Raw genomic sequence first — 57,671 nt, 5'->3', positions numbered from 1 at the left:
CGAGCAGGCGGCCACGGAGAGTCAGCAGCCGGCGGGCCATCGTCGCGGCGACGCACGCGAACACCACCTCCCCGATGGCCGGGTCCCGGTCGCACAGCTCCCGGACCGCCCGGGCGTCGAACTCCAGCGCACGCACCACCGTGACCGCCGTGGCGCCGAGGTGCCAGACGTACGGCGGCATGATCCAGGAGCAGCCGAGGAGCGCGCCGCAGACGAGGGTGTCGACGGTGGCGTCCCGGCGGCCCGGTACGTGGGTGTCGAGCTCCACCCGGCCGGTCTGGATGATCCAGAAGCGGTCGGCGCGCTGCCGCTCGCGGAAGATGCGTACGCCGGCGTCGAAACGGACCGGGCGGGAGTGCTCCAGGAGCCGAGTCCGGGCTTCCGGGGAAAGATCGTCCAGCAGGGTCCGCGTGGTGGTCATGGTGTCCTCCAGCCCTTCCCCTGCAGGATCCCGTGAAGCGTGCCACGGGAGGCAGGGCCGCGAGGGCCCCGTCCAGGGGCCGATGGGCCCGTCTCAGCGGACCAGGACGGCCTCGCCGGAGCGGGGCACGACGGCCGTCCAGCCCAGTTCGTGGTCGATGCGGTCGCGCAGCGTCGCGGAGGCGGCCGGTTCGCCGTGCACGATGTAGGTGGTGTGCGGGGCGGGGGCGTTTCGGAGCCAGTCGACGATCTGAGCGGCGTCGGCGTGGGCGGAGAAGTGGGGCACGTCGGCGACCTCGGCCCGTACGGGCACGTACTCGCCGAACATCTTCAGCGTGCGGGCCCCGTCCACGAGGTCCCGGGCGCGGGTTCCGGCGGCGGCGAAGCCGACCACGACGACGGCGTTGCGCGGGTCGGGCAGGAGCCTGTGGAGGTGGTGCAGGACGCGGCCGCCGGTGGCCATGCCGGCGGAGGAGACGATGACGGCGGGGCCGTGCGCGCTGTTGATGTCGATGGATTCCTGGACGGTCCGGGCGGCGAGGAACGGCGCCGGGCTCAGCGCGGCCTCGCCCCGGGCGAGGATCTCGGGCCGCAGCTCGGGAGAGTGCTCGCGCAAGGCGTCGCGGTAGACGTCGAGCGCGGCCAGGGCCATGGGACTGTCGACGTAGACGGGCACCGAGCGGGGCAGGACGCCCGTCTCGCGCAGCCGTGTCAGTTCGTGGAGGACGACCTCGGTGCGGTCGATCGCGAAGGCCGGGATCACGACGGTGCCGCCCCGTACGAGGGTCCGCCCGATGACCGAGGCGAACTCCGAGCGGGCGGATTCCTGGTCGTGGCGGCGGTCGCCGTACGTCGACTCCACCAGCAGCACGTCGGCGCCGGAGAACGGTTCCGGCGGCAGCAACAACGGGTGCCCGGGGCGCCCCAGGTCGCCGGAGACGGCCAGGGTGTGTCCGTCCTCCAGGGTGAGGCGGGCCCAGGCCGAGCCGAGGATGTGCCCGCCGTGGTGGAGCGTCAGCCGGGTGCCGGACATGATCTCCACGTCCGCCCCGACGGGAATCGGGTCGAAGAAGGACAGCGTCCTGTCGACGTCGGTCTCGTCGTAGAGCGGTTTCGCCGGACGGTGCTTGGACCAGCCGTGCTCGTCGGCGTGGCGGGCCGCCTCCATCTGGAGCCGGGCGCTGTCCCGCAGCACGATTCCGGCGAGCCGGGCCGTGTGCGGGGTCGCGAGGATCGGCCCGCGGAATCCCTGCCTGACCAGGCGCGGCAGATAGCCGCAGTGGTCCAGATGGGCGTGGGTGATGACCACCGCGCGGACGTCGGCCGCGTCCCGGGCGAACCGGTCCCAGTTGCGCCGCCGCAGCTTCGCGAAACCCTGGAAGAGACCACAGTCGACAAGGATCCGGGCATGGTCGCTCTCGACCAGGAACTTGCTGCCGGTGACCGTCCCCACGCCGCCCAGGAAACTGAGCAGGGCGGGGCGCGGCACCGACGGGACGGTGTGCGCTGCTGCCTCGGACATGGGAGGGCCCTCCTTCGGGCAAGGGGCCGGCCGCACCGGTCCGACTCCACCCTCGCGCCGCCCGGAGCCGCGGGCCAGGGGCCCGAGGGGCCCTGGCCGGGGACCGACCGGCCCATGCGCGCGGAGGTGACGCGGAGCGAGCCTGACGGTGGGATCCGTGGGAGCAGACCCGCGGACCGGCCGGGAAGGCGGTCGTCATGAAGGCTCTCGTGTTCCGGGGAACGGGCCGGGTCGCGTGGCAGGACGTGCCCGATCCCGCGGTGAAGGACGCGGCGGACGCGATCGTGCGCGTCGACGCCGTCACCCTCTGCGGTACGGATCTGCACATCGTCAAGGGGGACGTGCCCGAGGTCGAACCCGGGCGGGTCCTCGGTCACGAGGCGGTCGGCACCGTGATGGAGACGGGCGGCGACGTCCGGACGGTGCGGCCCGGCGACCGGGTCCTGATCTCCTGCATCTCCTCCTGTGGACGCTGCCGCTTCTGCCGCGAGCAGCGCTACGGGCAGTGCCGGGGCGGAGGCGGCTGGGTCCTCGGCCACCTGATCGACGGCACCCAGGCCGAGTACGTCCGCGTGCCCTTCGCCGACCTCTCCGTCCACCCGGTCCCCAGCGGCGTCGACAGCTTCGACGCCGTGCTCCTCGCCGACATCTTCCCCACCGCCTACGAGGTGGGCGTCCTCAACGGCGGCGTGCGGCCGGGCGACACCGTCGTCGTGGTCGGCGCGGGCCCCATCGGCCTCGCGGCGATCATCACCGCGCGCCTCTACAGCCCCGGCCGGATCGTCGCCGTCGACCTGGACGACTCCCGCCTCTCCGCCGCCCGCCGGCTCGGCGCCGACGCCGCCGCGACGGCCGGGGAGGAACCGGAACAGCTCGTCGCCGACCTGACCGACGGCCTCGGCGCCGACGTCGTCATGGAGGCCGTGGGAGTGCCGCAGACCTTCGAGATGTGCACCCGGATGGTCCGCCCCGGGGGCCGCGTCGCCAACATCGGCGTCCACGGCAAGCCCGCCACCCTCCACCTGGAAGACCTGTGGATCAAGGACGTCACCCTCACCACCGGCCTCGTCGACACCTCCTCGACGCCGATGCTGCTGCGGATGATGGCCGCCGGCCGGCTCCCCACCGCAGAGCTGGTCACCCACCGCTTCGAACTCGGGCAGATGGAGGAGGCGTACGACGTCTTCGGTCGCGCCGCCCGGACCGGCGCGATCAAGGTCGCGCTCGGCGGGCCGCAGCACACGGCCGTCGACACCGCGCCGGCCACGGGTGCCGGATGAACGACCAGGGAGCCGCATGACCGACCACGGAGCCCGTACCGCGCCTCCCCGCGCCGTCGTCCTCGACACCGACGGTGTGCTGATCGACTCCGCCGCCGTCCACGCCGCCGCCTGGAAGACCGCCTTCGACGGCTGCCTTCCCCGGTGGGCGGCAGGGGCGGTGAACGGGGAATCGTTCGACGCGGACGCCGACTACCGGAGGTACGTCGACGGCAGGTCCAGATACGACGGGGCCGCCGCCTTCCTGGCGGCCCGGGGCATCCGCCTCCCGGCCGGGACGGCGGACGATCAGCCCGGCTGCGACACGGTACGGGCTGTTGCCGCGCGCAAGGAGCAAGCCTTCCGTGACGCCCTGCGCGCCCGACCGGTCACCGGTTTCCAGGACGCCTCGCGGGCCCTGACGGCCTTGAGCTCCCTCCGCGTACCCGCCGCGGCGGTCTCCGCCTCCCGCCACGCCCGTGCGCTGCTCGCGTCCGCGGACATGGAGCGGCTCCTCACCACCGTCGTGGACGGTGAGGGCGCGGCCGGGCTGGGGCTGGCGGGCAAGCCGGACCCCGCGCTCTTCCTCCACGCGGCGCACGTCCTCGGCGTCCGCCCCCGGCACTGCGCGGTCGTCGAGGACGCCCTCGCCGGCGTCCTGGCCGGCCGCCGTGGAGGCTTCGGCCTCGTCGTCGGCGTCGACCGCACCCCGGACCGGCACACCACCGACGCGCTGCGCGAACACGGCGCCCACCTCGTCGTCACCGACCTCATGGAGTGCGTGGAGGCGGTGTGGGGAGCGGAGCCGTGAACTCGGGAAGGAACGGCTGGACCTGGGAGTACGCCGGATACGTGCCGGAGCGGGAGCGACTGGTGGAAGCCCTTTGCACCCTCGGCAACGGCCGGTTCGCCACCCGGGGTTCCGCACCCGAGTGCACCGCCGGCACCGTGCACTATCCGGGCACCTACCTCGCCGGCTGCTACGACCGGCGCACCTCGCTGGTCGAAGGCCGCGCGGTGGAGAACGAGGACCTCGTCAACCTCCCGAACTGGACGCTGCTGCGGTACCGCCCCCTGCCGGAGGGCGAAGCGGCCGGCCCGTGGCTCTCACCCGACTCCGGCGAACTGCGCCACTACGGCGTCCGGCTCGACCTGCGGCGCGGAATCCTTCACCGCGACCTCCTCTTCCGGGACCCCCGGGGGCGCGGACTGCGCGTGGGACACACCCGGATCGTCCACATGGGAGCCCCCGGGCTCGCCGCCCAGCGCACCACCTTCCACGCCTACGGCTGGCGCGGCGAGATCGAGGTCGAGTCCGTGCTCGACGGCGACGTCGCCAACACCGGCGTCGAGCGCTACCGCCACCTGGAGAGCCGGCACCTGTCCGGCCACCGCACGGTCCTCTCGTCCGGCGGGGTCGCCGGGCTGTCCTGTCGCACGGACGATCCGGGCCACCTGATCGCCCTGGCCGTCCGTACGGACACGAGCCCCGAGCGCCCCGCCCGGACCATCGGCACCTCGACCGGCACCGTGCAGGCGTACCGTCTGCCGATCGCCAGGGGCCGGCCGGCGTGGTGCACCAAGACGCTGGCCCTGCGCACCTCGTCGGACCGCCCGCCGGGCGACCCGCTCGCAGCGGCCATCGAGGCCGCCACCCACGCCGCCGCCTTCCCCGCCCTGCGGGCCGCGCATGAAGCGGCGTGGCGGCGGCTGTGGGAGGAGGGCGAGCTGCACGTGCCCGGAGAGGCGGGCCGCATCCTGCGCCTGCACCTGTTCCACCTGCTGCAGACCCTCTCCCCGCACACCGCCGACCTCGACGTGGGCGTCCCGGCCCGGGGCCTGCACGGCGAGGCCTACCGGGGCCATGTCTTCTGGGACGAACTCTTCGTCCTGCCCTACCTCGGCCTCCACTTCCCCGAAGTGGCCAGAGCACTGCTGATGTACCGCCACCGGCGCCTCCCGGCCGCCCGAGAGGCCGCCCGGCGCGCCGGCCTGCGCGGAGCCATGTACCCCTGGCAGAGCGGCGGTTCGGGAAACGAGGAGACCCAGGAGACGCACCTCAATCCGCGCTCGGGCCGCTGGCTGCCCGACCACTCCCGGCTCCAGCGGCACGTCGGCTCGGCCGTCGCCTACAACGCCTGGAAGTACGCACGGGCCACCGGCGACCGCGGCTTCCTGCACGGCGAGGGCGCCGAGATCCTGCTGGAGGTCGCCCGGTTCTGGGCGGGCGCCGCCGTCCTCGACCCCGCGCTGGGGCGCTACCGCGTCCGCGGCGTGGTCGGTCCGGACGAGTACCACGACGCCTATCCCGGCGCGGAGGTTCCGGGCGTCGACGACAACGCCTACACGAACGTGACCGCCGCCTGGGTGCTCGCCCGCGGTCTCGATCTGCTGAGCCAACTCCCCCTCGCACGGCGGGAGGAGCTGTGCGGACGCCTCGCCCTGGACGACGAGGACCTCGCCCGGTGGGACGACGTGTCACGCCGTCTGCACGTGCCGTTCCACCAAGGGGTGATCAGCCAGTTCGAAGGATTCGGGGAACTGGCGGAGCTCGACTGGGAGGCGTACCGCGCCCGCTACGGCGACATCCGCCGCCTGGACCGGATCCTGGAGGCGGAGGGCGACACCGTCAACCGCTACCAGGCGTCGAAGCAGGCCGACACCCTCATGCTCGGCTACCTCTTCCGCCCCGACGAGCTCGCCGGACTGTTCGCACGGCTCGGACACCGGCTGGACGACAAGACCTGGCGGAGCACAGTGGACTACTACCTGCGCCGCACCAGCCACGGCTCGACCCTCAGCAGCCTCGTCCACGGCTGGGTGCTCGCCCGCCTGAAGGGCGCCGGAGCCTGGCGGTACTGCGAGGAGGCCCTGCTCTCCGACGTGGCGGACGTCCAGGGCGGCACCACCGGAGAGGGCATCCACCTCGGCGCGATGGCCGGCACGATCGACCTGGTCGAGCGCGGGATCACCGGCCTGGAGGCCGACCCGGAGGGACTGCGGGTGGATCCCGTCGCACTCCGTGAGCTGCCCCGCTTCGCCTTCACGCTGTCCTGCGGCGGCCATCGAGGCATCCGCCTGCGCATGCTCCCCGCGCGCCTGGGGGTACGCGTCCCCGCCGGTCCGGGAGGCCCCTTCTCCCTCGTCCTGCCCGGAGAACGGAGGTTCACAGTCCTTCCCGGCGAGGAGCGCTGGTTCAGGCTGTGAGCCGGTCCGCGTCGAGTCACGCGAAGGAGAGGACGTCCGGGACGGCCCGTCGGGGCGTCGCCCGGCCGGCCGGTCCGTAGCCCAGACGGACGATCATGTGGACGTAACCGACGTTCGAAAGGGGGTCCCGGGCGTCGAAGCGGAGTTCCGGCCATTCCAGGGGTTGTGACATGAGGGAGGTGGCGAGCCCGTCGAGCATGGCCTGAAGCAGGACGCGGTGCAGGGCCTGGCCGGCCATCAGCCACGACTCCGGCGTGTCCGCGGCGGTTCCGAGCAGGGCGATCTGCGGTGTCTTCTCGAAGCGGGCCGACGGGCGGGAGGGCATGCGGCCGGGGGCGCCGAAATCCCGGACGGGCGCGGTGGTGTCGTACTGACGGGGACCGAAGGCGTAGGCGGGGACGCCGTCGGCGCCGGTCCCTTCGTCGTCCGCTCCTGTCCGCGTCCAGGCCGCGATCTCGGCGCGGACGGCGTCGTCGGCTGCCTCGAACAGAGCGGAGGCGTGGACGAGGTCCATGACGGTGTCGGTGTGCCAGTCGCCGGGGACGATCAGGCGGCAGCCCTCCAGCCGGGCGGCGGCGCAGAGGCCGTCGAGCAGTTCGGCGGGGATCGGCTCCTCGGTGAACGGGAAGCGGCTGGTGTGCCGTCGCGCCAGGGCGGGATGGAGCACCCCCAGATCGCCGGCGGCCTCCGCGGGGCCGTCGAACCGCACGTCGGCGAGGTGCCAGGGATCCTCGGCCGTGGGCAGCAGACGGACGGCGGGACGCAGGTTCCGGTGCTCGGCGGCCACCCGCAGACCGAACAGGGCGGCGCCACAGCCGAGGTGAAGGGCCCGGTGGACGGGGTCCTGGCGGGGCATGCCGCGGGTCGGGTCGCCGTGGAGTTCGAGAACACCGGACGCCTCCCGGTGCACGAACCGCCATGGCTGGGCGTTGTGCATCGAGGGCGCCAGGACGGCTTCCTCCACCAGCGAGGTGACGAGGGGACGGGGGAGAAGGGCGGTGGGGGACACGGTACGTCCTGTCTGTACGGGGCGGTCATCACGAGAAGTCGTAGGCCGACCGCGTGGGCGGGCCCTCGACGCGGGGCCCGTCGTCACGTGCGGACAGCCGGTCCACGACGGCGACCACGCCTTCCACGCGTTCGGCCAGACGCCGGAGCATCGCGGCCTGACTCCGCAGCCGGACCCGCCCGTCGAGGGTCACCACGCCGTCCAGGACGTGCACGTCGACCGCGTCGGCCGGCAGGTCCAGGGCGTCCGCGAGGACCTCCTCGCGGACGCGCCGCCTGATCTCGGCGTCCGGACGGAGGAAGACGCGGAGCAGGTCGCGGCGGGTGACGATGCCCACCAGCCGCTCCTCCTCGTCGACCACGGGCAGGCGTTCGACCCCGCGGCGCACCATGAGACGGGCCGCGTCGGCGGCCGCCTCCTCGGCGTGCACGGTGACGGCCGGAGCGCTCATCACGTCCCGTGCGGTCAGGGCCCGGCGGGCCAGGAGGTCGCTCTCGGAGACCACGCCGACGACGTGGTCGTCGGCGTCCACGACGGGCAGCCCGCTGATGTCGTGCTCGGCGAGGAGCTTCGCCACGTCCCGGAACGACATGCCGGGGACGGCGGAGACCACGTCGTCGGTCATCAGGCCGCCGACCTTGAGGTGCTTCATCGCGGGCCCTCCCGTTCGGACAGTCGGCAGACGGGTCTTCACGCCACCACCGTCCACCGCGCCGCCACGCGTCGGCGAGGGGCCGAACGGTCCACCGACGGGCCCGACCGGGCCCCTGCCGGTTCCGCGTCGCCGTCGCGTGGGCCCTTTGGCCCCACCTCTGCCCCCAGCGGCCCTCCGGTCCTCCGGTGCGCGGTGCGAGAGTCGAAGGGCAGTCCTCACGCATCCGGCAAGGAGGAGCCATGGCCGCAGCCCCGCGACTCCGGCACCCCGGAAGTGTCGTCGCCGGTGTCGACGGATCCGAAGAGGCGCTGTCCGCCGCCCTGTGGGCCGCCGAAGAAGCGTTCCTGCGGAGATCGGCCCTCTTCCTCGTCCACGCGACGGACACGGACGCCCTCGCCCGGTACCTCTTCCAGGCCGAGATCGAGGAGAGTCGCAGGACCGGTCGCGAAGTCCTCGACCACGCCGCCGAGACGGTCTCCGCGCACCACCCGGAGGTGACCGTCCTCAAGGAACTGAGCGCCCGCCCGCCCTCCGAGGCGCTGCGGCACGCCGCCGCCCTGAGCGGCACGATCGTCGTCGGCCACCGTGGCCGTGGCGGCTTCGCCTCGCTGCTCCTCGGATCGGTGGGCCTGCGGACCGCGGCGACCGCGAGCAGACCGGTGATCGTGGTCCGGGGCCACGCCGAGACAGCACACCCGGGTGTCGTCCTGGCGGGGATACGGGACGACCACGACCTCGGCTGCGCGCGAGCGGCCGCACGCGAGGCCCTGCTGCGAGGGCAGCCGCTCCGACTTCTGCACGTATGGCGAACGGCCTGGCCACGGGGCGAGCGGACGGCACCGCGTACAGGCCCCTGCCACCAGGCCGCCGACCGCGTGCGCGTGCAGTCCCGGACGACCGGACTCCTGCGGGAGGAGTTCCCCGATCTGAAGATCGAGACCGAGGGCGTGAAGAACCCCAGCGTGCCCGGAGCCCTCGTCGAGGCGAGCCGTGACGCCGACCTCCTGGTCGTCGGCGGCCGCCGCGCCCCCGACTACCTGGGGCCGACCCTGGGCCGGACCACACTCGCCCTGCTGCAACACGCCCACTGCCCGGTGGAACTCGTCCCCCGGCACGGACCCGGACACGGGAGCACCTCATGAGCACCATCCCGGAACACCGCGAGATCATCGTCGGCGTCGACCCCGTGCGCGAAGGACACCTCGCTCTGGCCTGGGCCGCCGACGAGGCCCTCCGCCGCCGGCTCGTCCTCCGCCTCGTCGTCGCCGTACCACCCCCGCACGACACCCAGCACGTCGACGACACACCCCGCCACCAGGCCAGGACCCGGCGCGGCAAGGACGCCCTGCGCGCCGCGACCGACTGGGTCAGGGCCAGACAACCGGAGGTGCACGTCGGCTCCGCGCTCGTCGACGGTTTCCCGGCGGCTGTGATCGCGGGAAGGGCACAGCGGGCCGCCATGGCCGTCCTCGGCTCCCGGCACCTGAGCCGCACCGAGGAGTTCCTCAGCGCCGGATCCCTCGTCGTCCCGGTCACCGCCCAGGCCCGCTGCCCGGTGGTCGTGGTCGGCGACGCCGAGCACATCACCCAGGACCCGCCCCACCTCGTCGTCGGCGTCGACGGCAGCGAATCCTCCCGGGCGGCGCTCGCCTTCGCCTTCGAGGAAGCCGACCTCCGGCGCTGCTCCGTGCGGGCCGTCGCGGTCTGGCAGCCGCCCGTCTTCACCCTCCGTACGGGGGACACCCTCTTCCACGCCGAGCGCCTGCTGCTCTCGGAGACCACCGCCGGATGGGCGGAGAAGTACCCCGACGTCCGCCTCACCCACGAGGTGCTCATCGGCTCGCCCGTCGAACTGCTCGCCGACGCCGCCGAGCACGCCCTGGCCGTCGTCGTGGGCCGCCGGGGCCGGGGCGGCTACACCGGCATGCGCGTCGGCTCCGTCGTCCACGGACTGCTGCACCGGGCCCACTGCCCCGTGATCACCGTCCCCACAGGGTGAGCGCGCGCCATGACGACGCCGGCCGAAGCCGAAGCGGTCCGGACCTCCCCGGCGACAGGACTCACCCCGGCGGAGGCGGCCCGACGGCTCGCCGCCGACGGGCCCAACGAGGTGGCCGCCCGCCGGCCCGTACGGCTGTACAGCCGGGTCCTCGCCCAGCTCCGAGATCCGCTGATCATGGTCCTGCTCGGTGCCGTCGCGCTGACCCTGGCGATCGGGGACCACCCCGACGCGATCGTCATCGGCCTGGTCGTCCTCGTGAACACCACCGTCGGCGTCGTCCAGGAGGTCCGCGCGGACAACGCCGTCGCCGCTCTGTCGGCCCTCAGCGCCCCGCACGCGCGCGTGCGGCGGGACGGAACGGTCCGCGACGTCGCGGCCGCGGAGGTCGTCGTCGGCGACGTCCTGGTCCTCGGCGAGGGCGACATCGTCGCCGCGGACGCCCTGCTCGGCGAGGCGTCCGCCCTGCTCCTGGACGAGTCCATGCTCACCGGGGAATCCGTGCCGGTGGACAAGGACGCCGACGACCTCCTGAGCGCGGGAACCGTCGTCGCACGCGGCCGGGGCGTGGCCGCCGTCACCGCGACGGGCCCGAGGAGCGCCCTCGGCCGCATCGCCGCTCTGCTCGACGACCGGCGCGAGGCGACCCCCCTGCAACACCGCCTCGCCGCCCTCGGCCGGATCCTCGCCGCGGTGACGCTGGCCCTGTGCGTGCTGGTCTTCGCCCTCGGCCTCGTACGCGGTCTGCCGCCCGGCACCATGGCGGTGACCGCCATCAGCCTGGCCGTGGCCGCCGTACCCGAATCCCTGCCCGCCGTCGTCACACTCGCTCTCGCCCTCGGGGCCCGCCGCATGGTCGCCCGCCATGCCCTGGTGCGACGACTGCCGGCGGTGGAGACCCTGGGCTCGGTGTCCGTCCTCGCCACCGACAAGACCGGCACCCTCACGGAGGGGCGCATGGTCGTCCAGCGGGTCTGGACGCCCGAAGTGCGCGTCGGGCTCACGGGCGTCGGCTACGAACCGGAGGGGGAGGTCCTGATCGCCGGGAGACCCGCCGCCCCGGACGAGCTCGCGCCGGTACGGGAGCTGCTGAGGACGACCGTCCTCTGCAACGACGCCACGCTGCGCCCGCCCGACGCCACGGATCCCCCAAGCCGCTGGACCGCCGTGGGCGACCCCATGGAAGCCGCCCTCCTCTCGGCGGCGGCCAAGGCGGGATGTCCCCCGGAGCCGGAGCTGAGGGCAGACCTCCCACGGATCGCCGAAGCCCCCTTCGACAGCCTCCGCAAGCGCATGACCACCCTGCACCGGGCAGCCCCGGGACAGATCCTCGTCTGTCTGAAGGGAGCGCCCGAAGCGGTCCTCGCCCCGACGGTACTGAGCGGCGCGGACGCGGACACCCTCGCGAGAGCCGGGAAGGCGGCCGCGGACCTCGCGGGAGAGGGCTACCGGGTGCTCGCCGTGGCGTCAGGCGTGCGCGGCGACGTGCCGGAACCGGTCGCCGCGGCCGAGTCGGGGCTGAAGCTCCTCGGCCTCGTGGCGTTGAGCGACCCGCCGAAGCCCCACGCGCACCGGACGCTCGCCTCCTGCCGCGCGGCCGGCATCACCCCCGTCCTCATCACGGGCGACCACCCGGCCACGGCCCGTGCCGTGGCGGACAGCGTCGGCCTCACCGGCGAGACCGACGGCCACACGGCCCGAGTCGTCACCGGAGCGGACGTCGCCGCCGGCCGGATCCCCGACCTCACGTCCGTACGCGTCTTCGCCCGCACCGACCCCCAGCAGAAGCTCGACATCGTCGCGGCCTGGCGGGCGAGGGGCGCGGTCACGGCCATGACCGGCGACGGCGTCAACGACGGTCCCGCCCTGCACCGGGCCGACATCGGCGTGGCCATGGGCGCCCGCGGCACCGAGGTCGCACGCCAGGCCGCCGACCTCGTCCTCACGGACGACGAACTCGCGACGGTCGTGTCGGCGATCGAGGAGGGGCGGCGCGTCTACGACAACATCCGTCGCTTCCTCGTCTACGGGATGGCGGGCGGGGCGGCGGAGATCCTCGTGATGCTGGCCGGCCCCCTCCTCGGACTGCCCCTGCCGCTGCGAGCGGGGCAGATCCTCTGGATCAACCTCCTCACCCACGGTCTCACCGGGGTCGCCATGGGCGCCGAACCGGCAGTGCCCGGGACGATGCGACGCCCGCCACGCCCTCCTGACCAGCACATTCTCGGCGGCGGCGCCTGGCAGCGACTGCTGGTCCTCGCCGCCGTCGTCACGGCGGCGTCCCTCGGCGCGGGCCTGGCCGCGCAGGCACTCGGTCTCGACTGGCAGAGCGTCCTCTTCCTCGCCCTGCTCGCGGCCCAGCTCGGAGTCGTCCTCGGACTGCGAGCCCGGCTGTTCACCCGGAAGAACCTGTTCCTCCCGGTCTCGGTCCTCGCCTCCGCCCTCCTGGCCCTGGCGGCGCTGTACGTGCCCTTCCTCCGTACCGCCCTCGACACGGACCCCCTCGGAGGCGCGGGACTCGCCCTGGCGGCGGCGTGTGCGCCGGCCGGATTCCTCGCGGCACGTGCCGTTCGTACCGCCTTCCGGCCATCGGGTCCGGCAGGAACGGACGAGGGAATCGGACTACGGTGAAACCGGGCACGGCGGACGCCGTGCGCACCGGACGTGACCGGAGGTTCCGATGGGCCGGGTAGGTGCCGGACCGGGGGACGCCAGGCTGCCGAGGCTCCGGCTCGACGAGCTGCTGGACGAGCTCCAGGCCCGCATCGACGAGGTGCGGGGTACCAGGGACCGCCTCACGGGGCTCCTGGAGGCCGTCATCTCGGTGGGGCGGGAGCTGGACCTGCCGCAGGTGCTGCGCGGCATCGTCGAGGCCGCCGTCTCCCTGGTCGACGCCGAGTACGGTGCCCTGGGCGTCATCGGCGAGGACCGGCGGCTGTCGGAGTTCCTCCCCATCGGCATCGGCGACGACCTGCGCTCACAGATCGGTGCGCTGCCTTCCGGCCATGGCATCCTCGGTGAACTCATCCGCAACCCCGAGCCGCTGCGTCTCACCGAACTGTCCGAGCACCCGGCCTCGTACGGCTTCCCGGCCCACCATCCGCCCATGCACTCGTTCCTCGGTGTCCCCATTCGGGTCCGCGACGAGGTCTTCGGCAACCTCTACCTCACCGAGAAGCGCGGCGGAGCCGACTTCGACGCCGAGGACGAGGCCGTCGTCACCACGCTCGCCGTGGCCGCGGGCATCGCCATCGAGAACGCCCGGCTGTACGAGGAGGGCAGGCGCAGGCAGCGCTGGCTCGCCGCGAGCTCCGACTTCACCAGCGCCCTGCTCTCCGGTACGGGGGAGACGGAGGTCCTGGACGGGATGCTGGAACAGGCCGTGGACATCGCCGAGGCGGACATGGGCGTCTTCTACCTGGTCGGCCCGGGTGGCGAACTCCGCGGCTCGCTGGCCCGAGGTGCGGGGGCCGACACCCACCGTGGGGTCGTCCTGCCCAGCAGCGAGGGCACCCTGGCGGCCGCCGCCCTCGCCGAGACCGACGGACTGATCACCGTGACCGACGTCTCCAGCGACGCGCGGGTGACCGTCCAGCCCGAACGGTGGAAGGGCTTCGGGCCGGCGGTGGCGGTCACCGTGGGCACCAAGGAGCGCCTCAGCGGTGTCCTGATCCTCGCCCGGCACAGTGGGCGCACGCCCTTCCTGAGCGCCGACACCGCCGCCCTCCCCGGCTTCGCGGGTCAGGCGGCCCTGGCACTGGAACTGGCCGACCGCCGCCGCGATGCCGAACAGGTCACCCTGCTGGAGGACCGCGACCGCATCGCCCGCGACCTGCACGACCTGGCGATCCAGCGCCTCTTCGCCACCGGCATGACCTTGCAGAGCGCCCGGCGCTTCATCGAGCATCCGGAGGCGGTGGACAGACTGGCCAGGGCGATCGACGACCTCGACGCCACCATCAAGATCATCCGATCGACCATCTTCGGCCTCCGGGAACACGACACCCCCGGCACCGCACCCAAGCTCAGGAGCCGCGTCGTCACCGCGGTCGATGCGGGCGCGGCCACCCTCGGCTTCGCTCCCGCGCTCCGCATGGAGGGCTTGCTGGACACCGACGTGCCCGCCGACATCGCCGACGACGTGGTCGCCGTGATCGGCGAAGCCCTCACCAACGTCGCCCGCCACGCTTGTGCCCACAGGACTGAGGTCGCCGTGCTCGCGGACGACGGGACCCTGGAGGTGACGGTAAGCGACGACGGCGTCGGCCTGCCGTCGGACCGGACCGACAGGGGACTGCGCAACCTCGCGGAGCGAGCCGAGCGCCTCGGGGGCTCCCTCGCCGTCCACTCCCCGCCGGAACCCGACGGGGGAACCCACCTCACCTGGCGCATCCCCCTCCCCCCGGACGACGGACAGGAAAGCTAACCGTTCCCCGTCCCGTGCTCATGGGCCTGCGCGGCGATCACCGCCGCCTGGACCCGTCGCTCCACCCCCAGCTTGCCGAGCAGCCGGGAGATGTGGTTCTTCACCGTCTTCTCCGACAGATAGAGCCGCTTGGCGATCTGCCGGTTGGTGAGTCCTTCGCCGATCAGCTCCAGCACGGACCGCTCACGTTCGGACAGCGCGGCGAGCCGCTCGTCCTCCGGCGGCTGCGCCGCCTCCGGATCCCGCAGCGAACGCATCAGCCGGGCCGTGGTGGCCGGGTCGAGCATCGACTGCCCCGTCGCCACGGTCCGTACGGCCGACACGAGATCGGACCCCTTGATCTGCTTGAGGACGTACCCCGAAGCCCCGGCCATGATCGCGTCGAGCAGGGCGTCCTCGTCGTCGAACGAGGTCAGCATCAGGCACGCCAGCTCCGGCATCCGCGACCGCAGCTCCCGGCACACGGCGATCCCGTCGCCGTCGGGCAGCCGTACGTCGAGGACCGCCACGTCCGGGCGCAGCGCGGGCCCCCGGGCCAGGGCCTGGTCGGCCGTGGAGGCTTCCCCGACGACCCGCAGGTCGGGCTCGTCGTCGATCAGGTCGCGCAGTCCCCGGCGGACGACCTCGTGATCGTCCACCAGGAAGACCCGCGTCGGTTTCCCGGCTGCCGGCATCTCGGTCATGGCGACCCCTGTCCTCAGCGGCTGTCCACCCGCCCCCACAAGGATTGTCCGTCAGGAAGCGCCGTCATGGGCACCCAGTTCCATCCGGACGTCGACGACCCCCTCCACGGCGCGGGCGGCGCGCGCCAGCAGCGGCACCAGAGAACGGTCGGAGAGCGCGCCACTCAGCGTGGCGACCCCTTCCGCCACGGTCACGTCCAGCCCGGTGAACCCTGTCCCGTCAAGGACCGACCGCCGGATCTCCGCCGCTATCTCGCCGTCCTCCCGCAGGAAGACCTTGAGCAGGTCGCTCCTGCTGACGACCCCCTCCAGCATGCCGATCCCGTTGACGACAGGGAGCCTCTTCACCCTCCGGCGGGCCATGATCCGCGCGGCTTCGGCCAAGGAGGCGCCGGCGTGAACGGTCACGGCGGGACTCGACATGAGGTCCCCCGCGCGCACCGCGACGGCCTTCGTGGCCTCCTCGTCCCTCTCGGGGCCGGGGTCCGTGTCGCGGAACGCCTCCTTCGGCAGCAGATCCGCCTCCGAGACCACCCCCACCACTCGCCCTTCCCCCTCCAGGACGGGGAGGGCGCTCACCTTCCACTCGTCCATGAGCGCCACGATCTCCTTGTAGGGAGCGTCGCGGCCGATCGCCACGGCGGTGTGGGTCATCACGTCACTGACGACGAGAGGCGCAGGGCCTGCGGAGTCCATGATCCCTCCTCGATGATGCCCCTTCCCAGGTTCGCGCGGACCGGGGCGAGACGGGAGGGCCGAACGGCCCCCTGCCGGTTCTCCTTCCCGTCGTGCCGCCGCGGGCTCCCAGGGAAGCATGGCCGGCGGGGTCCGGCCGTGCGCTGCTGCGCAGTGTCGGAAGAACGCCGGCTTCTCACCGGTGACCGTGCGGGCCGCTCTCCGACCCGCGCACTCCTCCGTGCGCTGTGCCGCACGTCCGGCTCGTGTGCGCCGGTGCTTCAGGGGGAGTCGCGGGGCGAGTCAGGCGGAAGTCGTTCCGGGCCGGGCCTCGCGCCGCTGCCGCCATGTCTCGATCAAGGCGGCCATCTCGTGCTGCATGAACCCGTAGAAGTCCTGCATCTCGTCAAGCCGGTGGCCCGCGATGCTCTCGGGACCCGCGATCTCGATGCCTTCGGCGGCGGCGGCGCACATGCCGGCCAGCAGGGCGTTCTGATTGCCCATCAGTGTGGCCCAGGCGTGCTCGCGGAAGCGGTAGTGATCGCGGCGGCTCCCGGGAGCCGGGACACGTTCGATCATGCCGGTGGGGATGAGCTGGTTGACCGCTCCCGACACCGCCCCCGAGCTGATCTTCAACGCGTCGCAGAGGTCACCCGCGGTCATGGTCTGCCGCTGGCTGAAGAGGAGCGCGGTCATCACGCGCGCCGTGGTCTTCTGCATACCGCTCTGGGACAGGGCCAGCGCCAGCTTCTCGGCGGACTCACGCAGCCTCGCGTCCGTGTCTTCCAAGCTGTCCATGCCAGACCTCCTCATCAGGAAGATTTCTACCACACAGAAATCTCTTGACTCTCGGAATATTCAAAGATATCTGAAAGTGGGCTACGTTCCAGGCATGGAGAAAGTGATCGAGCTCCGCGAGCTCACCAAGACGTACGACTCCCGTCGAGGTCTGGCGGGCCTCACCCTGGACGTGTTCCAGGGCGAGGTGTTCGGCTTCCTCGGCCCCAACGGCGCGGGGAAGTCCACCACCATCCGGCTGCTCCTCGACCTCATCCGTCCCACCGCGGGCAACGCCACCGTCCTGGGGCTGGACCCCCGGGGCGAGGGTGTCGAGCTGCGCCGCCGAGTGGGCTACCTCGCCGGAGACTTCGTGTGCGACGGCCGGCAGAACGTACGCAGCTACCTGCGTTTCCTGGCCGCGCTGCGCGGCGGCGTCCCCGCACCGCGGATCGACGATCTCGCCGACCGGCTGGGCCTGGATCAGACGTCGAAGATCAAGAAGCTGTCGAAGGGCAACCGGCAGAAAGTCGGCCTGGTGCAGGCGTTCATGCACGCACCTGAGGTGCTCATCCTCGACGAGCCCACGTCCGGCCTCGACCCCCTGGCCCAGCAGACCTTTCTCGACATGGTGGCCGAGACGGCCCTCGACGGCCGGACGGTCTTCATGTCCAGCCACATCATGAGCGAGGTCGAGGCCGTCGCCCACCGGGTCGGCATCATCCGCGACGGGCGGCTGGTGGCCATCGACACGGTGGCCGGCCTCCGCGCGGACACGGTCCGAGACGTCGTGGTCACCTTCGGGACGAGCGTTCCCGTGACCGCCTTCTCGGATCTGCCCGGTGCGATCAGCCTCGGACTGGACGAGACGTGCAGGACGCTCAGCGGCCGGATCGCCGGAAGTCCCGACGCGCTGATCAAGGCGCTCTCCCGCTACACCGTCACGAGCCTGCGCGCCACCGAGCCCGCACTCGAGGACCTCTTCCACGCCTACTACGAGGGCGCCGAGGCCGCACCGCGCACAGGGTCGGGACGCGTCGCCTGATCCGCCGTCATGCGAACGACGCCACGCACCTGCAACGGAAGGAGCGCCTGATGAGCGCCGCAGTCTTCGTCAGAACCCTGTCCGACAGCCGACGGAGTCTGACCGGCTGGGCCGTCGGCACAGCCCTGGTCGGCATGGCCTACGCGAGCACCTACCCCTCGCAGCGACAGAACACCGCAAGCATTCCCGAGGCGCTCCGTGAGAGCCTCCACGTCGACGGGACAGCCGCGGGATACCTGCAAGCCACCGTCTTCGGAGTGATCGTCCCCCTCCTCGCGATGGCCTACGGTGTGGCCACGGGCTCCCGCGCCATCGCGGGCGACGAGGAGTCCGGGCATCTGGACCTGCTGCTCGCACACCCTCTCACCCGGACCCGGTTCGCCCTGCAGAGATTCGCCGCTCTGGTGGCCGGCGCCTTCGGCATCGCGACCCTCGTCTGGCTCGCGATCCTCGCCGTGCGGAACAGCGCCGAACTGACCGACGTCACCCCGGTCGAGTTCCTCGCCCAGTGCCTCAACCTGGCCCTTCTCGCCAGCGCCTTCGGAGCACTCGCCCTGGGCATCGGTGCCGCTGTGGGCCGTCGTGCCGTCGTCCTGGTGGTCAGCGCCGCTGTCGGAGTCCTTTCGTACATGGCCGGTACCTTCGCCACACAGATCGGGGTCGACTGGCTCGCCTACCTCTCGCCGTTCCACTACTACATCGGAGGCGAACCCCTGAAGAACGGCTTCCAATGGGGCGACGGAGCTGTGCTGGTCCTCGCCTCGGCGGTCTTCGTCCTCGTGGGCCTGGCGCGCTTCGACAGCCGCGATCTCAGCAGCTGACCCTGAGCCTCCTGAACGCGGCGTGGCACCGGCAGGGAGGCTTCGGCGTGGGCGCGTCGGGTCGTGGCTCTGACGACGGGGCCCTGTGGCCGGAGTGCGTATCCGGGGTGGGCGTCCCGCAGCGGCTGGAGTTGGGGGTCGCCGCGGGATTCCGGTGGTCGTGAGCTCGCTGCCGCGCCGGGCTTCGCAGGTGGCGGACGCCGAGGGATGCGGTGACGTTCCTACGCGCCGCTACCGTGCCCCGGTGGCCGCCGAGCGGCCGTCCGGCGAGTCCCCGAGCAGTTCGGCCAGCCCTCGGCGGGTGGCGGCGACCACGACACGGTCGGCGGGGTGGAGGACGTGGCCGGGGTGGAGGTCCCAGAGGAGGGACTGGTGGTCACCGTCGTGACCGGTGTTGGCGAGGTCGGGAGAGCGGGATTCGGGCCCTGCGGTGTCGAGGGCGAGGACGCGCCAGGCGCCGGGGCGGAAGGCCTCGGCGACGGTACGGCCTTCGAGCTCGGGGTGTCCGGCGACGAGGAGGGCGGCGAAGAGGAGGACCTTGCGTTCCACCGAGATCGCGCCGAGGACCTGACGCCCCATCATGGCACCCGCGAACGCGGGGGCGGCGAGGTGCGTGACGCTGCGACTGCGGGTGACGGCGTCCGGGTGGGCGGAGCGCAGGGTGCGGTAGACGGCGGCGGCGAAGTCGTCGTCGTACAGCCGCAGTGCGACGCGGAGGTCGTTCTTGATGCCGCGGGCAGCGAGGGTCGCCTCCAGGTTGGTGGTGTCGGAGCTGGTCAGGGCGAGCAGGGCGTCGGCCCGATGGACTCGGGCCGCGTCGAGCACGCCGTCCTCCGTCACGTCCCCGAGGACCACGGGGACTCCCAGATCGCGTGCGAGCGGGATGCCGCGGGCATCGGGGTCCTGCTCGACGCAGACGACGGGGATGTCGAGCTCCCGCAGCCGCGCGAGGACACGGGCGCCGATCTTGCCCAGGCCGAGAAGCACGATGTGCCCCGACAGCCCCTGCGGCGGGCGTCGCAGCGCGCCGGTCGCGCGGAACGTGCCCAGCGCCTCCAGGCCGCCGGCGACGAGGAGAGGGAGCAGGGCGAGACCGACCAGGCCGGAGAGCAGCTGGAGGACCTGGCGGGTGGGGGAGTCCTCCAGGGCGGGGTCGTTGATCGAGAACAGGTCGAGCAAGGTGAGGTACGCGGCGTGCACGGGGTCGGCGTCGGTCAGCGCCGCCGTGGTGGCCGTGAGGGCCAGCACCGCGGCCACGATCCCGGCGAGCGACCAGCGCAGGCGGGCGGAGAACACCTCGCCGAGCGGGGCGCCGCGCCGGGCGAGCCGACGCGGCGGCAGGGCGGGCCCCGCTCGCCGGACGGCTTCGAGGACGACGGTGCCACGGCCTGCCGATCCCTGGACGGCCCGGTCGTCGGGCAGCAGCTCCGGCCCCCGCGCGCCGCTCGCGTCCGAGCCCTCGCTGCCGACCGGGTCGCTGGTGGTGGAGGAGAGCAGGGCCAGCGTGCACAGGCCCGGGTCGGGTATCTCACCCCGGCGGGGCACAGGCCGTTCGGCGGCGCGCAGCAGCAGTCCGTCAGCCTGGACGATCCTGTGGGTGTCGGCGACGGCGGTGGCCACGAGCGCGGGCGCGGCGGTGTCCGCGTCGGAAAGGACGGTCGTGGACGCGTCGAGGACGGTGCGGTCGCCGCCGGACGCGGCCACGAGTGCGGCCTGGTCGAGCAGTTCTTCCAAGTGATGGCCGAGCTTGCGGTTGTACATCCGGACGACCAGGCGCAGTCCCGGGTTGAGCCGACGCGCGGTGAGCGCGGCCCGGAGGTTCGTCTCGTCGTCCTCGTACAGCAGGGCCAGCGAGGAGGCCCCGTCCACGCCGGCACGGAGAAGTGCCGCTGTCGTGGGGGAGGGGGCGGTTTCCACCTGTACGGGAGGGATGGCGGCACTGCTCACGATGTGGGGCTCTGCCGTGCTTCGACCGGCCGTCGGCTCCCCGGCCTCCTCGGCGGGGACCATGAGGACCACGCGTCGCCGGTACACCTCGCGCAGCTCCACCGCGAGCCGGCGCGCGAGGCCGTCGTCACCACAGACCACCATGTGCCCGACGGCACTCGACGGCCGTCGTCCCTGACCCGGCACCGCGACCATGTCCCCACCCCCGTGATGTCGATTCGTGTCCGTGTGATCATCCACTCCGGCGCGCCGCCGTTCGACGGCTGGTGCGCACAGGGCCTCGAGTCCCGAGTCGCCCGAGAGCAAGAGTCCTCCGGCCAGGCACAGGAGGACGATCAGCGCTGCTTCGGGACAGAGGGGAGCCGAGGTGCGACGGTGTGGGCCGATGCGCACAACGCGACTGTTCCTGAAGCGTGTTGCAAGCCCACAAGCCGAGAGCCGAAACGAGTCCGGCGATCACAAGTGCAGAAGCCCGTCCAGCCCTCCCCGCGACCGAAGACAGCCGCTCCGGCCCCCGACGGCGATCGAGGCCAGGACCTCCGGCACCGGACTTGCGGTGACGAGGTCGGGAAACCAGGCCCGCCCCACCCTTCCCCGATTGTCTGGCCGGTTGTGTCACGGGCGGCATCGTCGCGTGAACCGGATCTGTGTGCACTGCCGGACCCGGGCAGTCTTTGCGCGCCCTTGATGCCAGGGTCGCGAGGGAGACCCCGTCGAAGGCCCTGCCGACGACCACGCCGGTCGGCCCGGGCGTCGTGTCGATCCGTCGCCGTTCGTGGGCGACCGGCCGGACGGGTACGCACCAGGAGCGTAACCGCTCCCGCACCGCCCGGCCGCGGTAGGCCGAGGACGGCATGGCCGCATGGGGTGCCGGGTCCGGCTCAGGTCTCTGGGTACAGTTGCGGCCGTTCTTGACGCATCGCTGACTCACCAGGCCGACGCGCGCTCGCGGGAGTCGGGCGCGCGCATCTCGAAGAAGGAGCCCGCCATCGTGCTGACCACCGCACGCGGACGAGCTCGTGCCTTCTTCTCCGCCCATCCGGCCCGGACCGTCGTTCTCGCCTTCGCCAACGCCGTTCTGATCGGTACGGGACTGCTCATGCTGCCGGCGTCCGCCGAGGACGGAGCTCCCACCGATCCACTGACCGCGCTGTTCACCTCCACGTCCGCCGTGTGCGTGACCGGCCTCGCCGTCGTGGACACGGGCACCTACTGGAGCGGCTTCGGCGAAGGAGTGATCCTCGCGCTGATCCAGGTCGGCGGCTTCGGGATCATGACCATGGCCTCGTTGCTGGCCCTGCTGGTCTCGGGGCGGCTGCGACTGCGGCTGCAGCTGACGGCCCAGGCCGAGACGAAGAGCCTCGGCATCGGGGATGTGCGCCGGGTCCTGCTCGGGGTCGCCGGCACCACACTGATGGTCGAGCTCGCCGTCGGTGCCGTCCTGGCGCTGCGCTTCCGGTTCGGGTACGGGCACGCCATCGGCGACTCCGCGTACCTCGGTTTCTTCCACGCGGTGTCCGCCTTCAACAACGCCGGGTTCGGCCTCCATGCCGACAGCCTGACCCGCTACGCGCAGGACGCGTGGGTCACCCTCCCGATCGCGGTCGCCGTCATCCTCGGCGGCATCGGCTTCCCCGTCCTCCTCGAAATGCTGCGTCACCGGAACCGGGCTCGTACGACCGGCCGCAAGAATTGGACGCTGCACACCAGACTGACCGTGATCACCACGGCCGTGCTGCTCGCCGTCGGAACACTCCTCACCTGCCTGATGGAGTGGACGAATCCCGCGACCCTCGGCGCCCAGGACGTCTGGGGCAAGCTGCTCAACGGTTTCTTCCACTCGGCGATGAGCCGCACCGCCGGGTTCAACTCCCTGGACATCGGCGCCATGCAGTCCGCGACCCTGCTGATGACGTGCATGCTCATGTTCATCGGAGGCGGCAGCGCGGGCACCGCAGGCGGCATCAAAGTCACCACCTTCGCCGTCCTCGCCGCCGCGATGCTCGCCGAGGTCCGCGGCGAGCCGACCTCCGCCGTCCTCGGCCGCCGCCTCGGCCCGCACGTGCTGCGCCAGGCCCTGACCGTCGCGCTGCTCGGCATCGGCCTGGTCATGGCTGCCACCCTGGCGCTGCTGTCGGTGAGCAGGGCGGCCTTCGAAGCGGTGCTGTTCGAGGTGGTCTCCGCCTTCGCGACGGTGGGGCTCTCCACCGGCATCACCGCCGACCTGCCCGGCAGCGGACAGCTCGTCCTCATCGTCCTGATGTTCATCGGCCGCATCGGCCCCATCACCCTGGTCTCCGCGCTCGCCCTGCGCGAGCGCACGCGCCGCTACGAACTCCCCGAGGAGCGACCTGTCATTGGCTAGCTTCCTGCAGCGTCTCCGCAAGGGCCGGACCCGTCACCCGGACGACGACCGGGCGCAGCCGGACCAGCGCGTCGCCGTCATCGGCCTCGGCCGCTTCGGCAGCTCTCTCGCCAACGAGCTGATGCGTCGTGGCTGGGACGTCCTCGGCATCGACAGCGACGCCCGCCTCGTCCAGAAGTACAGCGACCAGCTCACCCACGCCGCCGTCGCCGACGCCACCGACCCCGACGTCCTCGGCCAGCTCGGCGTCCACGAGTTCACCAGTGCCGTCGTCGGCATCGGCAGCGACATCGAGGCGAGCATCCTCATCAGCTCCAACCTCCTCCAAGCCGGAGTTCCCAACATCTGGGCCAAGGCGATCAGCCGCCAGCACGGCCAGATCCTCGAACGCCTCGGTGTCCCCCACGTCGTCCTGCCCGAGCACGAGATGGGCGAACGCGTCGCCCACCTCGTCACCGGCCGCATGCTCGACTTCATCGAATTCGACGACGACTACGCCCTGGTCAAGACGGTCGCCCCGAGCGTGGCGACCGGCAAGCCCCTGGGGCAGTCCCAGGTACGCGCCCGTCACGGCGTGACGGTCGTGGGCATCAAGCGCCCGGGTGAGGACTTCACCCACGCGACCGCCGAGACCATTGTCGCGAAGGGCGACATCATCGTCGTGACCGGCAAGACCAGGGCGGTGGAGGCCTTCACCGAGCTGCCCTGAGGTTAGGATCGTGCGCTGGTGAGCCGGGAAGTCTGGTCGGCACTGTCTTCCGCCTGCCCCGAAAGAGTCCGGCCGTGCCCCTCACCCTGATCCTGATCGCCCTGTTCGCCCTCGCCTTCCTGGTCTTCAACGTCGTCCTGTGCGTGCGGGTGTGGCGGATGGCGGAGCTGCCCCGGTGGCGGAGGCTCCTTCCCGCACTGCTGCTGTGCACGGCGCTCGCGGCGAGCGCAGGCCGCGCCTGGGACATCACCGCCGTCGCCGAGGCTGTCGCGTTCCCCCTGAACGCGGCCACCGCCCTGCTCGGCATGTATGAGGTGGATCGGCGGCGTCGCCGTGAGCGCTCCGGCGTGGCCTCATGAGTGTCACGCAGAGCTGGGTGGTCCTGATCGGCGGAGCGATGTTCCTCCTCGCACCGAGCGTGGCGGTGCTGGCCGGCTGGCGGCCGGTCTTCCTGCGGGGCGCCCGGGCGCCGGTGCCACTCCTGGGTGCCCTTGGCCTGTGCGTGTACGGGGGCGTACTGGTCACCGCGATCCCGCGTCTGGTCGATGCCCCCACTGCCGTGCGCGCCACGTGGGCCTACGTCGGCCTGGGGTTGATGTGGACGGCCGTCGGGCTCTTCATCCTCTACGACATCCTCGCCGGGACGAACCGGCGCGGCGGAAAATAACGGTGGGCGGGAAGATGACAGACGACTACACACCTGAGTACGCGTCGTTGCTCGTGGACGTCGCGGCCACCGGACGGCGGCTGACCAGGGATGAGATCGAACGCCAGCGGGAGTCGGGTGAGGATGCTGCCCGCGAGGGACGCGCTTTGCGGGAACTGATCGGCAGCCACCTGACCGCGGTGCGGTCCGTCTGGCCGGAGCAGTCGCTGACCCGGCGCACGGTCCTGGACCTTCTCTCCGTGGTCAAGCAGTCCGTCGACGCCTTCTCGACGGGGTTCGAACGGGCCCAGCGACTTGCCGTCAGGCAGGAGGAGGCCGAGCGCCGGGAGTTCATCGACGACCTGCTGTACGGGCGCAGCGACCTGGGCCGGACGGCGGAACGGGCCGAGCGGTTCGGGCTGCGCCTCTCCCAGGCCCACGCGGTCGCCGTCGCGCGCGGGCCGAAGGCGTACACGGAAGCGGACCCGGTGCCGCAGCAGGTCGAGAGGGCCTTGATCGGGCGGTTCGGCGACCGGCACATCCTGCTCACCACGAAGGGCGGTCGCATGGTCTGTGTCGCCCCTGGCGACCAGCCCGAAGTCCTCGCCCACTTCGCCAAGCAGGCGTTCGCCGCCACCGGCGGCGGCCAGGCTGCGATCGGCCGGCCCCAGCCCGGGCCCAGGGGCGTCGTGCATTCCTACGAGGAGGCACTGGGCGCCCTCGACCTCGCTGACCGCCTCGGTCTCGACGCGCCCGTCCTGCACGCCGTCGACCTCCTCGTCTACCCGGTCCTCACCCGGGACCGTCAGGCCATGGAGGACCTCGTCCGCAGCACACTCGGACCCCTGAGGTCCTCCCGCGGCGGGGCCGAACCGCTCCTTGACACACTCGCCGCGTACTTCGACAGCGGGTGTGTGACGACCAAGACCGCCCAGGACCTCAATTTGTCGGTCAGGGCGGTCAGTTACCGCTTGGAGCGCATCCATCGACTGACCGGAGCGGACCCTGCCGACCCTGCGAGCCGCTACACGCTGCAAACGGCCGTGATCGGGGCCCGCCTGCTCGGCTGGCCGGAAAGGGAGTTCTGAGCGCGGGGTCACCCGGGGCGGATGGCGACAGAACCGGTCACGTGGGGCTGGACCAACGTTCCCCGGTCGGGGGATCACCGAGCATGACCGTATCGGTTGGAGCGGTCTTCACCGGCGACTTCTGTCAAGTGCCGTGATGGGAGGTGATGAGGCGAACGTCCCGGCGCGACGCTGTTGGCTGGAGAACCGCCCGATTCCCAACGGAGTTCCTGGTTCCACTGTCGGAATGATCACGTCGCTTTCCGAGACAAGCCGTGGACGCGCCGAGTAGTCGGCTGTGAGCATTCCGTGCGTCTGTTCCCTCTTGATCAGAAGGAGTACGGCGTGCACAGTTCCACCGGCCGGTCCCGTGGACCGGAACGGCGCGGCGGGCCTCTGGCCTTCCCTCTTGCTCTGCTCCTGCTCGCCGAAGCGGGCACTGTCTTATCCCTCGCGCCGGCCGCCTCCGCATCGGCACCCGCGGCGCACCGCGCCGTGGAGTCGGCGGCCCCGCGGGAAGAAGTGAACGCGCGCCTCACCGCTCAGGCCCAGGGGCGGCGGATCGAGGTCGTGAGCGCCCGCACGGAGAGCACCACGCTGTGGGCGAACCCCGACGGCACGATGTCGCTCGAGTCGTTCGCCGGGCCTGTCCGATTCAGAGAGCGCGGCCGCTGGGTCGGTGTCGACCTCACCCTGGTGAAGGACACGGACGGCTCCGTCCGGCCGAAGGCCCACCCCCGTGGCCTGCGCCTGGCCGGCCGTACGGGCGCGTCCGGTGGAGACCTGGCCACCCTGGGCCAGGACGCGCAACGGCTCTCTCTCGGCTGGAAGGGCCCCCTTCCCGAGCCCCGCCTGAACGGTCCGAAGGCCACGTACGACGAGGTGCTTCCCGGAACCGACCTGGTCGTCGAGGCCACCCGCACGGGCTTCGAGCAGTACCTCGTCGTGGCGGACCGGAAGGCGGCAGAACGGGCCGCGGATCTGGTCCTCCCGGTGCGCACGGACGGAATCACGGCACGACAGGGCCCGGACGACACGCTGACCCTGACGGACACACGTACAGGCGAGAGCGTGGGACGCGGCTCCACGCCGTACATGTGGGACGCGGGAGCCGGCGGTGAGAACGCGCCCGGAGCCCGCGCCGCCCGCGTGGACCTGGGAGTGACCGAGCGGGCCGGCGGCTTCGACCTGCGGGTCAAGGCGGACCGCGGCTTCCTCACCGACGAGGCCACCCGCTACCCCGTGACCATCGACCCGGCCGTCTACTTCGGCACGGACTTCGACACCTACGTCCGCAACGGCGACACGGCCGACTTCTCGGCCGGCGTCGACCTGCGCGTGGGCCGCGAGTGGCAGAAGGGCGAGGCCCGTTCCTTCATCAACTTCCCGCGCCATGCGTCCGTCACCGGCCAGGACATCCTGAACGCCGAACTCAACCTCTACGCCACTTGGGCGGACAACTGCACACCGCGCTCCTGGGAGATCTGGGACACCGGCAACGCCTCGTCCGCCACCCGCTGGAGCAACCAGCCCGCCTGGCGCTCCAAGGTGACCACTTCCACCCAGACCCACGGCCACACCGACTGCGGCCCGCGCTGGATATCGGAGGACATCACCCCTCTGGTGAAGCAGTGGTCGAAGACCACGAACACGGTCGACACCATCGGCCTGCGGGCCACCGACGAGAGCGACGTCACCGCCTTCAAGATCTTCGCTTCCGCACAGACCAGCACCGCGCCGTCGATCCTCGTCACCTACGAGACGCCGGCCGACCCGGTCAAGGACCACGTCGTCTACTGGAACGACGTCCTGCAAGAGACCTTCCGGCAGGTCGGCGGCGCGCCCGGCCCGCTGGCTCGGGCCGGGGCGATGGTGCACGGAGCCATCTACGACGCGGCCAACTCGGCCAGGTGCGCCGAGGGCGCGCTCAAGTGCCTTGGCGATGCCTACCTCGTCAAGGCGACGGCCTCCAACGGAGCCCTGCCGGACGTGAACAGCGCCATCGACCACGCCGCCTTCGACGTCCTTCGGTCGCTGTATCCGACACTGAACTTCGACGACGAGATCGCCGCAGCCCGCTCCACCATCCCCGCCGCCGTCACCAGCGCGCAGCGCGCGGCCGGCACCGAAGTGGGGCAGAAGGCCGCCTCCGCGATGATCGCGGCCCGCCAGAACGACGGCTCGGCTCCCGTCGCCCCCTACACCGGCTCCACGCAGCCCGGCTACTGGCGGCCCACCGGCACCGGTAACGGAGCCACCCCGCAGTGGGGTCTGGTCAAGCCCTTCGCCATGGCGAGCAGCGCGCAGTTCCGTACCGCAGGTCCGGCCGGGCACAGCCAGATGAGCACGCTGCTGCCGAGCCAGGCATACGCCGAGCAGGTCAACGACGTGAAGAGCCTCGGTCGTGCCGAGTCCACCGCCCGTACCCCCGACCAGACGCAGGCGGCACTGTTCTGGGCCAACGACCTCGACGGCACCTACAAGCCGCCGGGCCAGCTCTTCGAGCACACCCAGATCCTGTCCCGCCAGCACGGCACCACCGTGACCGGCAACGCCAAACTGTTCGCGCTGACCGCCTTCGCCATGGCGGACGCGGCGATCATGTCCTGGGACCAGAAGTACCAGACGAACATCGACCTGTGGCGGCCGGAGAGCGCGATCCGCCTCGACGGCGACGGCAATGCGAACACCACCGCCGACGCCAACTGGCAGCCGCTGTCACAGGACCGCAACGGCCTGCACTTCTCCCCGCCGTTCCCGGCCTACGTCTCCGGCCACGCCACCTTCGCCGGTGCCTGGTCCAAGGCCACCCAGACGTGGTTCGGCACCGACCAGATCACCTGGACCGCCACCACCGAGGACCCCAACGCCCTCGGTGTCACCCGCACCTTCACCAGCATTTCCGCGGCGGCGACCGAGAACGCCGTCGGCCGGGTCTGGCTCGGCGTCCACTACCGCTGGGACGGCACCGACGGGGTCACCGCCGGAGGCAAGGCCGCCGCCTACGGCGTCGCGAACAAGCTCAAGCCGAACTCGGCCGCGGCCTGGACCTCCTACGAGACCCTGCACAACCTCGCCGGCTGTCAGGAGGTCGGCAAACGCCTCGTCGCCGAACACCGCTGGACCTCCTACCAGTGCACCCAGGTCCAGGCGTCGGGCCCCGACCACACGCTCTACGTGAAGTAGCCGGACGATGAGGAGGAAAGACACCGACATGCGTACGCATACCCAACCCCGCCGGAGCACCCGCCGGGCGGCCTTCGCTCTTCTCGCGCTCTGCGCCGCGGGAGCCGTCGCCGCTCCGATGGCCTTCGCGGCCGCCTCCGCCGACCGGGCCCCGGCCGCGGCTGTCACGGACGACCGGCTGCTGCCGACTCCTGAAGCCCCGCGCGTCTCCGACGGCTCGTACGCGGGCTTCCAGCTCTGCGGCGACCCGGCCGGAGACCCTGTCGTCACCGCCGACAGCCCGACGCTCGCCGCCACCCTGGAGTCCGTCGCTCCTCCCGGTACCGTCGAAACGTCTCGGCCCGGCCCCCGCCGCAAGGTCGTCTTCGAGGTCGACACCGTCGCGGGCAAGCCCGTGCTCCACCGACAGCTCACGAGCGACACCAGCCACGCCGCCGCCCTCCAGGTGCCGGCCGGCACCCTGACCGAGGGCGCGTACCGCTGGCGCGTCAGGGTGAAGGACGGAGACACCGCCTCCGCTTGGACCGCCTGGTGCGCCTTCACGGTCACACGAGCCTGATCGGAACATCGGCCGCCCCGGAGCACCCAGCCGGGACGACCGAGCGCTCCCGGTCCACGCGCGGTCCGTGCTCGTGGACCGGGAGTCCCTTCCTCCCACCTTCATCAGCCACGAGCACACGACCACCGGCACCGCAAAAGCCATCCGCCTCGCTGACGGCAGCCATACTCTGCGCCTCGAAGGACTCGATACCAGTAATGGCCCCGATCTGCTGCCCGCAGACATCGACTGGTCGACGGTTCCGAGCGTGAGCATCTGGTGCGACCGGTTCGACGTCTCCTTCGGCGCCGCGGCTTTGGCGCGCGTCTGACACCGCTCGCCGAGTACGCCCAGTGGATGCCCCCGGGGCGCAGTAGCCCTCGGGGGCATCGCCGCGTCGCTTCCCCGACGGCAGCCGCCGTCCACGGCCGTTCCGGTACCGACTTGACGGTGTCAGGCGTCCGGCGAGCACCATCGGCGTCCAGCACGTCTTCAACGCATGGAACTCCACTTTCGCTCGAGGTTTGCGCGTCTCGGCATCAAGAAGACGTAAAGATTGCCGTACTCCGGCAATGCGGCTCCTGCCAGATGCCCCGCAGAATGGGCTTCGGCGGCAGAGGTGTGGTGTCACTGATGCCGGGATCCGGAAGAGCTGTCACGGGGGAGCGGCGATGAGCGAGTTCATCGGAGCGGCCTTCGGCTTTCCCTGTCTGGTTATGACCACCGCATTCGCCGCCGTGATCGGCTTCTGGACGCTGGTGCTCTGCCGCGTCACCGCCCCGGACGCCTTCGATGCCGACGCGGACACCGAGGCTCTGGGGCTCGGTGACACGTCGGTCGCCACGGCGGCATCCGCCGTCGTCGCCACCGGGTGGGTGCTCGACATCTGCGGCATGGTGCTGCTCGGCCGGGCCGGGCTGCCCGGAGTCTGGGCTCTGCCGCTGTCCGTGTTCCTGCTCGCGGGTGCTCTGACCCTGTCCTGGCGGCTGACGAAGTGGGTCTTCGGCCTACGGCGACGCGCCTCGTTCCCGAGGACGTCGCCACGGCCGGGCCCGGGGCGACGTGCCCGCACCTGATTCTTCGCGTACCTCCGCCTGAGCGGGTACGCACTCTTCGATCGACACGGGGTTCTCTCATGGATGCCATCACCTCGGGCCTCGGCGTGCTCGTCGCCGTCGTCCTGCTCGCCGTCGTCGCGGCGTTGTTCATGGTCGGCCGGCTGTTCCGCAAGGTGGAGCAGGGCAAGGCGCTGATCGTGTCCAAGATGCGCAAGGTCGACGTCACCTTCACCGGGCAGGTGGTCCTGCCCGTGCTCCACAAGGCCGAGGTGATGGACATCTCGGTGAAGACCATCGAGATCTCCCGGACCGGCCGGGACGGGTTGATCTGCCGGGACAACATCCGCGCCGACATCCGGATCTCCTTCTTCGTCCGCGTGAACAAGACCGTCGAGGACGTGATCAAGGTCGCCCAGGCCATCGGCACGGCCCGGGCCAGCGACCAGGCAACGCTCCAGGAGCTGTTCAACGCGAAGTTCTCCGAGGCGCTGAAGTCGGTCGGCAAGCAGATGGACTTCACCGACCTCTACACCAAGCGTGAGGAACTCCGCTTCCGGATCATCGAGTTGATCGGCATCGACCTCAACGGCTACAGCCTGGAGGACGCCGCCATCGACTACCTGGAGCAGACCCCGCTCACCCAGCTCGACGCCGGCAATATCCTCGACGCCCAGGGCATCCGCAAGATCACCGAGCTCACCGCCGCCGAGAACGTCCGCACGAACGAACTGCGGCAGCACGAGCAGAAGGAGATCACCCGGCAGAACGTGGACGCGCGCGAGGCGATCCTGGAGCTGGAGCGACGCCAGGCGGACGCGGAGATCAAGCAGAAGCGCGAGATCGAGACCGTCCGGGCCCGCGAGGAGGCCGAGACGGCGAAGGTCGTGGAGGAGGAGCGGCTGCGGGCGCAGAGCGCGTTCCTGCGCACCGAGGAGCAGCTCGGCGTCCAGCGGGAGAACCAGGCCCGCGAGGTCGTCGTCGCGCAGAAGAACCGCGAGCGGGTCATCGCGGTCGAGAACGAGCGGATCGAGAAGGACCGCCTGCTGGAGGTCATCGCCCGCGACCGGGAGACCGAACTGACGCGGATCGCGGCGGAGAAGGAGGTCGAGGCCGAGCGCCGGGACATCGCCGAGGTCATCCGCGAGCGGGTCGCTGTCGACCGGACCGTGGCCGAGCAGGAGGAGTCCATCAAGCGGCTGCGGGCCGTGGAGGAGGCCGAGCGCGAGCGGCAGACGCTCGTCATCGCCGCCGAGGCGGAGGCCCAGGAGAAGCTCGTCAAGGACATCAAGGCCGCCGAGGCCGCCGAGCAGGCCGCGATCCACCGGGCCGCCGAGGAGCTGACCCTGGCCGAGGCCCGCAACAAGGCCGCCGACATGGACGCCCGGGCCAAGATCCGGCTCGCCGAGGGCGTCCAGGCCGAGGCCGCCGCCGAAGGGCTCGCCGCCGTCCAGGTCCGCGAGAAGGAGGCCGACGCCATCGAGAAGGCCGGCCGCGCCGAGGCCGACGCCACCGAGGCCCGGCTCCGCGCCGAGGCCGAGGGGCTGCGGGCCAAGGCGCTCGCCGAGGCGACCGCGATCGGCGAGAAGCTGAAGGCCGAGGCCGAGGGACTCAACCAGAAGGCCATCGCCGTCGCCGCCTTCGACGAGGCGTCCCGTACGCACGAGGAGTACCGGCTCCGGCTGGAGGCCGAGAAGGAGATCCGGCTCGCCGGACTCGACGTCCAGCGGCAGGTCGCCGAGGCCCAGGCCACGGTGCTCGCCACCGGCCTTGAGAACGCGGACATCAGCATCGTGGGCGGGGAGTCCGTCTTTCTCGACCGGCTCGTGCAGTCCATCGCGCTGGGCAAGTCCGTCGACGGGTTCGTCGACCACTCCAGCACGGTGCAGGCCCTCGCGGGCCCCTGGCTGAACGGCGAGGGCTCCTTCACCGGGGACCTCACCAAGGTGCTCGGATCCCTGTCCACGACCGACGTGCAGAACCTGAGCGTCTCCGCGCTCCTCGCCAAGGTCATGAACTCCGGCCTGCTGGACGCGTCCGCGGAGGGCGCCGTACCGGCGGAGACCGCCGCGCTGAACGGCGCGGCCACGAACTGACCGCCCACGGGGATGCGGTCAGAACGGGCCCGGTGCCGGCGAACGGGGGAGTCACCGGCACCGGACCCGTCCATCACCACGGTACAAGGAGCGGCAGAGGATGAGCACCGGAATCGACCAGGACACGTACGCGGTGCTGCGCGACCGCCTCACCGCCCAGGCGGGCGAACTCGCCCGGCGCGCCGAGGCCCTCAACGAGGCGCGGATCACGGAGTTCGGGGCGGGAGAACTGGCCCTCACCCGTACGGCCCACCTCCGGACCGAGCAGGCATGCCTGCCCCGGGACGTTGCCGCCGTCGGTGACGACCTCCTGCTCGTGGGCCGCCACACGGCGACCACGGGTGGGGCGGAGCCCACGGTCGCCGACACCTTCACCCTGTACGACCGGGACCTGAACCCCCTGCCCGAGGACGCCCTCCCCGGCCTCCTCGACGACCCCGACTTCCGCCGCGAGTTCGCGGCGCTGCACCGCTACTTCCGGGGCGCCCGCCTGCTGAGACTGCGCCGTGTCGACGGCCGTCTGCTCGCCGTCTTCCAGGTGGGGGAGAAGGCGGGGGACCTGCGTGTCCTGCGCTGGGCCATCGGCACCTCGGGCGCGCCGCGGTTCCTCGACGCCCGGGGCGAGCGCGACCACGTCCTGCCCGCCTCCCAGGAGGTCGACTGGGTCGAGGCCGACCGTCAGGACCATGTACCGGGCCGCTTCCCGCACATCGCGGTCGGCGGCGGCCGTCTCTTCGTCTCCACGGTCGGCGGGACCCTGACCCTGAAGACGGAGAACGACACGGAGACCGCCGACGGCGTCCACACCGAGCCGGTCGAGGAGCCGCTGCAGTCCCTGGCCGACGCCGAGGTCGCCCACGCGACCCTCGGCCCCCTCCTCCTCGTGCGGGTACGCCCCTACAAGGAAGAGGTCCGACGGCACCTCGTCTTCAACACCCTCACCAGGACGGTCGTCCGTCTCGACGCCCTGGAGCAGGCCTGCCTGCGCCTGCCCGAAGACGCCGGCCTCGTGTTCCCCGGCGGCTACTGCCTCGCCACCGGCACCGTGAAGACCTTCGACGCCGACACCGCAGAACTCGCCTTCGACCAGGTGATCCGTTCCCCCAACGGGGAGGACCTCCTGTACGTCTTCCAGGACCAGACCGAGGGACGGACCCTGCTCCTCCCGTACAACCTGATCCGCAAGGAGATCACCGCTCCTCTTTCCGGCCACGGGCACGCGCTGCTCGACGACGGGACGATGCTGCTCCTGCGCGACGGCGGGGGAGAGCCCGGACGCGTCCACCAGGTACAGGTCTGGCGGACGCCCTACCTCTCCGACGTCCACGCGACACCCACCGGCGGCGGGCCCCTGGACCGCATCGGCAACGCCGACCTCGTCCGGGGCATCTCCGACTGCCTGTCGATCGCACGTCAGGCCACCGAGCTCACACCCGCCGGCGAGGTGTACGAAGCCCTGCGCTCCGCCTGCGTCCGTGCGGGAGACGTCCACCACTGGCTGGGAGACCCGGCGGCCGGAGACCTCCGCACCCCGCTGGGCGGACTCCTCGGCACGCTCACGCAGGTCGTCGACGAGTTCGAGACCGTTACCACCCTCACCCGCCAGGCGGCGGAAGCCCTCACGAAGGCCGCCGAACGCATCGCCCGGCTGACAAGGCGCGTCCACGGCGAAGCCCCCGCCACGGCGGAGGAATGGATCTCTCGCATCACCGAACTCCGCCAGGCACAGGGCCATGTGCTGACGCTCAAGGAGATGCGGTACGCGGACGCCGACGCGATCGAGTCCCTGGCGGCCGAGACCGAGGACGACATTGTCACGGCGGTCGGACGGGCCGTGCTCTTCCTCGGCCGCGACGACGCGTTCGCCCCTCAGCACGCGGAGGCCGAAGCGCTCGCCGTCCAGGCGCGGGATCTGGTCACCGCCCCCGAGGCCGGCCCCCTCGGCGAGCGGATCGACGCGAGCACGCTCGCCCTGCGGACGGTCAGCGAGATCATCGCCGGGCTCGACGTCGGGGACGCCACGCTCCGCACCGCGATCCTCGGCAGGATCGCGGACGTGCTCGGCGCCCTGAACCGCGCCCGTGCCGTCCTCACCGCCCGGCGCACCGAACTCCTCGACCGCGAAGGCGCGGCCGAGTTCGCGGCCGAACTCGCGCTGCTCGGCCAGACGGTCACCAGCGCCCTCGCCGCGGCCGACACCCCCGAGGCGTGCGATGACCAGCTCGGCCGCCTGATGCTCCAGCTGGAGAACCTGGAGGCCCGGTTCTCCGCCTCCGAAGGCTTCCTCGACGAACTGGCCGAGAAGCGCGCGGACATCCACGAGGCGCTCTCCGCACGCAGGCAGTCCCTCCAGGACACCCGTGCCCGGCAGGCGGAGCGGCACGCCGACTCGGCCAGGAGGGTCTTGGAGGCGGTCGCCCGCCGTTCCGCGACCCTGAAGGACCAGGACGAGGTCCACGCGTACTTCGCGTCCGACCCGATGGTCGTCAAGGTCAGGCGCACCGCGGCCGCCCTCCGGGACCTCGGGGACCGGACGCGGGCGGAGGAGCTGGAGAGCCGGCTCGCCGCCGCCCGCCAGGAGGCCGGACGCGCGCTGCGGGACCGCACCGACCTGTTCTCCGACGGAGGGGACACCATCCGGCTCGGCCGGCACCGCTTCGCCGTCCACCGCCAGACGCCCGAACTCACCCTCGTACCGTCCGGCGACGCCCTGGCCCTCGCCCTGACCGGCACGGACTACCGGGCACCCGTCACCGACCCGGCCTTCGAGGAGACCCGCCGCTTCTGGAACCGCCCCCTGCCCTCCGAGTCGCCGGAGGTCTACCGGTCCGAGCACCTGGCCGCCCGCCTCCTCACCGAGTACGGTGCCGGCGGTCTGGCGGACGAGGACCTCCACGCCCTCGCCCGGCGGGCGGCGGAGGGGGCTTACGACGAGGGGTACGAGCGGGGCGTCCACGACCACGACGCCGCCGTCATCCTGAGAGCGGTGCTCGGCCTGCACGCGACGGCCGGTCTGCTCAGGCACTCCGGCCGGGCACGGGCGACCGCCCAGCTCCACTGGGCCCACACCGCCACGGCCGAGGACCGCGCCCAGTGGGCGGAGCGGGCCGCCTCCCTCGCCCACGCCCGCGACCTCTTCGGCACCGAGTCAGTGCTCGACGGACTGCGACGGGACCTCACCGAAGAGATCGGAGATCCGGCCGCCGCCGCGTACCTCGTCGAGGAACTCGCCGCCGTACCGGCCGGATTCGTCCTGTCCACCCCGGCCCGCACGCTCCTGGAGAAGTTCCGCCACGCCGTCGACACCTCCTCGTACGACGACTCCCTCGCCGCCCTCACCGCGCCCGGCGCACGGCGGCAGCACGTCGAAGCCTGGCTCACCGCCTACGTGTCCGCGTCCGGCGACGGCCTCGACGAGGACGTGCTCGCCGAGGCGGTCGCCGTCGAGTCGTCCCCGGGGCTCGAACGCTACGAAGGTGAGGGCCCCGCCGGGGCGAAGGTCACCGGTCTCCTCGGCAGTCACCCGAGGCTGACGGACCGCGCCCTGGACCTCCGTCTCGACGAGTTCCTCGCCAGGACGGCGGCCTTCGCCGCCGACGACGTGCCCGCCCACCGCGCCTACCAGCAGCGTCGCCGCGTTCTCGTCGACACGGAGCGCGTCCGGCTCCGCCTGGACGAGTACCGGCCCAAGGTGATGCCCTCCTTCGTCCGCAACCGGCTCGTCGACGACGTCTACCTCCCGCTCATCGGAGACAACCTCGCCAAGCAGCTCGGCGCGGCCGGCGACGCCAAGCGCGGCGACTCCCACGGCCTGCTGCTGCTCCTGTCTCCGCCCGGGTACGGAAAGACCACGCTGATCGAGTACGTCGCCGACCGCCTCGGCCTGCTCCTCGTCAAGGTCGACGGCCCGGCGCTCGGACAGCGCACGGTCACCCTCGACCCGGCCGAGGCCCCCGACGCCACCGCGCGCCGTGAACTGGAGAAGATCGCCTTCGCCCTCGCCGCGGGCGACAACGTCCTGCTGTACCTCGACGACATCCAGCACTGCTCGCCCGAGTTCCTGCAGAAGTTCATCCCCCTCTGCGACGCCACCCGGACGCTGAACGGCCGCGACCTGCGCGGCAAGCGCTTCGCCGTCTGCATGGCCGGCAACCCGTACACAGAGTCCGGGCACGCCTTCCGCGTCCCCGACATGCTCGCCAACCGCGCCGACGTGTGGAACCTCGGCGACGTCCTCACCGGCAAGGAGGACGTCTTCGCCCTCAGCTTCATCGAGAACGCCCTCCCCTCGAACCCGGTGCTCGCCCCGCTGGCCGGCCGCGAGCGCACGGACGTGGAACTGCTCGTCCGCCTGGCGGTGGGGGACCCGACCGCGCGCCGCGACCGCCTCTCCCACCCCTATGCCCCGGCCGAGCTCGATCAGGTTCTTGCCGTCCTCCGGCACCTGCTGACCGCACGCGAAACCGTCCTGGCCGTCAACGCCGAGTACATCGCCTCCGCCGCCCGCTCGGAAGAAGCCCGCAGCGAACCGCCCTTCCGGCTCCAGGGCTCGTACCGCACCATGAACAAGATCGCCGCCCGCGTCTCGCCCGCGATGAACGACGCCGAGCTCGCCGCCGTCATCGACGACCACTACACCGCCGAGGCCCAGACCCTCACCACGGACGCCGAGGCCAACCTCCTCAAACTCGCCGAACTCCGCGGCACCCGGACGCCGGCACAAGCCGCCCGCTGGGCCGAGATCACCGCCGCCCATGCCCGCACCCGTGCGCTGGGCGACTCCGGGGAAGAGCCCCTGGCGAGGGCGGTCGCCGCCCTCGGCCTGCTCGCCGATCGCGTCGCGGCGGTTGAAACGGCCATCACCCGGGCGACGGACCCCCGCCACCTCCTCGCCCGGCCCGGCAGGCGGCACGCCGCACCGGCCGTCGACACGGCGACGGCCACTGAGCCGGGAGAGACCGGGTTCCCGGGCGTGCGACAGAACAAAGAAGGGTAAAACATCACAAAAAATTCCGAACTGGCTTGCCTTTCGCGGAGCCGCACCCCGCCGGGAGCGCACCATGGATCCTTGGCTGGTCTGGTTGATCGTTGCGGGGGCGCTGGCCGTGGCGGAGATCTTCACCCTCACCGCCGCGCTGGGGATCCTCGGTGCCGCTGCCGCCGTCACGGCGGGAACCGCCGCCCTGGGCCTGCCGCCCCCACTTCAGTTCGTGGTCTTCGCCGTCCTCGCCTCTCTCAGCCTTCTGTTCGTACGCCCCGCGGCGGTGCGCCGCCTGGGCGGGCCCCCGGCCGAGCCGTTCGGCGTGGACGCGCTGGTGGGACGGCCCGCCCGGGTCGTGTCGGAGGTGACGGGGGCGGGCGGCCGAGTCCGGATCGGCGGCGAGGAGTGGTCGGCGCGCGCCTACGACGAGGCGCTGGTGATCCCTCCGGGCGTGACCGTCGACGTCATGGAGATCGACGGAGCAACGGCCGTCGTCTACCCCCGGGAGTGAGAGCCATGGACGTGTCCGGAGTGCTCATCGCCGCTCTGATCCTCGCGGCACTCGCCGTGTTCACCGTCATCAGGGCGGTACGCATCGTGCCGCAGGCCCGCGCCCGCAACGTCGAACGCCTCGGCCGCTACCGACGCACCCTGAGGCCGGGACTGAACCTCGTCATCCCCTACATCGACCGGGTCTACCCGGTCATCGACCTGCGGGAACAAGTGGTCTCCTTCAAGCCGCAGCCGGTCATCACCGAGGACAACCTCGTCGTCGAGATCGACACCGTCCTGTACTTCCAGGTCACCGACCCGCGCGCGGCCGCCTACGAGATCGCCGACTTCCTCCAGGGCGTCGAACAGCTCACCGTCACCACCCTGCGCAACGTCGTGGGCTCGATGGACCTGGAGAAGACCCTGACCTCGCGCGACACCATCAACAGCCAGCTGCGCGGCGTGCTCGACGACGCCACCGGCAAGTGGGGGCTGCGGGTGAACCGCGTGGAGATCAAGGCCATCGACCCTCCGCAGTCCATCAAGGACGCGATGGAGAAGCAGATGCGCGCCGAGCGGGACAAGAGGGCGGCGATCCTGGGAGCGGAAGGGCAGCGACAGTCGCAGATCCTCACCGCGGAGGGGGACAAGCAGGCCGCGGTCCTGCGGGCGGAGGGCAACCGCACCGCCGAGATCCTGAAGGCGGAGGGGCAGTCCCGCGCCATCGACGAAGTCTTCCAGGCCGTGCACCGCAACGACCCCGACCCGGGGCTCCTCGCCTACCAGTACCTGCAGACGCTCCCCCAGCTCGCCCAGGGGGCCGGCAGCACCTTCTGGGTGATCCCGGGCGAGGTCACCACCGCACTCCAAGGCGTGTCGCGCGCCTTCGGCGAGGCGCTGCCCCAGTCCCCGGCGACCCGGGAGACGTCGGCCGATGACAGGGCCGCGACCGAAGCCGCGGACGACGCGGCGAAGGCGGCGGAAGCCGCCGCCGAGGCGCTCGCCGACGCCGCCGAGGCCGATGCCGAGGCGCTTCCCTTCGCCCCCGGACGTACGTCTGGACGTACGTCGGACGGCCAGGGCGGCGCATAGGCGGGCCGGGCCCGGGCCCGGGCGCTCGGGGTGCGCTCGCAGGGACGAGCTCTTCACCGAGCAGGTCCGCGCACGCGGGGAAGTGATCCGACGCATGCCTTCTCCCAGAGGACGCGGCGCCTTGATGCCGAACGCCCTGGGACGGCGGAGGCGTCGTGACGGCGAAGACGCGTGTGGTCGTGATCGGTGGCGGTTACGCGGGCGTGAGATCCGTGAACCGGGTGACGCGGCGCGACGACGTGAGCGCCCGGATCACGGGGCTGTCCTGCGTCCGCGATCCTCTGCAGCCGTCACGCTTCACCTCCCCGACATCTCTCTCCTTGCGCTGGTCCATCCGGCCGTATCGCGGGGCAAGCCGGGCTGCGCAACAGGCACGTACCGCGACACGGTGCTGACGTGCAGAAATGCGTGTCCTGTGAACGGATCGACCAGTCCGCATAACGGTCACATCACACCTGCTGGCCCTTTCCCATGTCACTGACAGTTCTGTGATTTGCGTCACGTGAAAAGGTGTGTGGTCTGTGTTAGGAATGCCCAACTCCGCAGGTGGCACCACCCCTCGCCGCCGCACCGGGGTTCCGGGCAAGACCCGGCTGTACGACCGAGGTGATCACGCTCCGAGTCCGCGGACGTCGGTCACCCCGCTCGCCGATCGGACAACGGCGTTCGCTCACAGACCGCACCCCCACACCGGCACCGCCTCCCGCAAGGCCGGTCCTGCGCACCTGAGGTCCCCACCGTGTCACTCGATTCCTTCACCCAGTCCGTCGACGAGGCCGTCAGCGGGTTCTTCGAGCCGATAGCCGGCTGGCTCGGCGAGGTCGTCTTCTACTCCGTGCCCGTCGGGGGCACCGAGGTCCCGCTCATCGTGGCCTGGCTCGTCGTCGCGGGTCTGGTCTTCACGGGCTGGTTCGGCTTCGTCCAGCTGCGCAAGTTCCGCCTTGCGGTGGACGTGGTGCGCGGCAAGTACGACGAGAAGGGATCGGCCGGAGAGGTCAACCACTTCCAGGCCCTGACCGCCGCCGTCTCCGGAACCGTCGGCCTCGGCAACATCGCCGGTGTGGCCGTCGCCGTCTCCATCGGCGGCCCCGGCGCCACCTTCTGGATGATCCTGTGCGGCCTGCTCGGCATGGCCACCAAGTTCGTCGAGGTCACCCTCGGCGTGAAGTATCGCGAGGTCCACGCCGACGGCACCGTCTCCGGCGGCCCCATGCACTACCTGCCCAAGGGCCTCGCCGAACGCTTCGGCAAGAACGGCAAGACCCTCGGCAAGGTCCTCGCGGTCCTCGCCTCCTTCATGGTCCTGTTCTTCGGGCTCTTCGGCGGCAACCTCTTCCAGGTCAACCAGTCCTACGCCCAGCTCGTCTCCGTCACCGGCGGCGAGGGCGGCATCATGGGCTCCTCGGCCGGCGCCCTGTTCTTCGGCGTGCTGATCGCCGCCCTCGTCGGCATCGTGCTCCTCGGCGGCATCCGCTCGATCGCCTCCGTCACCAGCAAACTCGTGCCCGCGATGGCCGGCATCTACATCGCCGCCTGCCTCGTCGTCATCGCCGTCAACGTCACCGCCGTCCCCGCCGCCGTCTCCACGATCATCGAGGGCGCCTTCAACCCCGAGGGCGTCGCCGGCGGTGTCCTCGGCGCGCTGATCATCGGCTTCAAGCGGGCCGCGTTCTCCAACGAGGCCGGTCTCGGCTCCGCCCCGATCGCCCACTCCGCGGTCAAGACCAAGCACCCCGCCAGTGAGGGCCTGGTCGCCCTCCTGGAGCCGTTCATCGACACCGTCGTCATCTGCACCATGACCGCGCTGACCATCGTCATCGCCAACCCCGCCAGCTGGGCCGAGGCCCGCGCCGGAGAGTCCATCGGCGGCGTCACCATCACCTCCGACGCCTTCGGCACGGTCCTCCCCTGGTTCCCGTACATCCTCACCATCGCGGTCATGCTGTTCGCCATCTCGACCGTGCTGACCTGGGGCTACTACGGCCTCAAGGCGTGGACGCACCTCTTCGGCCGCAGCCGCGCCAGCGAGCTGACCTACAAGGTCGTCTACACCGTCTTCGCCGTCGCCGGGTCGCTCCTGACCCTCCAGACCCTGATCGACATGGCCGACGCGGTGCTCTTCATGCTCGCCGTCATCAACATCATCGGCCTCTACCTCCTCGCCCCCGTCGTCAAGCGGGAGCTGAACACCTTCCTCGCCTTCGCCAAGCGCCGCGACGCCGGCCTCGACACGGACGGGGACTCCGACCAGGAGCCGGTGAAGACCGCCGTCTGACCGCCCCCCGGCGGCCCGGCTCCCGAGGGTGCCCGCATCCACCTAGCGCCTTGGTGGACACGGGCACCCTCACCCCTCGTACCCGGCCACCGTCCGCAGGGCGCCCTGGTGAGCCCCACGGCCTGCCGATAGGCTGTGAAGAACGCATCAAGAAACGATCGATGCTGGTGTGCCGGGAAGTCTGGTCGGCGTCCGAGGGCCCGTGCGCCCGTCCGCCGACATGCCCCGGAGGGCTTTCCCATGACCCAGGCACGCCCTCGCAAGACCGTCTTCGGACTCCTTCCCTGGCCCGAACGCCAGGCGATCGCAGAATCCCTCCGCACCGAGACGGTCGGCGGACTCGTCCTGCTCGCCGCCGCCGTAGTGGCGCTGGCCTGGTCGAACAGCCCGTGGAGCGGAGCCTACGAGGCCGTACGCGACTTCCACTTCGGCATACCCGCCCTCGGCCTCGACCTGTCCGTGGGCCACTGGACGGCCGACGGGCTCCTGGCCGTCTTCTTCCTCGTCGCCGGCATCGAGCTGAAGCGCGAACTCGTCGTCGGTGAGCTGCGCACCCCCGCCACCGCCGCCCTGCCCGTCGTCGCCGCCCTGTGCGGCATGGCAGTCCCGGCCGCCCTCTACCTCCTCACCGCGAAGGCGGGCGGCGGCTCCTCGGACGGCTGGGCCGTGCCGATGGCCACCGACATCGCCTTCGCGCTCGCCGTCCTCGCCGTCATCAGCACCCACCTCCCCTCCGCCCTGCGCGCCTTCCTGCTCACCCTCGCGGTCGTCGACGACCTGGGCGCCATCCTCATCATCGCGATCTTCTTCACCTCCGACCTCAACTTCTGGGCCCTCGGAGGGTCGGTCGCCGGCCTCGTGCTCTTCTACGCCCTCCAGCGCTTCCGGGTCCGGGGCTGGTGGTGGTACGTGCCCCTCGGCATCGCTATCTGGGCCCTGATGTACAACTCCGGCGTCCACGCCACCGTCGCCGGTGTCGCCATGGGCCTCATCCTGCGCACCACCCGGGACAAGGGAGAGGAAGCATCGCCGGGAGGACGCGTGGCCCACCTCGTCCATCCCTTCTCCGCAGGCGTCGCCGTTCCCCTCTTCGCCCTCTTCGCCGCCGGCGTCAGCGTCTCCGGCGAGGCCCTCGGTCACGTCTTCACCGACCCCGAACCCCTCGCCGTCCTGATCGGCCTCGTCGTCGGCAAGATCCTCGGCATCTTCCTCGGCACCTACCTCGCCGCCCGCTTCACCAGAGCGGAACTCAACCCCGATCTCGCCTGGGCCGATGTCCTCGGCCTCGCCACCCTCGCCGGCATCGGCTTCACCGTCGCCCTCCTCATCGGCGAACTGGCCTTCCCCGACCCCGCCCAGGCCGAACACGTCAAGGCGGCCGTCCTCATCGGCTCCCTCACTGCCGCCGCCCTCGCCGCCCTCCTGCTCCGGCGCCGCAACCGCCTCTACAAGCAGCTCTACGAGGCCGAGAACCGCGACGACGACGACGACGGCATCCCCGACTGCTACCAGACCGAGACCGGCGCCCACCCCGGCGGCAGCCGGTGACCGAGGGCGGATACGGGCCCGCGCTCCTGGGCTGTGCCGTCGTTGTGGCGGCCCTCGTGATCCGCACAGCCGTGACGGAGACGAGGCGACCGGGCAGCGCACGCCAGGCATGGGCCTTCCTGACCACAGGCCGGGGCCTGACCACGTTCCTCGTGGCCGCCTGCGGGCTCGCCGCCACTACCTACGCCACGGCGGGTCCGGCGTACCTGCCATGGGCGCTGCTCGCCGCCCTGCTCCTTACGCACGTCACCTCGGAGAAGAGCTGACCCTGCTCTTCGGACGGTCAGACGCGAAGGTCCCGCTGCTGATAGCCGGCCGCGCCGACCACCATGGCAAGGACACCGACAGCCGTCATCATCATCGCCGCGAACCAGCCGACCGGGGCGCCGGGTACGGCCGCCAGATGCGCGAAAGGAGAGACCTGCCCGACCCACGTCGGCCATCCCCAGGAGTCGGCGAACACGTTGAGGAGAAACCCTCCCGCAGCCGGCACGCAGCCGACGAACCCCACCGCGCGCGGAGCCCAGGCGAGAGCCAGAGCCCCGGAGCCCAGGCACAGAAAGACCACGGGCAGGACGTTCCACGCCCCGGACAACGCGTCGAGCAGGCCCAGGCCTGCACCGACCGTCATGGTCCCGGCCCAGGTGGCCAGGCCGGCGACGGTCGTCAGCACGACGGCGCCCCCGGCGGAGGCGGTGACCTCGGCGGCGAGCACCCGAACCCGGCTGATGGGCTGGGCGAGCAGCAGTGTCAGCCGTCGCGAGGTCTCGTCCTGGGCGAGGCCGGCGAGCCGGACCGCGGCGAACGCTCCCACGGGGACGGCCAAGAGAGCGAACAGCGCTGCCACGTAGCCTTCCACGGTGACCAGCCCGCCGAAACCGGACTGCTCGGCGAGCTCGGCGAAGCGGGGGTTGGCGGCGAGGAAGGCCGTCATCGAAACGGCCAGCACACCGATGAGGAGGAAGTAGGTACCGATTCCTACTGACCAGGCGGCCAGTGGCCGGAGAAGGCGCCGCACGGCGAACGCCTGGGGCGAACCGAGCAGGACCGTGCGTGGCGCTCGACCCGACGGAGACGGTAGAAGGCCGCCACGAATGTCGCGTCGTCCTGCAGTGGCGAGGGCGGCGACGGCCGGCAGAACGCATACGGCTCCCAGGACCGCCAGCGGCCCCATGTGGTCTCCGTCGTAGGGGCGCGCGAGTGCCGCCATGCCGAAGGGCGTGAACCAGCGCAGCCACTCCAGAGCGGCGATGCCGTCCCCGAGCATCTTGAGCAGCATACCGACGCCGAGCACCGCCACCGCCGCACCGCTGGCAGCCGACCGCGCGGCGAACACCTGCGACGTCAGCACGCCCACAGAGGCGGAGAACACTCCGCACAAGGCAAGGCCGGTTGCGTGTGCCATCGCGCCGTGCGCAGTCGCGCCCGCGACGACGAGACCGGTGAACGCGGCCACGCCCGCCAGCAGCGTCCAGGCCACGAGGGTCGCGAGGTGGCGCGTCACCACCTTCCTGACCGGCACCCTCCCGGCGAGCAGGACGTCCCACCGGCCTGCGTCCTCCTCGCCCCGGGTGATCCGTGTCGCGGCAAGCAGTCCCCACACCGCGAGCAGCACCGAGAGCACCGTCCCTGTCCGCCATACCGCGAAACCGCCGGCGTCATGCAGCGCCACCGGTTCGCCGAACAGCGTACGGATCGCCGGATTCTCAGCCAGAGCAGCCAGAGCCGCGGCGTCGGACGGGCTTGCGACGGCAGTGCGATAGGCGCCCACCGCCACCGCGGACATCAGGGCCGCGAGCGCGATCACGACGACCGCTCCCCGCCACGTCTGTCGCAGCGTCAGGCCCGTGACCACCCACGTGGCGGAAGAAAGAGTCCCCCGGCCCGCGCCGGGTGCTGTCACCGTGGCGGTCATCGCTCCTCCCCGCCGTAGTAGCCGAGGAAGATCTCCTCCAAGGACGGTTCACGCACGGTCAGGCTCCGCACGTCGGCGGTCGCCAGCGCGTGCAGGGCCGGGCCGGGCGGTCCAATGAGGGTGAACCGGACCGACGTCGCGCCGGTCGCCTCGACCTCCTCCACGCCGGGCACCCGGGTCAGGTCCGGCGGCGTGGTGGCGAAGCCCGCCGTCACCTCCGTGCGATGCAGCCGTCGCAGCTCTCCGACGGTCGCGACGTCCACGAGCCGCCCCGCGCGCAGGATCGCCACCTTGTCGCATACCGCCTCGACCTCGGAGAGCTGGTGCGAACTGAGGAAGACGGTCTGGCCGTTGTCACGGGCCTCACCCACCGCGCGGCGGAACTCACGTTCCATCAGCGGGTCCAGGCCGCTGGACGGCTCGTCCAGCACGAGCAGAGGAGCCCGGGTGGCGAAAGCCGCGATCAGCGCGACTTTCTGCCTGTTCCCCGTGGAGTACGTCCGGCCCGGCTTGGAGGGATCCAGTCCGAACCGCTCCACCAGTTCGTTCCGGTAGGCGAGGTCGGTGCCCGGCCCCGTCCGCGCCAGAAGTTCGAGCGTCTCCGCACCCGTCAGCCGGGGCCACAGCGCTATGTCGGCCGGCACATAGGCCAGCCGGCGGTGCGTCACGGCGACGTCGGCGGCGTCCGCACCGAAGACACACGCTCGGCCGGCGGTCGGCCGGGCCAGACCGAGCAACAACCGGATGGTGGTGGACTTGCCGGCGCCGTTGGGCCCGAGGAACCCGAAGACCTCGCCCGCCGGGACGCTCAGGTCCAGGCTGTCCAGTGCCGTCATACGGCCGTAGCGCTTGGTGAGGGACTCGGTGAGGAAGGCGGGCGAGACCACGGGGCCTCCACAAGAGGGAACGGCGGGCGCACGGCCCCTGACCGCCGACCAGGCTTCCCGGCACACCAGCGGTGAACGTACTCCCGCCCGAGCCCGCGCGACAAGGGGCAAGCATCGAGTGCCGACGGGGACATCACCGCGGCGAGCGGGCTAACGGGCTGGAGGGTGGCCCGACAGGTAGCGCTCCAGCCCCGTCTGGTGCATGGTCGCCGCCACCTGCGCATGCGCACCGGTGATCTCCATCCGGGTCCCCTGGGCTCGGGCGGCCCGGACCGCGAGGAGTAGCGCCATGGCTCCGTCCGGACTGAGGTGGGTCACACGGGAGACGTCGACCACCAGCACCGCCGGCACATCGCGCAGGGCCGCGCGCAGCACGCGATGCGTGTCGATGACGGTGTCAGCCGTCAGGTCGCCCCTGAACCGGACGACGGCGTGCTCGCGGCGGGGACGGAGTCTGCGCAGCAGCGTCAGGGAACGATGGCGGACCCGTTCGACCGGGGACATCGGAGTCATGCGGGCTCCAGGGCAGGTCACAGAGATCGCCGACCAGACTTCCCGGCATACCCGCCTTCACCATACGCTCCGCCCCCACTCGTCCACCTTCTGTGTGGCGCTGTGTCCCCCAGAGCGCCAGCTCCCGGCAGGGGCAGGAGGTGCTCGTACGCGTTGCCCGGGTAAGGAGAGGCGCGACCCACCGGGGCCCGCTCACGGCGGGCCGCCCCGCCGAGCCCGCAAGCGCGCGCCTCACCTCTGCGTACCGGCAGCGGGAGGGCTCGGCATGACCGTTGTTTCCCTGCCTGGGCGGCAAAGCCGGGAGAGACTACGCCGGAGGAGGTCTCAGCAGTCGCCCCGTGAGACCTGCACGGTCAGACTGACGGTGGGGGTCTTTCCCAGGGCGCGCGGCGGTTCGGGCGGAGAGAGGCGCATGCAGAAGGTCTCGGACATGTGGGCCGCGCTGACCTCGAAGCTGTCCTCCGTGGGAATGCTCGCCGCACCGCTCCCGTGGCCGTCGTCGGTGGCTCTGATGACGAGGTCGGAGACGGGGCCCTCGTCCGTCGCCTCGATGGCGTCCCTGATCATGCTGTCGTAGCCGAAGTACACCCGCTGCGGCTGTGCCTCCAGTTCACGTGCGGCTTCGTGAACGGCGTCGCGCAGCTCCGATTCGCTCCACTGGCCGGTGTCGGAGACGTAGAGGTAGAAGCCGACCAGCCCGACCGCGGCCGCGATGGTCAGCACGCTCCCCACGGGGTTTCGCGTGTTGTAGACCCAGCGCCCCTTCCGTACGAACACGGGCTCGTGGTCGCCCCACGTCATGCGGCCCTCCTGGGATTCCGAACCCCCGTGCCCGGGCGCAGCAGCGCCCGGGCATGGGAACGTGTCGACGTCAGACGGTGCAACCGAGTGCCTTCTTCACCTTCGGCACCAGGTCCACGGTGAGCGTCTCGATGTTCTTGCGGCGTTCGGCGACATCGCCTTCGATCTTCGTACTGAGCCGGACCTCCGTGACGAGGTAGTCCGCCCCAGGGCCGGCGCATTTCGTACTGATCATGGCGGTGCGGTCACCCACCGCGCCCAGTCCGGGGAACGGCAGGTCCTCCACCTTCGCCGGATGGACGAAACGGAAGCTCTCCGATTCGGCCAGGGGGTCGTAGAGCTTGTCGACCTTGTTGACCTCGAAGCTGACCACCAGCCAGTCGTCGACCGAGAGGTCGCAGCGCCCCTGGGACTTCTTCCCGGTGTCGACGAGGGAGTCGCCGACGACCTTGAACGTCTTGCCGTCGACCAGGAACGGGTCGAGCTTCTTCTCGTTCAAGGGGACCCCGCAGGCCGCGTCGGGCACCGTGTACGCGCGTCCGCCGCCGCACCCCGTGAGGGAGACTGCGAGGCCGCCGGCCAGAAGCGCCGCGGCGAGGCGGCGCGTGTTCGTGCTCATCACTGATCTCCTGCGATGCCTTCGGCCTTCTTGTTTCCGTCGTTGGCGGAGGCGCCGATCTCGGAGTAGATGCCGTGGTTCTTGGAGTAGCCCTCATGCGCCGGGTCCTCGGCCCACTGGCTGTTCCGCTCGTACCAGAGGTCGGCCAGGGCGCGGAGTTCGCCGTTGCGGGACTCGTACGTCTCCTTGTGGCTGGCCGTGGCCGTGTCGTTGATCTCGTTCTGCTTGTCCTGCAGCCAGGCCGACGTGATGAGGTCCACCCCGCGCTGAACCGCGTCGCCGGCCGGATGCCACGGAGTGAGCGCGCCGCCGACGATGTGGTAGGCCCACGCCTTCTTCCACGACGCGTCGGTGAGGTCGCCGTCCTTCTGGTCGTTGGTCGCCTGGTAGCGGGCCTCCTCCAGGAAGCCGATCGTGCGGCCCGCACGGTCCAGACTGTCCTCCGGATGCGCCTTCTCCGTGTTGATGTCCCCCACGATCGCGTGGTGCATCTGGTTCGTGAGCTCGGCGTAAGCGTCCTTGTTCCGGGAGATCTGCTTGCTGACCTCCATGAGCTGGTCGGAGGGGAGGCCGTGGGTGCCCAGGGGATCGCTCATCGCCTTGTGCACGGTGTCGCCGTGGGCGCCCATCGCGAACGCCATGTCGTCACGCAGCTCCGCCGGGAAGTCGTTGCCCGTCTCGGAGAGGAACTGGAGGGACCGCTTCATCGCGTCCTTGTGTTCCTGCGTGTGCTCCACGAACTCTGACCGCGGCGCGTCCGGTCCGGTGGCGCCGGAGACGGCGGCGAACATCGCCTTGCCGGTGGCGTCGAGGGCCTCGTTGGGGCCGTCCTTCAGCGGGGAGTCGTCGAACGACGGGCGCTCCTTCAGGACCCACTGAGCGTTGTCCTGCGGCTCCTTCGTGTTGAAGAACTGCGTCGCCGCGTCGGGGCTGTTGGAGAGCGCTGTCATGAAGCCGGTCATCGGGTCGCGGCCGAAGTCGTCGTCGCCGATGAAGTTCATCTTGGGCATCATCTGCCCCATGCCCTGGTAGTAGTTGCCAGGGATCTTCATCTTCTCCTCTGTGGCGACCAACTGGTTGCCGTACTTGGTGAGGAACTGGCCGTCGTAGTCGCCCGTGCGCATGAGGTTGCTCATGATCTGGTAGCCGTAGACCTCCGCCCCGCGCGTCTTGTACCGCTCGCCGGAGAGCCGCACCATGTCGTTCTCCCAGTTCCGCATGGCGGAGCTGTCCGACTGGGTGGCGCCGCCGAGGACCGCGCCGAGGTTCTTCTGGAACTCGCCGAGCTGGTTGAGCTGCGTCCGGTCCAGGGTGCGCGTCAGCTCGTTCGGGTTGTCCGGGCTCGACAGATCGGCCCAGAACTCCAACATCGCCTTCGGACCCACCTGCGTGGCGAACTTCTCCTGGAACAGCGGGTCGTTCTTGTACGAGGCGAGGAGGCCGTTCAGCTTCTGGAACTCCTCGGGCGACATCTCGTCGCCCTTCTCCTTCAGGAGCTTCGCCGCCTCCTCGGCCTTGCGCAGCGCGTCGATCGCGGTGTCCCGGTCGCCGTACTTCGCTCCTGAGAAGCCGGTCTCGGCCTGGTCGACGAGGGCGCGCAGGACGGTCGCGGCGGTCGAGTCGCTCTCCGTCGCCCTGTTCAGGATGCGTTCCACGTCGTCCCGCAGGTGCTCGGCGTCCTGGGGGGAGTGGTCCGGTACGTTGTGGCCCTTGGCGGCGCGGTCCGGGTGGATGAGCATGGTGACGGTGAAGCCGCCGGGTATCTGCGTCACCGTCAGGTTCTTCTGGCGGCCGTGTTCCAGCGCCTGTTCGAGCTTCTGCTTGTAGCTCACCAGCTCGTCGTGCGTGTCCTTGAGGATGTCGTGGATGCTCTGCGCCTGCGTGTGCGCGTCCGAGAACTCGCCCGCCGTCTTGGTGATGAAGGAGCGGGAGACGGTGGCGTTCGCGCCGGCCCAGTTCGCCTTGTCCGCCTTGGCCTTGAGGTCGTCCCTGGCATCGGTCTCCAACGCCTTGAGCTTGTCCGCGACCCCCCTCCAAGCGGTGATGGCCTGGCTGAGCTGGCCGAAGCTGCCCTGACGCAGAGTCTCGAGGTCCATCAGCGCTGGGTCCTCTCTGTAAAGCCCTCGTCCAGAGTCGCAATGCTGCTCACGACACCGTAGATGTAGTGCTCGTCGCCGGCGTGCGCGTTCTGTGTGAAGTCCATGTGGTTCGAGATGTGCGCACACGCGTCCAGCAGCGTCTTCAACTGCTTCTCCCAGCGGTCCTGCACATGGTCGATCGCGTCGCCCAGATCGAAGCCCTGCGTCCGCAGGTCTCTGGCGGCCGACTGGCTGACGGACCAGGCGTCGCGTCCGTCCTTGCCCAGCTTGTCGAAGAGCTTGAAGGCCGCGTCTCCGACGGCGGCGAGATCTTGCTGGCTGACCTTGAGGTCACCGCCGGGCGGCCCGCCGCCCGGATCCTGTTCGTCGGGCACCTGGTTCAGCTGCATCGCGTCGGAGGACTGACCCGCAGCCTCCGTTTTTAGCTGCTCCCACTCTTCCCAGGCCATGAGACGCCTCCCCCGTATGTGCTAGCGCTCCGAGTGCTTCAGGAGCCGAATCGATCTGTTGCTCGAAGTTCCGACCCTAGCAACCGAATTCGGCAGAGGAAGAGTCCCCCATCAGGTGGTGCCGACCAGAAGAGGGGGTGGTCGCGGCAAGAGCAGGGCCTGTGGCCGACCGGACTTTTCGACGTACGCGTACGGAAGCCGCGACCATGGGGGAACTGCCTCGTTCTGGCAGCGCAACGACCCTCTCTTGTGATTGCCGAGCCTCGGCAATGAGGATCCGAATTTCGTGCGCGCTAGGGTTCTGTCAATGCCGCGTAAGGAAGGTGTAAGTTTCCCCTCGGTGTGCCGGGAAGTCTGGTCGGCGGGTAAGGGACACGTCTCTTTTCTGTCGATCGGGGGAATTCCGCCATGGTGCTCGTCGCCGTCTTCGGGGCCGCGCTGCTCGTCGCGGTCCTACTGTCCGGGCTCGCTGCCCGCACCGTCCTGTCGACCTCGCTGCTCTTCCTCCTCGGTGGGGCGCTGGTCAGCGACGGCTTCCTCGGGTTGATCCACGTCACGCCCGAGAGCGAGATCGTGTCGGTCACCGCCGACCTCGCGCTGTTCGCGGTGCTGTTCACCGACGGCATGCACGTCTCCTTCGCCAAGCTGCGGGCCAACTGGCGCAACCCGGCGCGGGCGCTGGGCCTGGGCATGCCGCTCGCCTGCGTCGGCATGGCTCTGATCACCCACTACCTGGTCGGCCTGAACTGGACGACGTCCTTCCTCGTCGGCGCGGTCCTCGCACCGACCGACCCGGTGTTCGCCTCCGCGATCGTGGGCCGCAAGGAGGTGCCGGCCCGGCTGCGGGAGCTATTGAACGTGGAGAGCGGCATCAACGACGGGCTCGCCCTGCCGGTGGTCCTGATCCTCATCGCCGCCGCCGGTCCGACCGCGGCCGGCGCGGAGGCGTCGTACGGAAGCATCGCCCTGGAGCTCGGCCTCGGGCTTGCCTTCGGTGTCCTCCTCCCACTGATCGTCAACGGGCTTGTACGTCTGCCGCACCTTGGCGCCGAGCCCAAGCTGCAGCCCCTGCTGCCGCTGGCCACCGGGATCATCCTGTACGCGGCCTGTCACCTCACCCACGCCAACCCCTACCTCGCCGCCTTCTCCGCGGGCGCGGTCCTCGCCGCCGTCGCGCCGGAGTCCCACAAGGTGTTCGAGCCGCTGGGAGAGGCACTGGCGGAGCTGGCCAAGTTCGCCGCCCTGCTGGTCTTCGGCGCCCTGCTGACCCCGCAGCTGTTCGGAGACCTCTCCTGGGGCGGCTACGCGGCCGCCGTCCTCGCCATCGTGCTGATCAGGCCCGGTTCCCTGCTGCTGTCCCTGTGGGGTACGCGGATCGACCGCCGGGAGAAGCTGGTGGCCGCGTGGTTCGGTCCGAAGGGCTTCGCGTCGGTCGTCTACGGCCTGCTCGTCCTCCAGGCCGGCATCCCACAGGGGCAGGAGGCGTACACGCTCATCGCCGTCTGCATCGCCTTCTCGATCATCGCCCACAGCAGCACCGACGTCCCCATCGCACGCCTCTTCCACGTCGACGACCTCATCGACACCGGCACCACGCCCCCGAAGACATCCAGCGGCGGGACGAGCACGGGGGAGGCCATCCCGCATGCACGCGCGTGATCTGGCATGGCCCTGTACCTCTGTCCGGCTCGACACCCGGCTTTGGGACGCCGTGGGCCTGCTCATCCGCGAAAGGGCGCCGGCACTCGTCGTCGTGAGCGCGGACGGACATCCCCTTGCCGCGGTGCCTCCCACCACGATCCTCAACGCCGCTCTGCCCCGCCCCGTGCGGGACGACCCTCTGCTCGCCGCCGTCGTGGGCGAGGCGCTCGACGAGACGGTGCGGGCCGGGGCCGGCGAGATCCTCCTCGCGGACGTCCTGCCCACGCGCCTGCCCGCTCCGCCGGTCGTCAGCCCCGACGCGTCACCTCTCCACATGGCCGCGGTGATGGAACGCACCGGCTGTCCCGTCGTCCTGGTCGTGGACTACACCGACGAAGAGCCGCACCTGCTCGGCACCGTGGACGCCACCACCCTGCTCCAGCATTTCTTCTGAATCGCACAGCCGCCCCCCCCGAGGGAGACATGGACGTCCCACCTCAGACTGCCATCAGGAGCCTCACGCACCCTGGGTTCTCCGGCCACAGGACCTCGCCATGAGCACGCGCCGGCGAACCCTCTGGCACCGGGCGTGGAGAGCCGTCGCCGCCCTCCTGGGCCTTGTCGCCCTCACCGTCGCGTCCCTCGGCCTGGCCGCGGTACCCCAGGCAGTGACGGATGAGCGCCAGTACCTCCAGGCCGAGACCTGCGCCGATGCCACTCCCGCGCCTCACGCGAGCTGTCTCCATGCCCGCAAGGCCCGCGTGGCCACTGTCGTCATCCGGGACGAACCCAAGCAGGAGGAGTTCACCCTCCGCCTGCATAAGACACCGGGGCTTCCCCGGGAGATAGACATGGGTGGTGAGGGGCCGCTCCTCGAACGCCTCGAAGTGGGCGACGACGTCACCGTCACCCTGTGGCGCGACCACGCCGTCGTCGTCGCCCGCGACGGAATCGCCCAGGAAACAGCGGACACCCCGGAAGACGAGGCGGATGTCATCCTCGCTGTCGCCCTTACCCTGATCCCCATCGGCGCCTTCCTCCTCCACACCGGAGCCTCCGCCTGCGCCGGGGCCCGTGCCTGGGCCGCTACCGGGCTGCCCGCTGTGCTCGTGCTGCGGCTGAAATGGGCCCTCGGCTCCACTCTGTGCGTGTTGCCCGCTTTCGTCCTCGCCGGCCTGGCAGAGCTCGGGCCGGTCGGCGAGGCCCTCCTCTGGTGCACCCTGGTGCCGCTCGTCCGCCACTACCTCGTCTGGAAGTCCGTACGGAGCCGAGGCCGGCACGCGCGTCCCCTCGCGGCGGGAAGCACGTTCTTGTGACCGGCGGCCGACCATGCCCACGCGGTCCCGCTCCGCTACACGCCTGGGACTTCGGTGCACCGCAGGCGCGGAGCGGCGACCTACGGCTCTCGGGCTGGTCAACCTGCCGATCATCTCCTGCATGAGGGAGGGCGACACCCCTGTTCCAGATTCTGTGGATCTTTCTGCGCACAGTCATCCTGCCGCCGCTCGGCGTCGCCTATCTGCGGGGCTGGGCCCCACGTCGGTCACGCGGTTTCGATTCGCGCGCGGTGTGGGCACCCGGGACCGCCGTTCGGCCGCCTGAGTCTCGGGCGCGCGGCGAGGGGCGCTTCGTCGTGGGAGACACATTCGTCGTCCACGCGTCCCGTCCGGCAGGGGGCCAAAGCGACCTTTGAAGTTGCGGACGGCACACTGGTGCAAGCCGGTGGCTGCTGTTCTCTGGGCGATGCCAAGAAGGCTGGCGAACGCACCGAGGGCTGGTGATCGAGATCGCTGGCCGAGGTTCGGGGAAACGACCTGGCTCCACGAAAGCACACCGTTCGGTCGGCCGAACGTGAGTGCCCTCCGGCGGAGACCGTGCCGGCCGTCGAGCTCGGCTTTCCCGTGATGGAGGTGATGCGTCGAAGGGCTGGTATGAGCCCTGCGCGGATGCGACGGTTGCAGACCGATCTGCCGATCACGAGGTCCGCCATGTCCGTTCTGCCTTTTGCCGCCCCTCTGATGGTGCTCGTCTCCGCTGTGTGGACGGTGGTGCCGCTTCTCTGCATCCGCCGTCGCCGGACCGGGCTCGTTCTCTCCGCCTCGCATCTCGGCGTGACGGTGGTGATCCTTCGCCCCTGGGCCGTGGAGTAGTACTGGGACGAAGGCGCCTTGCTGGTGATGGTCTTCGGGCAGGGTTGCCTCGTCGCGCTGGGGCGGCTGGCCTTCGAGGCGAGTCCTCTCGGCGCCCGCCGTGCGACACGGTCGAGTGATCGAGACGTCCCGGCCGTAAGAGATTCGTCATCCGGTGCGACTTCTCTGTAAAGGGTGTCCCCGCTTGGATGGGAAAGACAGTGAAGTCGAACCGGAGGAGGGCACCGTGGGACGCCGAAAAAAGTGGGCGCTGTGGGGCGGCGTCGCCGCAGTGGTGGCGGCCTCAGCCCTGATGTGGTTCAAGCCGTGGGCCCTGTGGGTGGACGAGACGGTGAACGAGGCTCTTCCCACGAGCGCACCCACCACCGAGGCCGTGGTCCCCACCGCCTCCGGCGCCACGTCGCCCGCGCCGGTCGGTCCGACGACCGTGGCGGAGGGAGTCTTCATCAGTCACGAACACGACACCTCCGGCACCGCGAAGGTGGTCCGTCTCGCGGATGGCACCCACACCCTGAGGATCGAGGAGCTTGACACGAGCAACGGGCCGGACCTTCGGGTCGTCCTCAGCGACGCGGCAGTCGTGGAGGGGAAGGCGGGCTGGCACGTCTTCGACGACGGGCGTCACGTCACGCTTGCCAAACTCAAGGGGAACAAGGGCGACCAGAATTACGCGCTGCCTGCTGACGTCGACTGGTCCCAATACACCAGCCTCAGCATCTGGTGCGACCGCTTCGATGTTTCCTTCGGCGCCGCCGCCCTCACTCGCGTTTGACGAGGGAGCCCTCGCCTTCCCTCTGCTGCCGCATTCCGTCGGCGTGCCAGCCCTGGCGGGCAGTCGGCGTCCAACGGGTGACGGGCTGGGCGGTCGGCTCTGCGAGCGGCTGCTCACCGGATCGTTCTCAGGAACGCGCGGGTCCGCTCGTGCTCCGGGTCGTCGAGCAGCCGCTCCGGGGCATCGGACTCCAGCACGCGGCCCTCGTCGAACATGAGGATCCGGTGCGAGATGTCGCGGGCGAAGCCCATCTCGTGGGTGACGCAGAGCATCGTGATGTCGGTGCCGGCGGCGACGTCCCGCAGGACGTCCAGGACCTCCGCCACCAGCTCGGGGTCGAGCGCGGAGGTCACCTCGTCCAGGAGGAGCAGCTCGGGGCGCATCGCCAGGGCCCGGGCGATGGCGACGCGCTGCTGCTGGCCGCCGGAGAGACGGGTGGGGTGGGCGTCCTCCTTGTCCGCGAGGCCGACGAGCCCGAGGAGGTCCCGGGCCCGGGCGGCGGCCTCGTCGGCGTCGAGGCTCAGGACGTGCCGGGGGGCCTCCGTGACGTTGGCGAGGACGCTCAGGTGCGGGAAGAGGTTGAACTGCTGGAACACCATCCCGACGCGCCGGCGGCGCGGGGCCAGGTAGCGCTCGTCCGCGGGGACGAGCTTGCCGCCCGCGCGGCCCGACGGCATGTGGGAGTACGGCTCCCCGTCCAGGTGGACGACGCCGTCCGTCACCCGCTCCAGCGTCATCAGCAGCCGCAGGATGGTCGTCTTCCCGGAGCCGCTCGGGCCGATCAGGGTCACCCGCTCGCCCGGCGCGACCGTCAGGTCGAGCCCGTCGAGCACGGTCTGTTCCCCGAACCGTTTCGTCACCCGGTCGAACCGGACCTTCTCCGGTCCGTGGTCGGTCTCAGTGGGCAAGGCGGGCCTCCAGTCGGCGGACGAGCAGGGACGTCGGCCAGCTCGCGATCAGGAAGACGGCGGCGGCCAGGGTGAAGCTCTCCAGGTAGGCGAAGTGGGTGCTGCCGAAGGCGTTCGCCTCGTGGACCATCTCGTTCACCGTGATGACCGAGAGGAACGGCGTCTCCTTGAACATGGAGACCGCGTAGTTGCCGAGTGCCGGAAGCACCTTCCGCACGGCCTGCGGCAGCACCACGGCCCGCCACACGCGCCGCCGCGGCAGGGACAGCGCGATGCAGGCCTCCCACTGCCCCTTCGGCACGGCGTCGATGCCGGCGCGGTACACCTCGGAGAGGTACGTGGCGTAGTGCAGGCCCAGGACCAGCACCCCGAGCGTCAGCGGGTCGAGGCCCGGCACCAGCACCCAGGCGGCGAACAGCTGCACCATCACCGGCGTCGAGCGCACGAACGAGGCCAGCGCGCCCACCGGCAGGGCGATCCACCGGACGCCGGAGCGCTGGACCAGGGCGACGCCGAGCCCGGCGACCACCGCGACCGCGAAGCCGAGGACTGTCGCCAGCAGCGTGACGCCGAAGCCGGACAGCACGACGGGCAGCGCGGCCCGCGCCGCGTCCATGTCCCACATCAGGCATTCCTGCCTTCCTGGCCCAGCCGTTCCTTCGCCGTTCGCTCCAGCGCGTCCATGCCCGCCCCGAGGAGAGCTGCCACACCGAAGTAGAGGAGCAGGAGCAAGAGATAGGCCGAGGCGGTAGCGCCAGTCTGGGAGCGGAGCTGGTCGATCGCGAAGGTGAGATCGGCGATGGTGACCAGGGACAGCAGCGGCGTTGCCTTGAGCAGCTGGATCAGCAGGTTCTTGAACGGCGGGACCATCAGGACGTACGCCTGCGGCAGCACGACCCTGCGCAGGCGCAGCCCCGGCCCCATGCCCAGCGCGATCGCCGCCTCCGTCTGGGCCGCGGGCACGGCCGCGATCGAGCCGCGCACCACCTCCGCGCCGTACGCCCCGTAGTTGAGGCCGAAGGCGAGCACCCCGCAGGCCATCGGCTCCAGCCGGAAGCCGAGCATCGGCAGCGCGAAGAAGAGCCAGAACAGCTGGACGTACAGCGAGGTGCCGCGCAGGAACTCCACGGTGACGCGGGCCGCGCCGCGCACCACGACGGCGCGGGAGCGGGAGGCCAGGCCCAGGGCGAAGGCGACGAGCAGCGCGAGGGCCGCGCCGAGCGCCGTCGCCTCCAGGGTCACCAGGAGCCCCCGGCCGATGCCCGGCAGCGCCCGGCCCAGCTCGGAGAGGAACACGTCCGTGCCGGATCCGGTCATCCCGCGCACAGCTCCGCGGTGCGCAGGGTGCGCGGTGGCACCTCGCGCTCGGTGAAGCCGTACTTCCCGATCAGCCCCACGTACCGCCCGGGGTCACCGGTGATCCGCGCGAGCTCCTCGTCGAAGGCCTCCCGCAGCGAGACGGCGCCGGTGCGGAAGACGGCGCCGCCGGGGCTATACCGCTTCACGCCGTCGATCACCGGCACGAACGGCTCCAGGACCTCCACGGCGGCGCTCCCGTTGGCGCGGGCGAGCCAGCGCAGCGAGATCCCGGTGAGCGCGAAGGCGTCGATCCGGCCGGCGAGCAGCGCGTCGAGTCCGTCCTGCTGCTTGCCGACGGACACCACGGCCCCGTCCCGGACGCCCGCGGCCTTCGCGTAGCCGCCCTCGACGGCGGCGGTCAGGACGCCGACCCGGACGCCCTTCGCCGCGCAGGACGCCAGGTCGCTCAGGCCCTCCGGGTTGCCCTCGCGGACCATGAGCGCGGTGGGGGAGACGAACTCCGGCTCGGAGAAGGCGACCTTGGCGCAGCGCTCGGGTGTGATGGCCATGCCGGCGCTCACCACGTCGAACCGTCCGGCGAGCAGCCCGGGGATGAGGGCGCCGAACTCGGCGAGGTGGGGCCGGAGTTCGGGAATGCCGAGGGCGGTGAAGATCTCCCGGTGGAGGGTGGGCGCCTCCCCGGCGAGCTCGCCGCCGTCCTGGAAGCCGTACGGGGCTTCGCCGGCGAAGCCCACCCGGACGTGACCCTGCTTCCGCAGCCTCGCCAGCAGGTCCGCGTCACCGCGTGTGCCACCACTGTCGATTTCGGTACGGGTACAGGCGCCGAGGAGGGCCGGGGCGGCGACTAGGGTTCCTATGCCCAGTGAGCGGGTGAGGAATCGGCGGCGGTCGAGTGAGGGGAGCCCGTTCATGAGGCCCTTTCCGTATCGGAGGTTCACCGGGAGCAGCCGATGGGGGTGGTGTCCCGGGCGGCGATGTAGGAGGGGCGGCGGACGGGGGCGGCGAAGGGCAGCTCCGGGGCGTTCTCCACGCTGTTGAAGACGAGGAAGACGTTGCTGCGGGGGAAGGGGGTGATGTTGTCGCCGGAGCCGTGCAGGGCGTT

General features: G+C 71.2%; 49 protein-coding genes and 1 pseudogene (1 of these 50 running past the window's edge). 30 read left to right on the top strand and 20 right to left on the bottom strand.

Annotated elements, in window-relative coordinates:
- Both IE287_RS33120 and IE287_RS33115 read right to left on the bottom strand, forming a co-directional pair.
- A protein-coding gene (locus IE287_RS33120) for a cyclic nucleotide-binding domain-containing protein (RefSeq protein ID WP_189852955.1) crosses the window boundary here: on the bottom strand, positions 1-421 show its 5' portion. Its footprint begins 50 nt before the window's first position; the window shows 421 of its 471 coding nt (coding positions 1-421); it begins with the start codon at positions 419-421; its stop codon lies beyond the left edge, outside the window.
- 93 nt (positions 422-514) lie between these two features.
- Positions 515-1,942: an MBL fold metallo-hydrolase RNA specificity domain-containing protein gene (locus IE287_RS33115; RefSeq protein ID WP_189852954.1), complete on the bottom strand. Its 1,428-nt coding sequence runs from the start codon at positions 1,940-1,942 to the stop codon at positions 515-517.
- A 197-nt stretch (positions 1,943-2,139) separates the two neighbouring features.
- Between IE287_RS33115 and IE287_RS33110 the strand changes: the two genes are divergently transcribed.
- The 3 genes from IE287_RS33110 to IE287_RS33100 are packed head-to-tail and all read left to right on the top strand — an operon-like array spanning position 2,140 to position 6,408.
- Entirely contained in the window at positions 2,140-3,222 is a 1,083-nt protein-coding gene (locus IE287_RS33110) for a zinc-dependent alcohol dehydrogenase family protein (RefSeq protein WP_189852953.1), read from the top strand.
- A gap of 16 nt (positions 3,223-3,238) precedes the next feature.
- On the top strand, positions 3,239-4,012 hold the full coding sequence (locus IE287_RS33105; RefSeq protein ID WP_189852952.1) for an HAD family hydrolase: 774 nt from the start codon (positions 3,239-3,241) through the stop codon (positions 4,010-4,012).
- Positions 4,009-6,408 carry a glycoside hydrolase family 65 protein gene (locus tag IE287_RS33100; protein ID WP_189852951.1) on the top strand — a complete coding sequence of 800 codons (2,400 nt, stop codon included), beginning with the start codon at positions 4,009-4,011 and terminating at the stop codon, positions 6,406-6,408. Before IE287_RS33105 ends, IE287_RS33100 begins: the two co-directional genes overlap by 4 nt.
- Before the next feature lie 16 nt (positions 6,409-6,424).
- On the opposite strand, the gene IE287_RS33095 is transcribed toward IE287_RS33100, so the two are convergent.
- Together IE287_RS33095 and IE287_RS33090 are read right to left on the bottom strand one after the other, a co-directional pair.
- Positions 6,425-7,417 carry an Acg family FMN-binding oxidoreductase gene (locus IE287_RS33095; RefSeq protein WP_229883891.1) on the bottom strand — a complete coding sequence of 331 codons (993 nt, stop codon included), beginning with the start codon at positions 7,415-7,417 and terminating at the stop codon, positions 6,425-6,427.
- Positions 7,418-7,445: 28 nt separating this feature from the next.
- Entirely contained in the window at positions 7,446-8,069 is a 624-nt protein-coding gene (locus IE287_RS33090) for a CBS domain-containing protein (RefSeq protein WP_189852950.1), read from the bottom strand.
- Positions 8,070-8,311: 242 nt separating this feature from the next.
- On the opposite strand from IE287_RS33090, the gene IE287_RS33085 reads away from it, so the two are divergent.
- From IE287_RS33085 to IE287_RS33070, 4 genes are read left to right on the top strand one after another with little or no spacing between them, the layout of a single operon-like run.
- Positions 8,312-9,214 (top strand): universal stress protein, encoded by a 903-nt coding sequence (locus tag IE287_RS33085; RefSeq protein WP_189852949.1) that lies wholly within the window; start codon positions 8,312-8,314, stop codon positions 9,212-9,214.
- Entirely contained in the window at positions 9,211-10,071 is an 861-nt protein-coding gene (locus IE287_RS33080; protein WP_189852948.1) for a universal stress protein, read from the top strand. The genes IE287_RS33085 and IE287_RS33080 overlap by 4 nt, the downstream gene beginning before the upstream one ends.
- A gap of 9 nt (positions 10,072-10,080) precedes the next feature.
- Positions 10,081-12,702, top strand: a complete 2,622-nt coding sequence (locus IE287_RS33075) for a cation-translocating P-type ATPase (protein WP_189852947.1) — start codon at positions 10,081-10,083, stop codon at positions 12,700-12,702.
- Positions 12,703-12,751: 49 nt separating this feature from the next.
- Positions 12,752-14,497 (top strand): sensor histidine kinase, encoded by a 1,746-nt coding sequence (locus IE287_RS33070; protein WP_189852946.1) that lies wholly within the window; start codon positions 12,752-12,754, stop codon positions 14,495-14,497.
- Here IE287_RS33070 and IE287_RS33065 read toward each other — a convergent pair.
- From IE287_RS33065 to IE287_RS33055, 3 genes are all read right to left on the bottom strand, one after another.
- Positions 14,494-15,180: a response regulator gene (locus IE287_RS33065; RefSeq protein WP_189852945.1), complete on the bottom strand. Its 687-nt coding sequence runs from the start codon at positions 15,178-15,180 to the stop codon at positions 14,494-14,496. The two genes, IE287_RS33070 and IE287_RS33065, sit on opposite strands and share 4 nt — an antisense overlap.
- Before the next feature lie 51 nt (positions 15,181-15,231).
- Positions 15,232-15,876 carry a CBS domain-containing protein gene (locus IE287_RS33060; RefSeq protein ID WP_229883890.1) on the bottom strand — a complete coding sequence of 215 codons (645 nt, stop codon included), beginning with the start codon at positions 15,874-15,876 and terminating at the stop codon, positions 15,232-15,234.
- 282 nt (positions 15,877-16,158) lie between these two features.
- Positions 16,159-16,653: a GbsR/MarR family transcriptional regulator gene (locus IE287_RS33055; protein WP_229883889.1), complete on the bottom strand. Its 495-nt coding sequence runs from the start codon at positions 16,651-16,653 to the stop codon at positions 16,159-16,161.
- A 94-nt stretch (positions 16,654-16,747) separates the two neighbouring features.
- Between IE287_RS33055 and IE287_RS33050 the strand changes: the two genes are divergently transcribed.
- Complete coding sequence (locus IE287_RS33050) at positions 16,748-17,677, top strand: ABC transporter ATP-binding protein (RefSeq protein WP_189852944.1); 930 nt, start codon at positions 16,748-16,750, stop codon at positions 17,675-17,677.
- A gap of 50 nt (positions 17,678-17,727) precedes the next feature.
- Entirely contained in the window at positions 17,728-18,498 is a 771-nt protein-coding gene (locus IE287_RS33045; protein ID WP_189852943.1) for an efflux permease Rv1217c-related protein, read from the top strand.
- Positions 18,499-18,729: 231 nt separating this feature from the next.
- On the opposite strand, the gene IE287_RS33040 is transcribed toward IE287_RS33045, so the two are convergent.
- The gene (locus tag IE287_RS33040; protein ID WP_189852942.1) at positions 18,730-20,589 is read right to left on the bottom strand and encodes an NAD(P)-binding protein; all 1,860 of its coding nucleotides are present in this window, start codon (positions 20,587-20,589) and stop codon (positions 18,730-18,732) included.
- A gap of 847 nt (positions 20,590-21,436) precedes the next feature.
- Here IE287_RS33040 and IE287_RS33035 point away from each other — a divergent pair.
- The 16 genes from IE287_RS33035 (at position 21,437) to IE287_RS32960 (ending at position 42,761) form a co-directional block, all read left to right on the top strand.
- Positions 21,437-22,810 (top strand): TrkH family potassium uptake protein, encoded by a 1,374-nt coding sequence (locus IE287_RS33035; RefSeq protein WP_229883888.1) that lies wholly within the window; start codon positions 21,437-21,439, stop codon positions 22,808-22,810.
- Positions 22,803-23,519: a potassium channel family protein gene (locus IE287_RS33030; RefSeq protein WP_189852940.1), complete on the top strand. Its 717-nt coding sequence runs from the start codon at positions 22,803-22,805 to the stop codon at positions 23,517-23,519. Before IE287_RS33035 ends, IE287_RS33030 begins: the two co-directional genes overlap by 8 nt.
- A 74-nt stretch (positions 23,520-23,593) precedes the next feature.
- Complete coding sequence (locus IE287_RS33025) at positions 23,594-23,878, top strand: hypothetical protein (RefSeq protein WP_229883887.1); 285 nt, start codon at positions 23,594-23,596, stop codon at positions 23,876-23,878.
- Positions 23,875-24,186: a hypothetical protein gene (locus IE287_RS33020; protein WP_189852939.1), complete on the top strand. Its 312-nt coding sequence runs from the start codon at positions 23,875-23,877 to the stop codon at positions 24,184-24,186. The genes IE287_RS33025 and IE287_RS33020 overlap by 4 nt, the downstream gene beginning before the upstream one ends.
- Before the next feature lie 14 nt (positions 24,187-24,200).
- The gene (locus IE287_RS33015; protein ID WP_189852938.1) at positions 24,201-25,253 is read left to right on the top strand and encodes a PucR family transcriptional regulator; all 1,053 of its coding nucleotides are present in this window, start codon (positions 24,201-24,203) and stop codon (positions 25,251-25,253) included.
- A gap of 549 nt (positions 25,254-25,802) precedes the next feature.
- A complete protein-coding gene (locus IE287_RS33010) occupies positions 25,803-28,418 on the top strand; it encodes a DNRLRE domain-containing protein (protein ID WP_189852937.1) in 2,616 nt (871 codons plus the stop codon).
- Positions 28,419-28,446: 28 nt separating this feature from the next.
- Entirely contained in the window at positions 28,447-28,977 is a 531-nt protein-coding gene (locus IE287_RS33005) for a hypothetical protein (protein WP_189852936.1), read from the top strand.
- A 67-nt stretch (positions 28,978-29,044) separates the two neighbouring features.
- Entirely contained in the window at positions 29,045-29,287 is a 243-nt protein-coding gene (locus IE287_RS33000) for a DM13 domain-containing protein (protein ID WP_373307952.1), read from the top strand.
- A gap of 340 nt (positions 29,288-29,627) precedes the next feature.
- Complete coding sequence (locus IE287_RS32995) at positions 29,628-30,032, top strand: hypothetical protein (protein ID WP_189852935.1); 405 nt, start codon at positions 29,628-29,630, stop codon at positions 30,030-30,032.
- Positions 30,033-30,091: 59 nt separating this feature from the next.
- Entirely contained in the window at positions 30,092-32,107 is a 2,016-nt protein-coding gene (locus IE287_RS32990; RefSeq protein ID WP_189852934.1) for an SPFH domain-containing protein, read from the top strand.
- Between the two features lie 100 nt (positions 32,108-32,207).
- Entirely contained in the window at positions 32,208-37,103 is a 4,896-nt protein-coding gene (locus IE287_RS32985; protein WP_189852933.1) for a DNA repair ATPase, read from the top strand.
- Between the two features lie 64 nt (positions 37,104-37,167).
- Complete coding sequence (locus IE287_RS32980) at positions 37,168-37,599, top strand: NfeD family protein (protein WP_189852932.1); 432 nt, start codon at positions 37,168-37,170, stop codon at positions 37,597-37,599.
- A 5-nt stretch (positions 37,600-37,604) separates the two neighbouring features.
- Positions 37,605-38,672 carry an SPFH domain-containing protein gene (locus IE287_RS32975; RefSeq protein WP_189852931.1) on the top strand — a complete coding sequence of 356 codons (1,068 nt, stop codon included), beginning with the start codon at positions 37,605-37,607 and terminating at the stop codon, positions 38,670-38,672.
- 739 nt (positions 38,673-39,411) lie between these two features.
- On the top strand, positions 39,412-40,947 hold the full coding sequence (locus tag IE287_RS32970; RefSeq protein ID WP_189852930.1) for an alanine/glycine:cation symporter family protein: 1,536 nt from the start codon (positions 39,412-39,414) through the stop codon (positions 40,945-40,947).
- Positions 40,948-41,187: 240 nt separating this feature from the next.
- Positions 41,188-42,495: a Na+/H+ antiporter NhaA gene (nhaA, locus tag IE287_RS32965; protein WP_189852929.1), complete on the top strand. Its 1,308-nt coding sequence runs from the start codon at positions 41,188-41,190 to the stop codon at positions 42,493-42,495.
- 56 nt (positions 42,496-42,551) lie between these two features.
- Positions 42,552-42,761, top strand: a complete 210-nt coding sequence (locus IE287_RS32960) for a hypothetical protein (RefSeq protein WP_189852928.1) — start codon at positions 42,552-42,554, stop codon at positions 42,759-42,761.
- A gap of 17 nt (positions 42,762-42,778) precedes the next feature.
- On the opposite strand, the gene IE287_RS32955 is transcribed toward IE287_RS32960, so the two are convergent.
- From IE287_RS32955 to IE287_RS32925, 7 genes are all read right to left on the bottom strand, one after another.
- Positions 42,779-44,410, bottom strand: coding sequence for an ABC transporter permease (locus tag IE287_RS32955; protein WP_229883886.1), 1,632 nt, complete (start codon positions 44,408-44,410; stop codon positions 42,779-42,781).
- Positions 44,407-45,297: an ABC transporter ATP-binding protein gene (locus IE287_RS32950; RefSeq protein ID WP_229883885.1), complete on the bottom strand. Its 891-nt coding sequence runs from the start codon at positions 45,295-45,297 to the stop codon at positions 44,407-44,409. Before IE287_RS32950 ends, IE287_RS32955 begins: the two co-directional genes overlap by 4 nt.
- 150 nt (positions 45,298-45,447) lie before the next feature.
- Positions 45,448-45,810 (bottom strand): STAS domain-containing protein, encoded by a 363-nt coding sequence (locus tag IE287_RS32945; RefSeq protein ID WP_189852927.1) that lies wholly within the window; start codon positions 45,808-45,810, stop codon positions 45,448-45,450.
- 324 nt (positions 45,811-46,134) lie between these two features.
- Positions 46,135-46,611 (bottom strand): hypothetical protein, encoded by a 477-nt coding sequence (locus tag IE287_RS32940; RefSeq protein ID WP_189852926.1) that lies wholly within the window; start codon positions 46,609-46,611, stop codon positions 46,135-46,137.
- 70 nt (positions 46,612-46,681) lie between these two features.
- Positions 46,682-47,230 carry a hypothetical protein gene (locus IE287_RS32935; RefSeq protein ID WP_189852925.1) on the bottom strand — a complete coding sequence of 183 codons (549 nt, stop codon included), beginning with the start codon at positions 47,228-47,230 and terminating at the stop codon, positions 46,682-46,684.
- Positions 47,230-49,326 (bottom strand): hypothetical protein, encoded by a 2,097-nt coding sequence (locus IE287_RS32930; protein WP_189852924.1) that lies wholly within the window; start codon positions 49,324-49,326, stop codon positions 47,230-47,232. Before IE287_RS32930 ends, IE287_RS32935 begins: the two co-directional genes overlap by 1 nt.
- Positions 49,326-49,778: a hypothetical protein gene (locus tag IE287_RS32925; RefSeq protein WP_189852923.1), complete on the bottom strand. Its 453-nt coding sequence runs from the start codon at positions 49,776-49,778 to the stop codon at positions 49,326-49,328. The genes IE287_RS32930 and IE287_RS32925 overlap by 1 nt, the downstream gene beginning before the upstream one ends.
- A gap of 408 nt (positions 49,779-50,186) precedes the next feature.
- On the opposite strand from IE287_RS32925, the gene IE287_RS32920 reads away from it, so the two are divergent.
- From IE287_RS32920 to IE287_RS32900, 5 genes are all read left to right on the top strand, one after another.
- Complete coding sequence (locus tag IE287_RS32920) at positions 50,187-51,437, top strand: cation:proton antiporter (protein WP_189852922.1); 1,251 nt, start codon at positions 50,187-50,189, stop codon at positions 51,435-51,437.
- 124 nt (positions 51,438-51,561) lie between these two features.
- A complete protein-coding gene (locus IE287_RS32915; protein ID WP_189852921.1) occupies positions 51,562-51,873 on the top strand; it encodes a CBS domain-containing protein in 312 nt (103 codons plus the stop codon).
- Positions 51,874-51,973: 100 nt separating this feature from the next.
- Entirely contained in the window at positions 51,974-52,735 is a 762-nt protein-coding gene (locus IE287_RS32910) for a hypothetical protein (protein WP_189852920.1), read from the top strand.
- Positions 52,736-53,293: 558 nt separating this feature from the next.
- Entirely contained in the window at positions 53,294-53,569 is a 276-nt protein-coding gene (locus IE287_RS32905) for a hypothetical protein (protein WP_189852919.1), read from the top strand.
- 292 nt (positions 53,570-53,861) lie between these two features.
- Positions 53,862-54,341 (top strand): DM13 domain-containing protein, encoded by a 480-nt coding sequence (locus IE287_RS32900; protein WP_189852973.1) that lies wholly within the window; start codon positions 53,862-53,864, stop codon positions 54,339-54,341.
- Positions 54,342-54,454: 113 nt separating this feature from the next.
- Here the strand turns inward: IE287_RS32900 and ehuA are convergent, their stop codons facing one another.
- The 5 genes and pseudogenes from ehuA to IE287_RS32875 form a co-directional block, all read right to left on the bottom strand.
- A complete protein-coding gene (ehuA, locus tag IE287_RS32895) occupies positions 54,455-55,249 on the bottom strand; it encodes an ectoine/hydroxyectoine ABC transporter ATP-binding protein EhuA (protein WP_189852918.1) in 795 nt (264 codons plus the stop codon).
- On the bottom strand, positions 55,239-55,874 hold the full coding sequence (gene ehuD, locus IE287_RS32890) for an ectoine/hydroxyectoine ABC transporter permease subunit EhuD (RefSeq protein WP_189852917.1): 636 nt from the start codon (positions 55,872-55,874) through the stop codon (positions 55,239-55,241). The genes ehuA and ehuD overlap by 11 nt, the downstream gene beginning before the upstream one ends.
- Positions 55,874-56,566 carry an ectoine/hydroxyectoine ABC transporter permease subunit EhuC gene (gene ehuC / locus IE287_RS32885; RefSeq protein ID WP_189852916.1) on the bottom strand — a complete coding sequence of 231 codons (693 nt, stop codon included), beginning with the start codon at positions 56,564-56,566 and terminating at the stop codon, positions 55,874-55,876. Before ehuC ends, ehuD begins: the two co-directional genes overlap by 1 nt.
- Positions 56,563-57,480 (bottom strand): ectoine/hydroxyectoine ABC transporter substrate-binding protein EhuB, encoded by a 918-nt coding sequence (gene ehuB / locus IE287_RS32880; RefSeq protein ID WP_189852915.1) that lies wholly within the window; start codon positions 57,478-57,480, stop codon positions 56,563-56,565. Before ehuB ends, ehuC begins: the two co-directional genes overlap by 4 nt.
- 23 nt (positions 57,481-57,503) lie before the next feature.
- Positions 57,504-57,671, bottom strand: a pseudogene (locus tag IE287_RS32875) (ectoine hydroxylase); the annotation flags it as partial.

It is taken from the genome of Streptomyces omiyaensis (assembly GCF_014650895.1).
In the GTDB taxonomy this organism is placed as follows: domain Bacteria; phylum Actinomycetota; class Actinomycetes; order Streptomycetales; family Streptomycetaceae; genus Streptomyces; species Streptomyces omiyaensis.
Note: the sequence above shows the minus strand (reverse complement) of the source record. Positions and strands in the feature narration are given on the sequence as shown.

Bases quoted from the DNA above. Each gene is read 5' to 3' on its own strand.
- IE287_RS33115 (WP_189852954.1), bottom strand. From the start codon at position 1,942: ATGTCCGAGGCAGCAGCGCACACCGTCCCGTCGGTGCCGCGCCCCGCC.
- IE287_RS33110 (WP_189852953.1), top strand. From the start codon at position 2,140: ATGAAGGCTCTCGTGTTCCGGGGAACGGGCCGGGTCGCGTGGCAGGAC.
- IE287_RS33105 (WP_189852952.1), top strand. From the start codon at position 3,239: ATGACCGACCACGGAGCCCGTACCGCGCCTCCCCGCGCCGTCGTCCTC.
- IE287_RS33090 (WP_189852950.1), bottom strand. From the start codon at position 8,069: ATGAAGCACCTCAAGGTCGGCGGCCTGATGACCGACGACGTGGTCTCC.
- IE287_RS33085 (WP_189852949.1), top strand. From the start codon at position 8,312: ATGGCCGCAGCCCCGCGACTCCGGCACCCCGGAAGTGTCGTCGCCGGT.
- IE287_RS33080 (WP_189852948.1), top strand. From the start codon at position 9,211: ATGAGCACCATCCCGGAACACCGCGAGATCATCGTCGGCGTCGACCCC.
- IE287_RS33075 (WP_189852947.1), top strand. From the start codon at position 10,081: ATGACGACGCCGGCCGAAGCCGAAGCGGTCCGGACCTCCCCGGCGACA.
- IE287_RS33070 (WP_189852946.1), top strand. From the start codon at position 12,752: ATGGGCCGGGTAGGTGCCGGACCGGGGGACGCCAGGCTGCCGAGGCTC.
- IE287_RS33065 (WP_189852945.1), bottom strand. From the start codon at position 15,180: ATGACCGAGATGCCGGCAGCCGGGAAACCGACGCGGGTCTTCCTGGTG.
- IE287_RS33060 (WP_229883890.1), bottom strand. From the start codon at position 15,876: ATGGACTCCGCAGGCCCTGCGCCTCTCGTCGTCAGTGACGTGATGACC.
- IE287_RS33055 (WP_229883889.1), bottom strand. From the start codon at position 16,653: ATGGACAGCTTGGAAGACACGGACGCGAGGCTGCGTGAGTCCGCCGAG.
- IE287_RS33050 (WP_189852944.1), top strand. From the start codon at position 16,748: ATGGAGAAAGTGATCGAGCTCCGCGAGCTCACCAAGACGTACGACTCC.
- IE287_RS33045 (WP_189852943.1), top strand. From the start codon at position 17,728: ATGAGCGCCGCAGTCTTCGTCAGAACCCTGTCCGACAGCCGACGGAGT.
- IE287_RS33040 (WP_189852942.1), bottom strand. From the start codon at position 20,589: ATGGTGGTCTGTGGTGACGACGGCCTCGCGCGCCGGCTCGCGGTGGAG.
- IE287_RS33020 (WP_189852939.1), top strand. From the start codon at position 23,875: ATGAGTGTCACGCAGAGCTGGGTGGTCCTGATCGGCGGAGCGATGTTC.
- IE287_RS33015 (WP_189852938.1), top strand. From the start codon at position 24,201: ATGACAGACGACTACACACCTGAGTACGCGTCGTTGCTCGTGGACGTC.
- IE287_RS33005 (WP_189852936.1), top strand. From the start codon at position 28,447: ATGCGTACGCATACCCAACCCCGCCGGAGCACCCGCCGGGCGGCCTTC.
- IE287_RS32995 (WP_189852935.1), top strand. From the start codon at position 29,628: ATGAGCGAGTTCATCGGAGCGGCCTTCGGCTTTCCCTGTCTGGTTATG.
- IE287_RS32990 (WP_189852934.1), top strand. From the start codon at position 30,092: ATGGATGCCATCACCTCGGGCCTCGGCGTGCTCGTCGCCGTCGTCCTG.
- IE287_RS32985 (WP_189852933.1), top strand. From the start codon at position 32,208: ATGAGCACCGGAATCGACCAGGACACGTACGCGGTGCTGCGCGACCGC.
- IE287_RS32980 (WP_189852932.1), top strand. From the start codon at position 37,168: ATGGATCCTTGGCTGGTCTGGTTGATCGTTGCGGGGGCGCTGGCCGTG.
- IE287_RS32975 (WP_189852931.1), top strand. From the start codon at position 37,605: ATGGACGTGTCCGGAGTGCTCATCGCCGCTCTGATCCTCGCGGCACTC.
- nhaA (WP_189852929.1), top strand. From the start codon at position 41,188: ATGACCCAGGCACGCCCTCGCAAGACCGTCTTCGGACTCCTTCCCTGG.
- IE287_RS32955 (WP_229883886.1), bottom strand. From the start codon at position 44,410: ATGACCGCCACGGTGACAGCACCCGGCGCGGGCCGGGGGACTCTTTCT.
- IE287_RS32945 (WP_189852927.1), bottom strand. From the start codon at position 45,810: ATGACTCCGATGTCCCCGGTCGAACGGGTCCGCCATCGTTCCCTGACG.
- IE287_RS32940 (WP_189852926.1), bottom strand. From the start codon at position 46,611: ATGACGTGGGGCGACCACGAGCCCGTGTTCGTACGGAAGGGGCGCTGG.
- IE287_RS32935 (WP_189852925.1), bottom strand. From the start codon at position 47,230: ATGAGCACGAACACGCGCCGCCTCGCCGCGGCGCTTCTGGCCGGCGGC.
- IE287_RS32930 (WP_189852924.1), bottom strand. From the start codon at position 49,326: ATGGACCTCGAGACTCTGCGTCAGGGCAGCTTCGGCCAGCTCAGCCAG.
- IE287_RS32925 (WP_189852923.1), bottom strand. From the start codon at position 49,778: ATGGCCTGGGAAGAGTGGGAGCAGCTAAAAACGGAGGCTGCGGGTCAG.
- IE287_RS32920 (WP_189852922.1), top strand. From the start codon at position 50,187: ATGGTGCTCGTCGCCGTCTTCGGGGCCGCGCTGCTCGTCGCGGTCCTA.
- IE287_RS32910 (WP_189852920.1), top strand. From the start codon at position 51,974: ATGAGCACGCGCCGGCGAACCCTCTGGCACCGGGCGTGGAGAGCCGTC.
- IE287_RS32900 (WP_189852973.1), top strand. From the start codon at position 53,862: ATGTGGTTCAAGCCGTGGGCCCTGTGGGTGGACGAGACGGTGAACGAG.
- ehuD (WP_189852917.1), bottom strand. From the start codon at position 55,874: ATGTGGGACATGGACGCGGCGCGGGCCGCGCTGCCCGTCGTGCTGTCC.
- ehuC (WP_189852916.1), bottom strand. From the start codon at position 56,566: ATGACCGGATCCGGCACGGACGTGTTCCTCTCCGAGCTGGGCCGGGCG.
- ehuB (WP_189852915.1), bottom strand. From the start codon at position 57,480: ATGAACGGGCTCCCCTCACTCGACCGCCGCCGATTCCTCACCCGCTCA.